Here is a 57671-nt window from a genome sequence, read left to right as displayed (position 1 = left end):
ATAACCGCACCCAATACAGCCTCTTCCAGTTCTTTCGATTGCGGGGGTACCTTGCCGTACACCATAGTGGAAATATCCACCGATGGCTTCCTACGTACATTGCGGTCTTTCTTTAGATTCAAATCCATTTATAGCAAACGCTTAAAAAAGTTAATTAAAGATGGTTACTGGATGGGCCTGCACATTACGTTTGACACAATTAGGCTAAATTTTTTAACCGCACATTCTCGGAAATAGTCATTTTTTGGGCCGGAAAACTAAGGTAACGGCATTTTAGAACTATTACAAATTCACGCAGTATTATATTTATTAGCCCCGTTTTCACATGGTTAATAACAGCATTTTGCCAGTTATCCACCAATCTAAAACAGTTTATTCACATTCAGCAACCTCAATTCACCACAAATGTCCGATTATTCACAAATAATGTGTAAAAAGATTTTTATAGGCAGTTTACAATAAATTACCCATGCTCCTTCTACAGAAGTTGTTAACTTTACGCACATTTTTAGGTGGCTGAAGAGCCTACAAAGGTGGTACAATTTAATTGATTTAAAAAATGTAAAAGCCTTGGTGTAATACCTTGGCCGAAATAATACAAGGAAGCAAATGACGATTTCGTACAATTGGTTATGTGATTATTTACCGGTAAAACCAACACCGGAAGAACTTTCCGTGATTTTAACAAGTATTGGCCTTGAAGTGGAAAGCTTGGAAAAGTTTGAAAGCGTGAAAGGCAGCTTGGCCGGTCTCGTGATCGGCGAGGTGTTGTCTGTAGAAAAACACCCCAATGCGGATAAACTCAATCTTACCAAGGTAAATATCGGTAGCGGCGAACCGCTCGCCATTGTTTGCGGCGCTCCTAACGTAGCTGCCGGTCAGAAAGTAGTAGTTGCCCCCATCGGCACTACCATTTACCCAGCCAGCGGCGAACCTTTAACCATGAAGAAAGCCAAGATCCGCGGTGAAGAAAGTAACGGCATGATCTGCGCAGAAGATGAAGTAGGCTTGGGTGCTTCCCATGCCGGTATTATGGTGCTCGACCCAGCCCTTGTACCAGGTACCCCTGCTGCCGATATCTTCCAACCGGCACAAGATTACATCTTCGAAATCGGCTTAACGCCTAACCACATGGACGCCATGAGCCACATGGGTGTAGCAAGAGATATTTGCTCGTACCTCAGCAATCATAACGACGAAAATAAAAGCTACCGCGTAGTAGCCCCTGCTTTCACAGCAGGCACTACCGCTAGCACTCCTTTGCATATCGATATTGTTGTAGAAAACGAAGCGGCTTGTCCTCGTTATTGCGGTACCACCATTACCGGTGTAACCGTAACCGAATCACCTAAATGGTTGAAAGACAAGTTACAAGCAATTGGCATCCGTGCTATTAACAACATTGTAGACATTACCAACTTCGTATTACACGAAACGGGCCAGCCTTTACACGCCTTCGATGCTGCCAAAGTAAAAGGCAACACCATTCGTGTGAAGAACTTGCCAACAGGTACCCCGTTTGTAACCTTAGACGAGAAAGAACGTACACTCGACGAAGGTGATTTGATGATTTGTGATGGCGACAGCACCCCGCTTTGTATTGCCGGTGTATTCGGCGGCTTCAACTCGGGTGTAAAAGAAAGTACAACCACCATTTTCTTGGAAAGTGCTCTTTTCGCTGCCGGTGGTATCCGTAGAACTTCTCTCCGCCACGGTTTACGTACCGATGCGGCTGTTAGGTTCGAGAAAGGTGTGGATATTTCCAACGTGAAATTCGCTTTAGAACGTGCAGCAGCCTTGATTTGTGAATTGGGTGGTGGCCAAATGGCTGCCGGCGTTACGGATGTATACCCTGTGCCGAAAGCAAAGGTGGAAGTGAGCGTAACATTTGCTTATATCAATAAATTAAGCGGTCATACCTATGAACCCGCGAAAGTTATTCGTATATTAGAAGCATTGGGATTCGAGGTATTGGAAAATGATGGGGCTACATTGAAACTTTCGGTGCCTTATCACAAGACAGATATTTCGATCCCGGCCGACATCGTGGAAGAAGTGTTGAGAATAGATGGATTGAACAATGTTCCGATCCCTACTACCATTAGCATTGCTCCTTCGATTGCAGCCAATCCAGATAGGGAAAGAGTAAAAGAAAAAATCGCCGATTACTTAGCGGGCAATGGTTTCAATGAAATTTTCACCAACTCAATTACAAACAGCCAATATTTCACGCCGGAAGTGCAAGCTACGACCGTGAAAATGATCAACAGTTTAACCAACGAGTTGGATGTATTGCGCCCATCTATGCTGGAAACAGGCTTAGAGCGTATTACCTTCAACTTGAACCGTAAGAATGACGATTTATTGTTTTTCGAATTCGGTAAAACTTACTTGCAAAAGGCGGTAGGTGATTATGTTGAAACGCACCATTTGGCATTGTACTTAACGGGTAATAAATTACCAGAAACGTATATGTACAAGGCACAGCCGGTTGATTTTTACTTCTTGAAGGGCTATGTTATTAACATTTTAACGCAGCTGGGATTGGGTAATATGAGCTGGGCCGAGGCAACCCACGCCGATTTACAGCAACCTTACGAGATTAAGGTAAAGAACAAAGTGGTGGCTGTATTGGGTAGTGTTTCAGCAGCAAAATTGAAAGCATTCGACATCAAACCGGCCGTTTGGTACGCAGATATTTATTGGGATGAAGTAATTTCTCTCTTACAGAAGACAGAGAAATTCTACGTTGAAATCCCGAAATTCCCTGCTGTACGTAGAGATTTGGCCTTGGTGCTCGACAGGTCGGTATCATTCGCAGCCGTAGAAGCAGCTACTAAAGCGGTAAAATCCAACCTTTTGCAACAAATTAACCTGTTCGACGTTTTTGAAAGTGAGAAATTGGGCGCAAATAAGAAGTCGTACGCGGTAAGCTTCACCTTCTTAGATACGCAAAAAACCTTAACCGATAAGGAAATCGACGCGGTAATGGATAAATTGGTGAAAACATACGAAACCCAATTGCAAGCGATCATTCGCAAATAATGGAAATCGATCAGTACATACAAAGAATAGAAGATAAGCTGGGCCTGCTGCTGAAAAAGATGCAGCAGGTTCAAGCTGAAAATGTATTGCTTAAAGAACAAGTAGAAAGCCAGGAACAAGAGATTCAACTGCAATACAAGGCGCTAGAAGACATGGAAAGTAAACTGAAAACCGCTGCCATCGCGAATGCCGCGCAACATCGTTCAGCCGACGATGAAGCATTTAAGAAAGAAATCCGCGGTAAAATCAACGAATATATCCGCGAAATCGACCGATGCATTGCACTATTAAGTGCCTAACACCAAACAACGGATCATCACTATGGACCCATTAATTCCCATTAACATAGTCGTAGCCGACCGTGCCTACCGCATTAAGATTAAGCCGGAGGAGGAAGAAGATGTTAGACGCATCATGAAAGAAGTGAATGAGAAAATTATTGAATTTAAAACAGCATATGCCGGGAAAGATATGCAGGACTTTATAGCCATGGCACTCATCATGTACGCTACTCATCCTGTAACCAGTGCGGGTAAAGCCCAAGCCAGCACTTCTCCCTTACTAAAAGAAAAACTAGAACACCTAGAACAATTGTTAAATTCCCAATTAGGATAGTGTATAACTAACCTATTGGTTTCCATTAAAAAAAAGCCCCAGCGTTAAAATTGGCGCTTATAAATTATTCATTATCATAACGATCCTGGCATTTACTCCCAATTTTTTGTATTTTCGCGGGTCGGCTCTCGACCCAGTTATGCACATTGGCGCAAGATGGCCCAGGGAGCGTTTATATAAATCACATAAAATTCAAGTATGGAAATTGCAATAGCTATAGCTGCAGTAGTGGCATTAGTAGCAGGTATTTTCTTAGGAAAGATAATATTTGCTAAAAACACCCAGCAAAAAATAGATGATGCAGAAGCACAAGCAAAAAAGATTGTAGCTGATGCGCAAGTGACAGCCGAAAACATCAAGAAAGACCGCATGTTAGAGGCGAAAGAGAAGTTCATCCAATTAAAAAGTGAACACGAGAAAGAAGTTTTACAACGTAACCAGAAAGTAGCAGAGGCAGAAAACCGCGTAAAACAAAAAGAGCAATCCTACAATCAAAAACAAGAACAACTTCAAAAGCAACAATCTGAAAACGAAGCGATTAAAGAAAACCTCAATCGCCAAATTGAACTTGTTAATATCAAACGTTCCGAGTTAGAGAAACACCAAGAAGAACATATCCGTAAACTGGAAAAGGTGGCTGCTTTAACTGCGGAAGAAGCGCGTGCTCAACTCATCGAATCACTCAAAGAAGAAGCTCGCTCCCGCGCAATGGTACATATCCAAGATATTATCGAAGACGCGAAACTCAAAGCCAATAAAGAAGCGAAGAAAATCATTATCCAATCTATTCAACGTACCGCCGCTGAACAAACCATTGAAAACGCTATCACCGTTTTCAACTTGGAAAGTGATGAAATCAAAGGCCAAATTATCGGTCGTGAAGGTAGAAATATCCGTGCCATTGAAGCTGCTACGGGTGTTGACTTGATCGTTGATGATACCCCGGAAGCAATCGTATTATCGTCATTCGACCCATTACGCCGCGAGATCGCCCGTTTATCGTTGCAACGCTTGGTGCAAGATGGTCGTATCCACCCAGCACGTATCGAAGAGGTGGTTGACAAAACAAAACGTCAATTAGAAGAACAAGTAATGGAAATCGGTGAGAGAACTGTGATCGAACTCGGTATCCATGGTTTACATAAAGAGTTAGTTCGTATGGTTGGTAAGATGCGTTTCCGTTCATCTTATGGCCAGAACTTGCTTATGCACTCGAAAGAAACTGCCAACCTTTGTGCTGTAATGGCCGCAGAATTAGGCTTAAACCCTAAACTCGCTAAACGTGCCGGTTTACTCCACGATATTGGTAAAGTGCCAGATGAAGAAACAGAATTAAGCCACGCCTTACTCGGTGCTAAATTGGCTGAAAAATATGGTGAACACCCTGCCGTTGTAAACGCTATTGGTGCCCACCACGACGAGATGGAAATGCAATACGTTATTTCCCCGATCGTTCAAGCTTGTGATGCTATTTCCGGTGCTCGCCCAGGTGCTCGCCGCGAAATCATGCAAAGCTATTTACAACGTATCAAAGACTTGGAAAACTTAGCTACATCTTACGATGGTGTTGAGAAAGCTTACGCTATCCAAGCCGGCCGCGAACTCCGCGTGATCGTTGAAAGCGAAAAAGTAACAGATGCTGATGCAGATCGTTTATCTTTCGAAATCGCTAATAAGATTCAAACTGAAATGCAATACCCTGGCCAGATTAAAGTAACGGTGATCCGCGAACGTAGAGCGGTGAATGTTGCTAGGTAGGCCTGGCGGGTGCTATATAAATTCTTTTTTTTGTAAAAGGCTGTCTCGTATGAGATGGCCTTTTTTTTTGGTTTCCTGTGCTGGCGGCGGGGTTGTGTTAATAGCTATTATCCTATTTGTTACTTTCTTTGCTTCTCCAAAGAAAGTAACCAAAGAAAGGAGGAAAAACGGCGAAAGACTGCGTCGCCGTTTTATCGGGATGTTGATTAGGCGGTGGTGCTACTGTGGTGAAGGGCATTGGGGGCTTTGCTGGGGGGAGTTTGTTGTTTGGGTGCATTCATCACAGGTTGATGATTGTATTTATGTGGTGGTAATTATTCTATTCTAAGGCAATGGCAGCTAATATTTTAGTGTAGTAGGTGGGTATTTACTTTCGACTTCTTTACCGTTAATCCACAATTCTTGAAGATGCTGGGGTAAAATATTATCTTACCTACTTGCCAATATTTTATATCACAAAAGCAAAAATTAAAATTCCGATTATGAGAAAAACCATTCCACAAATGGTAAAGCAAGCGCTCTGCATCTCCGCAATTGCATTGCTTTCGTTCAACGCTAATGCACAGAAGAAAACAAAATTATTTAATGGTAAAGATTTAACCGGGTGGACTGTTTACGGTACCGAAAAATGGTATGTAGAGAAAGGTGAATTGATCTGTGAAAGTGGTCCAGATAAAGAATATGGTTACCTCGGTACGAATAACAAGTACAAAGATTTCGAGTTAACTGTTGACTTTAAACAAGAAGCTAACGGTAATAGCGGGGTGTTTTTCCACTCTTCTATTAAAGGTACTACCGTAGCAGGTTGGCAAGCTGAAGTGGCGCCTCCTAATATGGCTACCGGCGGTATTTACGAATCTTATGGTCGTGGTTGGTTAATTAAACCGGCACCTGAAAAAGACAAGTACTTGAAAATGGGTGAATGGAATACGATGAAAGTACGTGTGAAAGGTAACAATGTTACGACCTATTTGAATGGTCACGAGATGATTACGTTAGATGATGAGAAAATTGGTTCTATCGATGGCCAGATTGCTTTGCAAATCCACTCTGGTGGCGGCATTAAAGTTCGTTGGAAGAATTTGAGTATCGTAGAATTGTAAACGCATTAGATATAACACGAACGTGTAAATCTGTGATAATTTACAACATTCGGAATCCAAAAAGCGTATAGTCTAGTATATACTTTGGATTAACCGAATTCGCCCGAAAATAAAATACAGCCGCGTGGTAATGCAAAAACGTTTACTACGCGGCTGTTTCTAATAAGGAGGGCAACGCATAACACTATACGCATGACAATCAGCATTATCATACCCACATATAATAATGCGGCTAATATAGGGTTACTGGTACAAGATCTTCTTGCAGAACGTTCGCCGCATATATGTGATTTGATAGTGGTAGATGGTGGAAGTACCGACCAAACTTTAACCATTGCCCAATCGATGGGGGCACGCGCTTTACAGTCGCCCATTAAAGGCCGTTCAGCACAGATGAACTACGGCGCCGCCTTGGCTCAAGGCGATATCTTCCTATTCTTACACCCAGAAATTCGTATTCACCCCACCTACGCCCGCGAGATTATGCTCGCCATCAAAGAGCAACACGATATGGGCTGTTTCCGGTTTAAGTACAAAACCAACCGCATATTCCCCCGTTTAGGGGCATTTTTAAGTCGTTTTAGCGCTTTGTATAGCAATGCCGGGCGACAAACGCTCTTTATTAAACGTCCTGTATTTGAGCAGCTAAATGGCTATAACGGCGAAACTAAGATTATGGAAGATTTCGAGTTGCTTCGCCGGGGTAAGCAGTACTTTAAGTTTATTGTTTTACCTACGGCAGTTATCGCTTCTACCAAGAAATACGATGCTAAAAATTACCTGCGGGTACAGGCTGCCAATATTATTGTATTGTGCTTATATAGAATGGGATACTCGCAAGAGAAGATTATTGCGATGTATAAGCGGATTGTACACGTAAAATAAAAATGCCGGCGTTGGAGCACCGGCATTGGTTATATGCTTATTTGGATTTTTTGTCTTCTTCATCGTCGTCTTCCTCATCCTCCTCATCATCATCATCATCTTCTTCTTCTTCGTCGTCGTCGTCAAAGTCATCATCATCATCATCGTCTTCATCTAGTTCATAGCCTTCACCGTCTTCTCCTACTTCGATATCATCATCATCCTCGTCTTCTTCGTCATCATCATCATCTTCGTCCTCTTCTTCGGCTTCGGCTTCTTCGAATTCTTCTTCGTCCATTTCTTCATCATCGCCGTCGCCTTTAGGTTCGGGGCGGATGATGCTGTTGTTGAGGCCTTCGCTGTCTTCATCTTCATCTTCTTGATCGTCGATCATGTGTTCTTCGTCGTCTTCGCGGTTTTCTTCTTCCTCTTCATCGTCTTGGTCATCGGCAGCTTCTTCTTGTTCAGCTTCTTCCGGCATGCGTTCGAACTCTTCGAGTTCGGTATCGCTGTCGGCATCTGCTTCGTCTTCGTTGCCCCAGATTTGTTTTACTTCCATTTCTTCGATGACATCTTCGATGTTTTGGGGTTGTATACCTTCTTCATCGATTTTTAGCGTGGCAAAGCCGGTGGCGTCGGGATCGTCGAGTTGAACAGTGTTGGGTTCGATTTGGAGTTCGCCGTTGTTGGATACCACAAAACGTCCTTCATCCTCTTCCGATACGGCATCGGCCGGGATGGCTTCGCCGTTTTCGTTGAGGAGAGTGGGTTGAATATATTCTTCCTCGAACACTTCTTTGAGCTTGGGGAGGTCGTTCGGGGAATTGAGCCCGAAATAGTCCATAAATGCTTTAGAAGTGCTGTATAAGAGGGGTTTACCGGGTAAATCTTCGCTTCTGCCGGAGATAACGATTAAGTCTTTCTCTAGGAGTTTTTGGATGGAATAATCGGTGCTTACGCCGCGGATGTGTTCAATTTCACCTTTCGAGATGGGTTGGCGGTAAGCTACAATGGCTAAAGTTTCCAAAGCGGCAGTAGATAAGCGTTTTAGGAACTTTTCACCATTTAATTGGGCTACGGTTTGGTAGTATTCTTTTTTCGTTAAGAATTGATATCCACCGCCGCTTTCGCGTATTTCGAATGCATAAAATTCGCTGCTATATTTTTCCTTGATAGCGTCGATCGCTGCTTCCACTTGTTCGGGAGTAGCGCGATCTTCCAAGAATGCGAGGGCATTGTTGAGTAATTCTACGATGTCGGCCATGGGTAATGGTCGATCACCGGCAAATATCAAAGCTTCTACATGGGGAATGAGTTGCGAAATTTCCATGATTTAGAATTATAAGTGGTTCAGAAGATTTAGACCGGGTTCGAACTTCACTAACAAAAAGAAGGTCAAAGACTAAGTTACAGTCTTTGACCTTCTTTATAAAATATAAAATGAGATCTGTGTATTATTTGTGCAAAACCTTGGCTAGGCTTATGCTTCGAGTGCAGCAGCACCGCTTACGATTTCCGTTAACTCGGTCGTGATCGCCGCTTGACGGGCACGGTTGTAAGAGATTTTGAGGTTACGGAGTAATTCGTTGGCGTTTTCAGAAGCTTTGTCCATAGCGGTCATACGCGCACCGTGTTCAGAAGCGTGTGCATCGAGCACAGATTTGAAGAACTGGGTGTTGAGGATTTTAGGCATCAACTCGGCGATGAGGGTATCTTTTTCTGGTTCGAAGATGAAGTCGGCCTTCATATTGCTGTTGTTGTTTTCAACTTTAGCAATAGGGAGGAATTGTTCAGCTACAAAAGTTTGGGTAGCGGCGTTTACGAATTCGCTGTAGATAATTTCAACAGCATCGTATTTACCTTTAACGAAACCTTCCATAGCGGTAGCAGCGGCAGCTCTTACTGAATCGAAGCTCAATTCAGAGAAGATTTTCCAATGCGTAGCATCTACTGTATAACCGTTCTTAGTGAAATGTTCGAATGCTTTTTTACCGATTGGCATGATCGTAACATGACCTTTTTCGAATTGTGAGGAGTATTTCTCACGGATCGTTTGTTTGGCCAATTTGATCAAGTTGGTGTTATAAGCACCGCAAAGACCTCTATCAGAAGTAATTACTACGATCAACACGTTTTCTACGGGTCTTTCAGCAGCCAAAGCACTGTTGATGCTTCCTTCGCTGTTGCTCACGATGTTTTGCAACATCTCTTGGAGTTTTACAGCATAGGGGCGCATTTGCATGATAGCATCTTGTGCGCGTTTTAACTTAGCAGCACTTACCATTTTCATGGCTTTAGTAATCTGCTGAGTACTCTGAATGGATTTTATACGATTACGAACCTCTTTAAGTTGTCCAGACATATGCTTTTAAATATTTATAAGGCGGTTTAGGCCCTTCAATTTGGCTGCAAAGGTAAGTAAAGGAAGGATAATTTAGAAATGATTGTGCGGTAAAATTAAAAAACAAATTTATCACTCATTTTCAATGGGTTAAACATACTGTTTTTACGTAGTAAAGGAAGGGGAATTGATAGTTGAGATGTAGGAAGTTAGTAAGGGGAATAAGGAGGAATATGGGGAGATAATAGGGAAAGATAAGGTGAAGATAGGATGAAGCTAGGGAGAAGATAGGCTTGGAATAGGGTGAGAATAAGGTAGTTATAGCCAAACTACAGAGAAACTACAGAGAGATTACAGAGAAAGTACGGAGCGGGTACAGAGAAACTACAGGCAAGCGGGCTTTTCACCGGGTACCTGTAGTTTATAACTTGTTATTATAGCGTAATTTGCGTACCTAATACTTTTAAGAATTCGGCTATCCAAGCTGGGTGAGCCGGCCAAGCTGGGGCGGTTACTAATTTACCGTCTACTACTGCTTCGTGTACGTTTACCGACTCGTAGGTACCCCCGGCCATGGTTACTTCGGGTGCAACGGCTGGGTAGGCGGTTAATTTTTTACCGCGTACTACATCGGCAGCGGTTAATATTTGAATACCGTGGCAGATTGCAGCAATGGGTTTATCGGCATCGGCGAAGTGCCTTACTATTTCCAGTACCTTTTTATCCAAGCGCAAATATTCCGGGGCACGGCCACCTGCGAGTACAATGGCATCATACTCTTGGGCATGCACATCTGAAAAGGAGGTGTTTAGCACGAAGTAATGCCCGCGTTTCTCGCTATAAGTTTGTTCCCCTTCGAAATCGTGAATTGCCGTAATCACTTTATCGCCTGCAGCTTTACCCGGGCAAACGGCATGCACATCATGACCAATCATTTGTAACATCTGGAAAGGAACCATCGTTTCGTAATCTTCTGCATAATCTCCTGTGAGGAACAAGATCTTTTTTTGGGCCATAATTATCTAGTTTTAAAAAGTGGAATAAAATTTAAATCAAGTTAACAACCGCGTGGGCATTGTATGAAGTTAACAAAATAACGAGGGATGAGCAATACCCGTTCGTGTAGAAATCTATAGAAATAAAGGATTTTATTATAATTTAACGGCCAAACGGTCCCTGGTTGAATGCAGAGTGTAAAACCAAAATCTCCGGGATTCTAAAAACAGGCTACTAGAACAAGTTTGAAAGAATTGCAAACGATTGCAATTTTTAAAGATTGTTACTATATTGCCCCGCTTTTGCACGGGTGCAATAGTATGGCAACGGGGTATTGCCAAGGAAAATGTAACTATCTTAACCAACTGTACGCGCCGCTTACACCCCTGTAAAGCATACGCGCTTACAAAAATTTTACGTTCATGAAAAAGTTCATCGTGCTAGGAACCGCCTTGCTACTGGCTTTGTGCAGCAATGCCCAACAACCCGGCAAGTGGCAACCGCTCTTCAATGGTAAAGATTTGAAAGGATGGAAACAGCTCGGCGGTAAAGCATCTTACGTTGTGAAAGACAAGGAAATTATTGGTACCACTATCACCGGCACCCCCAATACCTTTCTTGCTACTGAAAAAGACTATGGCAATTTCATTTTAGAGTTGGAGTATAAACTAGATCAAGACTTCAATTCAGGTATCCAATTCCGTTCTCAAAGCAAAGCCGATTACCAAAATGGCCGAGTATTCGGTTATCAAATGGAAATCGATCCTAGCGAAAGAGCTTGGAGCGGTGGTATTTATGAGGAAGGCCGCAGGGGTTGGTTATATCCACTCGACTTAAACCCAGTTGCGCAAAAAGCCTACAAAGCCAGCACTTGGAACAAATACCGTATTGAATGTAATGGCAACGAAATTCGCACCTTTATCAACGGCGTACCTGCTGCGCATGTAGTAGATGCTGAATTGCCTACCGGTTTCATTGCTTTACAAGTACATGGTATTGGTAATAACAAAGCCGATGAAGGTAAAACGATCCGTTGGAGAAATATCCGCATCATGGAAAACCCAGCGCCATCACAATTATCACCATACGACGATGTTTACGTAGTAAATAATCTTCCTAATAATATTTCTCCACAAGAACAGAAAAACGGTTACCGTTTATTGTGGGACGGTACTTCTACAAAAGGTTGGAGAGGTGCTTATAAAACGACCTTCCCCGCGAAAGGTTGGGAAATTAAAGATGGCACTTTGAATGTATTACCTAGCGATGGAGCAGAATCTACCAACGGTGGTGATATTGTTTCAGATGAAATGTTTACTGCTTTCGATTTGGAGTTCGATTTCAAATTAACAGAAGGTGCTAACTCAGGCGTGAAATACTTCGTAACTGAAAGCGAGAAAAATACCGGCTCTGCTATCGGCTTGGAATACCAAATTCTCGACGATGCGAAACACCCCGATGCAAAACTCGGCGCTGTAGGCAACCGTACCCTCGGCTCGTTATACGACCTTATTCCTGCTATGCACTTCACTAACTCGCACAAAGCAGTAGGTGAATGGAACCACGGTCGTGTTGTAGTATATCCCGACAACCGCGTAGAACATTGGTTGAACGGCCATAAAGTGGTGAGCTACAAACGTGGTGATAATATCTACAAAGCGCTGGTTGCACGTAGTAAATACGCCGATTGGCCAAACTTCGGTATGGCGAAAGAAGGTCGTATTCTTTTGCAAGACCACGGTAATAGCGTGAGCTTCAAAAGCATTAAGATTAAAGTATTATCTAAATAATAAAGAAGTTGAAATAGTAGCGATGCTATTTCATTGTTCACTGTTTTCACATACATCCCGATTCTTCGGGATGTTTTTTTTGTGCATAGGTGAATAGATAACGAATTCACAGGTTTTCCATAGGAGGCAAAGGCCCATATGCAATTTTTTCCTACCTATGCATAAAATTGATACCTCATGCGTTTTCGTTACTTTGCTTTGCCGCTGTTAGCTTGTTTGTTGGCGGCATGTAAACAGCCATCTTCGCAATATAAAGTCATACAGCAGGCCGATGCCTTGCATTTATTGTTAGAAACATATTACGAAGAGAAATTGCAATTATTCCCTGTTGATGCCACGTTCAATAGTGAAACGCGTTATAACGATCGTTTAAACATAGATATTAGTGAAGGATTCCGCGCGCACTTGGATTCGGTATATACACGTTATCAAGATTCCTTGGCTATGATTGATACGGTGGGCATGGTAGAAAATGACAAAATCAGCTACCTCGTATTAGCGCGAGAATTGGAATTAGGGAAAGCCGGGTTGCAATTCCACGACAACTTAATGCCCATTAACCAGTTCTCGAGTTTAACTTTAACCTTCCCACAATTGGGATCTGGCAGTAGTGCGCAGCCATTTAAAACGGAGCAAGATTATTTGAATTTTATTTCCCGGATGAAGCAGTTTGCAGTGTGGACGGACACAGCCATTGCTAACATGCGTAAAGGCATATCGTTGGGCTATGTACAACCGAAAGCATTGGTGTTGAAAGTGATCCCGCAAGTAAAGGAATTAGCAATCAACGATTCTGCGAAAAACATTTTCTTCCAACCCATTAACACACCACCTAGCGATTTACCAGCTGCAACACGCGCAGCCTACCGCGAGGCCATTCAACAATACGTAATTACATCTTACCAGAAACTAGCCGATTTTCTTTCTACTGAATATCTCGCTAAAGCACGTACAACAAGTGGTATAGAAGGTGTACCGGATGGCAAAGCCTACTATCAATTCTTGGTTAAATCCTGGACTACCACTGATCAAACGCCCGATGAAATATTTACAACGGGAGAACAGGAAGTAGCGCGTATTCGTAGTGAAATGGAACAAGTGAAAACAAGTGTTGGATTTAAAGGTGACCTACCTGCGTTTTTTGAGTTTGTAAGGAATGATAAACAGTTCAAGATATTCAATACGCCACAAGCGGTGATCGATTCGTTTAAAGCCATTGAAGCGAAGATTATGCCCCGTGTAAAGGCGATGTATGGGCACTTACCGAAAACGAAATTTGAAGTACGCCAAACAGAAGCCTTCCGTGCAGCTTCTGCTAGTGCGGAATATATTCAAGGAAGTGCAGATGGTAGTAGGCCGGGCATATTCTACGTGCCGATTTTAGATGCCAAACAATTCTCGTACACAGGTATGGAGTGCTTGTTCTTACATGAAGCCATTCCGGGTCATCACTTCCAAATATCTATACAACAAGAGAACGACAGTTTACCTAAGCTTCGTCGCTTTAGTTGGATGGGGGCTTATGGTGAAGGGTATGCACTCTATTGCGAAAGCTTGGGTAAAGAGCTAGGATTATACACGAACCCTTATATGTACTTTGGTCGTTTAACTGATGAAATTCACCGTGCTATTCGCTTGGTAGTAGATGCCGGTATGCATCATAAAGGTTGGACGCGTGAGCAAGCGATTAAATACATGATGGATAATGAACCGGTTTCTGAACATGAAGCCACAGCCGAGATTGAACGTTACATGGCCATTCCTGCGCAGGCATTATCGTATAAGATTGGAGAATTGAAAATCCAGTCGTTACGTAAGAAATATACAGCCGCTATGGGCGATAAATTCAAGCTATCATCCTTCCATGATGCGTTGTTAGATGGTGGGTGTTTACCTTTATCGGTGTTAGAAATGAAGATGCAGAATTGGTCGAAGCAATAATACATTTTTGAGATAAGGGCTATCAATTTGATAGCCTTTTTTATGCAATAACTTTTGTAATTTTCTTGCATTCCAGGTTCAATGTTATGTTGTAATGGAATAGGTAGTTTATTTCTCATTCAATTTATATCCCTATGCATTTTATAGCATTTGCCTTGTTGGGCATTGGCTCGTTCTTCGGTATATTATACGCATTAAGAACACTCGAAATAAAGCATCCCTTAGTTCGGACTTTTGATAAGATCATATACTTTATTACGGTGTTTTCGGCCTTTGTAACTTGTACAGTTTTGCCTGCTGTTATTATACTTACAGACCTCTATGGAGCAGGTGACATCGTATTACCGGCTACCGGGGTTTTCTTTATTTCTTTTTTCATTTTATTGCCATTGGGCATATTGTATCTCTCGTTGCGGAAGAAAAAAGTTGTATAATACTATAAAAATAAAAACACCCAACCAGCTACAAAGCGGTTGGGTGTTTTGTTATAAAAGTTGTGTTATTAACCTTTTGGCTCCCAGCCTTTCTCGTAAGTTCTGCCCCAATATTTAGCAGCCGCTTCTTTGTTGTTGAGAATATGACCGTTTTTAGGATCGCATTGTAAAATGCTGTTACTACGTTGAGCAATGTTACCCAAGTGGCAAAGCATCGTACTTTTGTGACCTTCCGCGATTTCGGAATTTAACTTCGCGTTACCGCGGATGGTGTCGAGGAAATTTTGAATGTGAATAGCATCGCTTTGTTCACCGGCAGGAGACACGGTGTTTACTACGTTTTGATTTGCAGCAGCATCAGCTTGTTTCACTTCTTTCACCAACTTACCTTTCACATCAAAGATCTTATAAGAATCGCCGCCACCACAATACAAGCTACCATTTTCACCAAACAAAGTAAAACCACGACCGCTACCTTCTAAATTGAAAGCAGAACAGCTACGGCCTTCCCAAGAGATAGATTTATTGCCGGTGAATTCGAAATTGAGTGTTTGCGTGTCTGGTGTTTGCCAATCGTCGCCCGAATAAGCATAACGTCCACCGGCAGAAGTTACCTTCGTAGGGAAATCAACATCCATGAACCAACGCATACAATCTAATTCGTGTGTAGCATTGTTACAAGTTTCGGAAGTACCCCAATGCCAGCGCCAGTGCCAGTTATAGTGAACAATGTTATCTAAATAATCCATACGTGGAGCAGGACCTTGCCATAAATTCCAATCGAGGGTACCTGGTACAGCAATTTTCTTACCTACACCAATAGGCGCACGGTTATTCACATACCAACCACGACCATAGAATACTCTACCGATAATGTTATCTTCTTTCACCTCTTTTACCGCGTTCTGCATATTTACCCAAGAACGACGTTGGTTACCCATTTGTACGTGCCTGTTATATTTACGGGCAGTTTTCACAAGTAATTCACCTTCTGCCGCATTGTGCGAGCAAGGTTTTTCCACATACACATGTTTACCGGCAGCCGCAGCCATAATAGCAGCAGGAGCGTGCCAATGGTCGGGAGAAGCAATGATAATAGCATCTACATCTTTTACCTCTACGAGTTTGCGAATATCTTTGATTACTTGTGGTTTCTTTTCTTGTGAAGAAGCCACCGCTTTCAAACCTTTATCAATCGCGCCATCTTCTACATCGCAGATATAGCCGATTTCGGCACCCGGTAATTTAGCAGCTACTTGTGCAAGCCAGTTACCGCGCGAGTTTACACCCATTACGCCTAATACAATTTTATTACTCGGTGCGTTCTTACCGAAAACAGGAAAATTCAGGATAGTCAGCCCAGCAGCGCCAACGCCTGCAACCGCGCTGTTCTTAAGGAAATCTCTACGTTGCATATTGATGAATTAAGTACAAGTTTTAGTTGATAACGTGAATAAAATACAACCGAATTACAACATTGTGGAAAGCTCCGTGGATAAAGCTTAATTGCAATCGGTTGCATGAATATAGAAAAAGGGTTTGAATTATCAAATTATATTCGATAGGTGGTTATTACAGGGCGGCTTACCGGCATAAAAAAAATCCATCTCCACTATGTAGAGATGGATGCTATATGTAGAAGAAATTTTAACCTACTAAATGATCCCACATGAGATCGTGGATATCTGTTGCTTCCAATTCGCTTAGCGCGGGTTTGAAATTGCTTACGTAAATTGGGTGGAACGCTTTATTGGGATGTACGCGCCCGTGTGAACCTTTAATTAACGTTGCATCGAGTGGAATGACGTTCATGAGGTAGCGGAAGCCAAGTTTCTTTTTCAAGAGTTTACCTACTACTTTCAATTTCACGAATGGGTCTTTCGGATCGGTGAACATCTCTACTGGGTCGTATCCAGGTTTGCGGTGGATATCAACAATACGCGCGAAATCAGGTGCACGTTTATCATCTTCCCAATAATAATAGGTGAACCAACTATCGGCATCGGCCATCAGCACAAACTCGCCGCTTCTATCGTGTTGTACATTGTGTTCGCGTTTACCATCACGGTCGAGAATCAATTCTATGCCCGGTACTTTTTCCAACATCTCGCGTACTTTTCCGAGTACGTTATGATCGTTTACGTATACATGTGCTACTTGGTGATCGGCTACTACGAAGGCTTTAGAAGCGCCGGGATCGAGAAGCTCGGTACCACGTTCTTCACGTACAGCAATGAGACCATGTTCGCGGAAGATGCGGTTTAAGTGGATTGGTTTTGAAACGTTCGTGATGCCGTATTCGCTTAGTAGAATTACGCGGGCATTCTTGCTTTCGAAATAGTTTACCAACTTTTCTACTACTTTATCGATGGCTTGTAATTCGGGGGCGATTTTAGTAAAATCTTGCCCGAATTTCTGCAAGCAATAATCCAAATGCGGCAAATAAATTAGTTGCATAGTAGGAGCATGCCATTCATCGGTAAGGATGGCTGCATCCGCGATCCATTGTGTTGATTTGATATTCGCATTCGGTCCCCAAAAACTGAACAATGGGAACTGCCCTAGCGTGGCTTGCAACCTATCGCGCAGACCGGCAGGGTGAGAATAACAATCGGGCATTTTCCTACCATCGCTTAAATATTGTGGGCGTGGCGTTACGCTGAAATCCACGTTGGCGTACATATTGTACCACCAGAACATTTTGGCGCAGGTAAATTGTGGATCAATTTTTTTTGCCTTTTCGAAAATCTTTTCGCTCTCAACGAGCTTATTAGACTGCTTCCAGAATTTGATTTCGCAATCTGTTCTATCATACCATCCATTCCCAACAATGCCGTGTTCGGCAGGCCATTTACCAGTTAAATAAGTGCTTTGAACGCTCGTGGTAACGGCAGGTAACATGGGTGCGATGGTTGATAATTTGTGCTTTTGCACATACTGCTTTAAAAAGGGCGTATGTTCTCCAATGAGGGATGAGGAGAGGCCCACGATGTCGATTACTGCGGTTTTTCTCATCTTGCAACCATTACATGATCTACGTTATATTTCAAATTGCTGTAGTACCCATTTCAGTTCCCGCGCGATTCCCAAACTCATATCGGTTCTCAACGCAGGGGGTAATACATCCCAGGTATAAGTTTCTACCTCTAAATGCTGTGTAAAAGGCTTGTTTTTTTGCTTCTGCAGCACTTTCACGATTTCTTGTTGTGTAGATGATAATACCCCGTAATCCTGTACAAACACGGGCACGTGGAAATGTGCACGCCATTCTTCTACAGCAGGATTTTTGCCATCGGCAAGGGCTTCCGGCAAATCGGGATATTGTATGAAATAGCCATCGTTTTTTCTTGCAATGACTTGGTGTAAATACGTTGGTTCATTGAAGTTGGAAAAGGCTGTTAATACCTCTTCCCGCGCAACTGGGTTGCTAGGCATATTTGCCTGGAGAGCTGCGCTGATTTGGATTTTGCCGGTACGTAATCCATACGATGATAAACGGGTGAATACGCGTAATGGATCTTCATATGAGATGGCGAAATGACAAACATCGTAACAGAGCTGTACATGTCGTTTTATAGCCTCTACCGCTTGTTCTTCTTTCAGTTGCAATTTATCTACTAAAAACGGTACGCCTAAGGGTAATAAATATTGAAAATACCAGTCGATATATTCTTTTGAATTCTCCAATACTCCATCTGGCTCAGGTTCTACGTCGAGGTGCATAAAGGGTCCACCACTCATATGCGTTTTTACAAGTTGTTCTACAACAAGTAGCATATTAAGTGTACAAGCTTCCATCATTTGCACGTGTGCTTCGGAGCATTTGTTGCTCCAAGGTTTGTAGCTGAGGGGGGAAGTGGAAATACCACCTTCTGTACCTTCGGGTAGTAGGGCGGCTAAGATTCTAAACAGGCGGATGGTATAGTTTACACGTTCGGGTGTGCGCCAATCGGGTTCATGCACTTTGTCTTTTACAACTGTTCCGTGGAAACCACCGAATGGAAACCCATTCATCGTAAAAACATAGGCATTTTCTTGCTGTAACCATGCTTTAAAAGCGCTTAAGTTTTCTTCTTTACTTAATTCTAAGCTGGCAAGGTTCGATACTCTTAAACCGATTCCGAATGGTTCTTTTACTTTCAAAGCGGCTTTTACAGCAGGGATATGTTGCTGTAATTGTGCAAAATGATCTTTCCAACTTTCGCCACTATGAATGTTTGTGCAATAAGATAGGTGCCCGTATGACGTGTTCATAATACAAAATGCTGTTTAGGCTAAAAAAACGATGAAATGCTTAAAACGTGGGGGGCAACAGTAAACGAAACAATAGATAAACTTGGCTGCGCGCTTATAATTGATCGCGCAGCATATTAACAGCTTCTTGTAACAATTCCTCGTCCATTTCGTGGACCTCTTCTCCTTGCCCGATTTTACGGAGGAGCGTGATGGTAAGTTGGCCACCGAGATGTTCGCGGAATTCGTTCAATCCGGCTAAGATATTCATATTGGGTTCTGCTTCTTCATCATCTTCATCCACAGTTGTTTCCAACAGTGGGTGATATAATGGCAAGCGTAATGTTTTCAATAAATCGATAATGCGCTGCATTTCTTCTTTCTGCAACCAACCTACGAGGTACGAATACACACTATCGAGTGCAATGCCGATAGCAACTGCTTCTCCGTGGCGAATTTCGAATTCGGTGAGTTGTTCAAGTTTATGTGCGCTCCAGTGCCCGAAATCGAGTGGTCGAGATGAACCACTTTCAAACGCGTCGCCGCTGGAAATATGGGCAACGTGTAGTTCGGCACAACGGAAGATCATGTGATGCATGGCTTTGGGCTCGGCTACTGTAAGTTCTGCGGCATGGGCTTCCATCCATTCGAAGAAGGCAGCATCTTTAATCAATGCTACTTTCACAGCTTCCGACATACCACTTCTCCAATCGCGTTCTTCTAAAGTGGACAAGAAAGTCGCATCATTAAAAACTGCAACCGGTGGAGCAAAGGTACCGAGGAAGTTCTTTTTTCCATGGTAATTGATCCCATTTTTCACCCCTACTCCAGAATCATTTTGCGATAACACGGTGGTAGGAATGCGGATGTGTTTAACCCCGCGATGCGAAACTGCCGCCACGTAGCCTACTAAATCGAGTACAGAACCGCCACCAATGGCAATTACATATGAATGGCGATCGATACCATGTTCTTCGATGGCATTTACGAGCCAATAGAATAATTGGAGATCATTCTTCACCGCTTCACCACCTGGCAGCACTAGGATTTCCTCCATCAGCTCAAAACCTGGTAGTTGTTCACAATACTCCCCGATTTGCTTATCAAGTTCAGGATGAGCGTTTTTCACACCTTCATCCAACACAAACAATAGCTTTTTGCGGGTCTCTTGCCCTGCATGGTCCGTTAAAAATTGCGCGAATAATGGGTTTGTTGAATTAAACAAATGCTCAGTAAAGAACACATTGTACTCAAACTTCACGCTGAATGATTGTTGTATATGCGACATTCCCAGTTCCGTATAAATAAGAAAGGATAAATATTTTTCGAGGTAGCTAATGTACAAAAAAACTTGGAGCAAAGACGGAAACTGTACGAACGGTTCTGTTAAATAGCATCAAAGGCTCGCAGATGCAAGCCTATACGAGTTAATTTGATAAGTTTGGCCTCCCTATCTATATGCAGCTTTATTAAAATCTTTATCCCAATAAGCATTACCGGCAGGCGATTTTTCCGTTTATCACAGAACCACATACTTAGGTGATACTTCATTAAACCGCCATATTCAATCATAAATATGCGTTCAATCGCCCACCCGGTAAAGATTTCCCATTTTATTCCTTCTATACAACAATACGCTTAAACGCTCATGTGTATTTTCATTCACAAAATTAGGGGACTTCCCCCTTGCACATTTTAGCGGAAATACCGATTTTTGTAGTCACGTACTTATACGGAGCATTTCCCAGCTGTTCCGAAGCCCCAGGTACGAAGGAACCATTGCTTAACATTGAACATTAAGTGCCACCCCAAAATCACCCTCTTCAAGGTTGTGCAGCTTATATGTGTAAATAAAATTGGTCGTGTACGACCACTATGTTTTATGCGCAAGATCAACAATCGAGCCCTTTGGGGTTTCGTATTTAGTTTATTGTGTGGATTCATTTTCAATCACGCTTCGGCGCGGCCGCCGTACGCTTGGCAAAACGACAGCCTGCGGTCGATTATGGCTTCCTCACAACAAGATTCCAACACCGTTATCGCGTATTATAAGTACGCCAACCAATTCGTGTACAATGCTCCCGACTCGGCCATATTCTTTCTTTCAAAAGGCAAAACCCTTGCAAAAAAGCTTGGTTTCAAAAAAGGAGAAGGGATTTGGGCTTCTTATTACATCGACGTACTGAATAACAAAGGTGCCTTCCAGGAGGCTTTGGCTGTGGCTGAAGATGCACTAAGCATTTTTCTATCCTTACACGATGAGCAACAGGCTATTGTGGCCTACAATAACGTAGGAAACGAACACCAAAAGCTCGGGAATTTGCAAGCCGCTGTAGAGAATTACTTGAAAGCCATTGCGTTAAGCGACAAACTTAAGGATCGCCCCCATGCCCGTATCTTATACAACAACGTAGCATCTGTGTTTTTAAGCTTAGATGAATACGATAAAAGCTTGTTGTATGCCAAGAAAGGATACGAGGTAGCCGTACAACTGAAAGACACCTTCGGGCTAGCATCGAGCTTGGTAAATGTTGGCTTTGCACAAGCGCGTACCGGCCAAACAACACAAGCAGTGCTTACTTTTAGGAATGTGGTCACCCTTGGTCATATTTTAGACGATAATACCTTGGTACTCGACGGCCTGATTAACATTGCCAGCATAGAAGCAGACATGTTGCAACGCTTGGATGTAGCCCAACAAATTTACGGTAAAATACTAGCCATTACCGATACGTTTCCCAGTGCAGAGCACCGCTTATATGGCTTGCTAGGAACAGGGCAAACGTTGCATAAATTGAAACGTTACCGCGAAGCGGATCAATACATCATGGAAAGTATTGCTTTAGCGAAAAAGATGCATGCGAGTTACGAGTTAAAAGATGCATTTTTAACTGCATCGGAAAATAAAGAAGCCTTGGCGGAACCTTTGGCTGCATTGGGGTTTAGAAAGGAATATGAGCAAGTAAAAGATTCTTTATTAAGTATTGATACAAGGCAAAATGTGCATCAACTGGAAATCCAATATGCTACCGCTCGAAAAGATAAAGACCTTGCACAAAAGCAGCTTGAACTCACTAAGATGGACTTGCAAATTCAAGCAAAAAATAAGTGGCTCACCATTGCGCTTTTGGCGCTTTCTTTTTTGGTCATTATTGCCATCATCATCGTGGGTAAATTCCGGGATCGCCAGCGCTTACATTTGGAGAAGCTTCAAACCATCCGCAAGCAAAGAGAAGTACAGGTATTGGAAGCCATTGTACAAGGAGAAGAAAGAGAGCGATCGCGTATTTCTAAAGATTTGCACGATGGTGTAGGCGGCTTATTATCGGCTGTAAAAATGCATTTTTCAGCAGTAAAACACGAAATGCCATTATTGAAGTCGGTAGGCGGTTATACACATGCCATGCGCTTGTTGGATGAAGCAGTGCAAGAGATTCGTAAAACGGCGCATAACCTCATGCCAGAAACATTATCGCGGTATGGCTTAACAGAAGCATTGCATCGCTTTTGTAAGAATGTGAGTCATGGCCAAACCTTGCAGATTACATTTTTCGCAGCTAACAACTTAGTGCGCTTCAATCCAAATTTCGAGCTATCTATTTACCGGGTAGTGCAAGAATTGGTGAACAATATTGTGAAACATGCACATGCTTCGCAAGCCTTGGTGCAACTTAGTTTGCATGGTAGTTTGTTGTCGATTACAGTTGAAGATGATGGTATTGGGTATGAAGATGATGCTGCGAAAAACGGTATGGGATTGCAATCGTTACAAGCACGTATGAAAGCATTACAAGGCAGTGTGGTTGTAGAAACAGCGCTAGGCGTAGGTACTACTGTACATATTGAATTCGATATAGATAAACTAGAAGGATGGGTATTTGTACCCTCATCCCAACTTAATTAACCCCTAAAAAGTATTGTATGAAAATTAAAGTAGCTATTGTTGATGATCATGTGATGGTGATAAATGGATTAACCACCATGTTAGCACCTTATCCACAAATCGAGATTGTATTTACCGCCCGTGATGGCGAAACGTTTTTAGATGAAGTGGCTGTCAACCCACCAGATGTGTTATTACTAGATATCCAAATGCCGGGCATTGATGGAATGGAAGTATGTAAACGTGTGCGTAAACAAGATGACCAACTAAGGGTGATTGCGCTCACGAATTTCACCGAATCGCACTACATCAAGCAAATGTTACGTAATGGCGCATCGGGATATTTACTGAAAAACACTGATGAGGAAACATTGATAGATGCCATTGAAAAAGTGTACATGGGGCAACAATACCTCGACGAGTCGATCAAGCACAGTTTACTGAATGAAATCATTACCGGTCAAAAACGATCCACCAATGGCATTCCTTTAACACGCCGTGAGAAGGAGATTTTACAATTGATCACTGAAGAACTCACGAACCAGGAGATTGCGGATAAACTGTATATCAGTTTACGGACAGTGGAAACTCACCGGTTGAATTTAACGCAGAAACTTGCGGTGAAGAACACGGCGGGATTGGTGAAAGAGGCCATGAAACGAGGCTTATTGGAGTAAAATACAACAGGGCGACCCTGCATACGGATCGCCCTGTTAATTTAGTACAACGCAGTGGCGTTGCACCTAAAAGTCTTTATTTAGTTGAGCGAAACCTCATTCTTTATTTCAATCGCTCAACATGAAACGTGTTATCTATTGCCTACTTTTTGTTCTCCTTTTAGCAGCATGTAACCGTTACCGTTCTATCGGTGATGGAGAAATCAAAACTGATATTGAATCGCCGGTTTTGGGTACATGGTTAATGAATTCGTCTACTGCCACCCATAAACTCACCTTGGAAACAAATGCCCGTTTTACCATTCATTCCGAAATACAACTAACTGCTAAGCAACCGAAGGCTGTATCGGATGTTGTGGGCTACTTTTTATTGGAAGATTCGTTATTACAACTTCACCCGCAATCGATGTATGTAGCCGGTAAAAAGGATGAAGGATGGAAATCGCCACCACAGTTATTCGTATGGCAAATAAAATCGGTGGAAAATAAAACGCAATTGTATTTGTTGGATGAAGAAAAAGGTGAAACATCCATCTACGTCCAAGAGTAAATCACGTTACTGCAAACAGCTTCCCGATATACATGGAAATGGGCAACAAGATAATGACGGAAATCGCGTAAGGCGTATTTGCGAAACCGGCTGCCCATGCTGCATCCATTACAATCATAGCAATAATACCTCCTTTTACAGATGCGCCAATATTAGGACCTGTAGGTGCTTTCATTGCCTTTAATAACGGTTTATTGGTTAAGAAGATGAACAGCAATACAATTGGAATCACGAACCAAATACGTTCAGGGTGAAAATGGTAGGTTACCCCTAAAATCATCGCATACACAATCATATAGCACACTGCCGCTATACGTAAAGGGCCCACATTACCGCCATGTACTTCATCCCGGCTAATCAATGTTATAGCACTGATATACAAAATAGGCAAGAAGGCGAGCCACCCCATTGTTTCAACAGCATCGTTAACGATGCTGATACCCATGAGTAGGTTTAAGCCACGGCAGAGGCCCATATTCAATGGCCCAAGGACGCTATGATGTTTTCCCCATTTGTTATAAATCAAAGCGGCAGCGGCAATACCGATAGCAATAGCACCTGTTAGTTGGCTAATGGTGAAAGCTGCCAGTACCCCGATGGTGAGTAAATATACGCCGAGGATAATTGCTTGTGTTTTGGAAACGATGCCGCTTGGGATGGGCCTTTCTGGACGTTCAACGCTATCCAAATCAGCGTCGAATACATCATTGAACACCACGCCACCGCCATACAAGCCGAACGCCGCCAAGCAAATGCAAGTGATTTGCAAAATCGCATCTATATTCCCCCATAAAGGGTGTACGGCGAAGCCAGCAATGGCCACGCCCGCTAGAATATCGGCCACAGCAGTTAAAATATTCGCCGGCCGCATCAAGCGTAAATAACCTAATAGTTTATATTTTATATACTGCACTGTATAACTAGGTTTTCATATGGTTGAGGATAAATAATACTACTTTCATCTAACTACCTGATAAAGATCGAATCCTTCGCGATGCGCGGCTGTTGGCCACCACGTAATACACGACTACCGTTATAATCTAAACTTTGGTCGATATTCTTTACTGCATCAAAATCGGCTACATCGATCTGCCCGCTTTGTGCGAATGCAGTGATGGCGTTTTGGTATGTAACGAGTTCTATGTCTTGGATACTGATATTATGCGCTTTCATTAAAGCGGCAGTTTTCGGAACAGCGAGCGGATCGGAAATACCCCAATCGGCCGCACTGTTGATCATAATACCTTTACTACCATATTGCTTTACTACTTCTACCATTCTTTCGTTCCCCATTTTCGTGAAAGGGTAAATGGTGAAGGCAGCCCAAAATCCGCGGTCGAGCACTTCTTTCACGGTTTCTTCGTTGTTGTGGTCTACGATTACCATCGCGGGATCAAGGCCGTGTTCAATGGCGATGTCCATGCTTCTTTGTGTTCCTTTTTTCTTATCGCGGTGCGGGGTGTGAATTTGTACTGGGAGATTGGCCTCTTTTGCTAATTCGAGTTGTGCGCGGTAATACTTTTCTTCTAACGCCGTTTGATCATCAAACCCAATTTCCCCGATACCTACAACACCTTCTTTGTAGATAAAGAGCGGTAGGATTTCCATCACCTGCTCTGCTAATTTTTCATTGTTTGCTTCTTTCGAATTCAAGCCGATTGTACAGTAATGCTTGATACCAAATTGTGATGATCTAAATCTTTCCCAACCTACCAAGCTCGCATAATAATCGCGGAAGGTATCGACCCCTGTCCTGGGTTGACCTAGCCAAAAGGCCGGTTCTATAATAGCTACTACGCCGGCATCTGCCATGGCTTGGTAATCGTCGGTTGTTCGGGCTGTCATATGCACATGCGGATCAAAGAAGCGCATGCCTTTAATATTTTCTTGCCATCCTGCTTGGGCAGTGATAGGTTGTAAATCTTTTTCAGAAAGTTGATGACTGCAACACATATATGCACTGAATTACACCGTTCTTTTGGTAGAACGAACTTGATAAATTATTTTTTTTCTCTGCTATATTAAACGGCTAGCGACCGTGTTCCATGTGAGGGAACCATTTTCTACGGCTTGTGCCAAGTTAGATTGCTGCAACAATGTTTTGGCGGGTGGATAATCGGCTGCGGCGCAGGCTAAAGCTGCGGCTTCTCGTTCCACATTATTTTCAGCTTGCAACACCCTCGTGATGTCGGGCAAGTTTTTTTCATTGATAAAAGGACCGACTAATCGCCACAACATGGGATCTACGGTTCTTCCGGCTGCCCAACGTTCATGAGCATAATCGCTGAGAACGAGTGCTAGGGAAGCATTGGCACGTTCGTCGAGACCAATGATTTGGTGTACCGGTTTATTTGTAAAAATGGCTTTGAGCACTAATTGGTTCCAAGCATTTTCATTGAGATAGCTTGCTGGATATGGATTTTGTAACATCACCGCATCCTGTACCGAAGCAATATTTGAACGAATACCTTCCGAAGTAAGGTGCGTCCAATGCGACGGAAAAGCCAACAATGGTAAAGCCCTATAAAGTGTTACTAGTTCATTCATTTCAGCGGCGAGGAACAATGGTTCGATCGTAGTAATGTATTGATCTTCATTGTTGGTAGGCACTTGCAAGATCCACCAGGTACGCGCGAGGCGGTCGATACTAAGTGGCAAAGCAGAAAACCCGGGCACGAGTGCATCTAGTTTTTCGGCTTCTTGTGTACTTAGCGTAATCACCTGTTTACCAACGAACCGTGGAATGGCTGAAAACGTGGCGTTAAACTGCGATTTAACAAACTGCGCGGCATATTGTCCTAATTTTCCGTCAAGCCATTGTTTTCCTTGCTCAGAAGCATACGTGAACAAAAGATCTTCTAATAATGAGCGAAATGCCCCCTGGTCGTATACAAACTCCTTTCCCATAACCGAATCCTATAGCGCTAAAAGTAAATGAAACTTTATAAAACAAATTTTAAAAATGGTGAGCAGTCAAAATTTAATCACAACCGCCAGTTTAGCATTACAACTGGTAGTATTCTACCGATGAATGTTGTGCAAATAAGCATGGCTGGATTTTTATAATCAATGAGCTGCATTTTCTCACACATATAGACACAAACTAACGCCGAATGGTTGAGAAAAAATATTTTCTCTTACATAAATGCACCGTTTGTGTGATATGTTACCGGCTAACCCAAAATAACATAAACATCAGAACAAAATATTCCTCTCTTTGTGTTATACACCGCAGTGCGTGAAGCAATTGCGTAGGAATCCGAATTGCCAGTAATACCGGGAAGTAACGGGGATTTGTAATAAAATAAGGAAATACGAAGGGGGAGATTAAAGTGTAAAAACTGCCACTTATGTAGTATAGTATAAAATAAAAGAGAGGCAACAAGTGCCTCTCCTTCCGCCATTCTAAAACCTGATTAGTAACCAGGATTCTCTTTATGCAGGGCTCAATGAGCCGATGCATGAATATTTTGCATATAAATTACGTGTGAATAGTTAGCAGTAGATTTGTGTCTTCTTTAGCTTGTAGTTTCTTGGTTGACTCCCTTTCCTCTACATCGGTTGCAATATAGAAAAAATTACGAATGAACCATTTCACCTCTATGTGCTATTTTATAGATCTCTTACTACCAACTTTCTAACCGCATGTAACATCCAGTAAACCTGGCCTTTACACACAGTAAAATAAATTACAACTGGTGCTGTTTTCCTATCTGTCAACTTATCCTGTACAGAACCTCTATTTACTTATACTAAAATAGTGCCTAAAAATCTTGGCGGCTTGGCTCGTGCTCGGAATAAAACTTGGTGATTTTTCTGATGAAATGCAACAAAGAGCATGTGTTCCCCTGCATTTCATAAAGTGGAACTTATAACGACAAACGTCTTTAATAAATTGCTTAGATTTTGGTTTAAAAAAATTTTGCTGTACGATTTACTAGGGTGTACTTCCTAGCAAAATGTTATTGGCAACTTTTAGTGCATTAAAACTATGTGAATATTTTCAAAAATGCAAATATTCTGCAAAAAATGTTTTAAAGATTAACATAGAGAAGTGGTCGATTTACTGTAAGTTAGCCATCCAACTAAACGAATGCAACCTATGAAGTTATTTAATATAATCGCCGCTGTGCTGTTTGTTATATTCGCAGGACTACAATATAATGATCTTGATCCCTATATCTGGATGCCTATATATTTATATACTGCCGTATTGTGTGCCTTAGCTGCCAAAGGCAAATTTTATAGGCTTTGGTACTTGGGTGGCATTGCGGTGTATTTAATATATGCTGTATACTTATTCTTCGACCGCGACGGGGTTTTAAGCTGGGCTACGGCACATGAAGCGGAAAGTATTACGCAAACCATGGTGGCAGATCAGCCTTGGATCGAGGAAACACGGGAATTCTTTGGCTTGTTTTTATTAATCATTGCATTATTATTGAATTATATATATGATCAACAAAAGCGAAATAAGGCCAAAAGAATTGAAGTAAAGCGCAGTTAAACTGGGATTTCGGCAAATCATCATTGTATTTGATGTAGCGATTTTTTAATTTTGTGCGAAATTTTAAAGCACCATGCAAAGAGACCAGCAAATTTTCGACATCATTCGCCAGGAACTGGAAAGACAGCGCCACGGCATTGAGCTGATTGCTTCTGAAAACTTTACCAGCTTGCAAGTAATGCAAGCCATGGGTAACGTTATGACCAACAAATACGCCGAAGGTTATCCTGGTAGAAGGTATTATGGCGGTTGTGAAGTTGTGGATTTGAGTGAACAATTGGCCATTGACAGGGCAAAAGAGATTTTTGGTGTTGAATACGTAAACGTGCAACCACACTCTGGTGCACAAGCGAATGCTTCTGTATTTTTAGCCATTTTGCAACCAGGCGATAAAATCTTGGGCCTCGATTTAAGCATGGGCGGCCACTTAACACATGGTTCTGCAGTAAACTTTTCTGGTAAAATCTACCAACCGTTATTCTACGGTGTAAATAAAGAAACTGGTCGTGTTGAATACGATGCAATGGAGAAAATTGCTTTGGAAGAGAAACCAAAAGTGATTATTTGCGGTGCATCTGCTTATTCAAGAGATTGGGATTATGCTCGTATCCGTGCAATCGCTGACAAAATCGGTGCATTTGTAATGGCGGATATCGCTCACCCTGCCGGTTTAATCGCTAAAGGTTTATTGAACTCTCCATTCGATCATTGTCATTTCGTAACCACAACTACGCACAAAACTTTGCGTGGCCCTCGTGGTGGTATGATTATGATGGGTAAAGATTTCGAAAACCCATTCGGCTTGAAAACCCCTAAAGGTGAAACACGCTTGATGAGCAACCTCATCGATACAGCCGTTTTCCCTGGTATCCAAGGTGGTCCATTAGAACACGTTATTGCCGCTAAAGCAGTTTCTTTCTTCGAAATCTTGAGCGACGACTATACAACTTATGCTAAACAAGTTATCACCAACGCGCAAGCAATGGCAACCAGCTTCTTAGAAAAAGGTTACCAAATCGTTTCTGGTGGTACAGATAACCACTTGTTGTTGATCGATTTACGCAATAAAAACATCAGTGGTAAAAAAGCTGAACAAACATTAGTAAAAGCCGATATCACCATCAACAAAAACATGGTGCCATTCGACGATAAATCTCCATTCGTTACGTCTGGTATCCGTGTAGGTGTACCTGCTATCACTACCCGCGGTATGCAAGCTGAACACATGCCATTGATCGTTAACTGGATCGATCAGTTGTTGATGGATGCTGATAACGAAAGTACTATCACGAAAGTAAGAGGTGAAGTAAACGAATTCATGCAGCAATTCTCTTTGTACCCAGAAATGGGCGCATAGTTTTGCCGGTTAATATATTGAAGCGAAAAGGTCTCTACAAAGTAGAGGCCTTTTTCATTTTATATCACTTCCAATGAAATAGTTCGTTGGCGCCTTGTGCAAACATTTGAACCCCGATCACTGATAGAATCAGGCCCATCATTTTAGTAATCACCAACATGCTGTTTTCCCCGATCAACTTCACAATTCTTTTCCCACTTAAAAAACACGCATAAGCAATCAATGCCAATAACCCGTAAATCAATATCACCATTACCAAGTGCGTAATATTCTTACTGGCAGAGAAACTCATGGCAGTCGTAATAGTACCCGGACCGGCCATTAACGGCATAGCCAACGGGGTTATGGCCATGCTAATGCCTTGGTCGGGCTGCACATCGTCTTTTACTCCTTTATTCACATTGGTATTGTTATCGTTGCCCATGATCATTTGATAACCTATCACGAAAACAAGTATACCACCCGTGACCCGCAAGGCGGCGAGGGTAATACCGAATACGTAAAAGATAAACTTCCCGGCAACACTGAATACCACGATGATACAAAACGCTATGAGGCAAGCGCGGAAAGCGATTTGTTTGCGGCGTTCGTCGTTCATATACGCCGTTAAATTAATGAAGACCGGGATATTGGAAATAGGATTAACAATGGCAAAAAAGCCTAGAAAAACCGTGACCGCAAATTCTAAGTAAGATTGGTACATAGGCATTAGTTTTTAGGAGGAATAGGATCTTGCACCCGCGGCAAAGCTTCTTCCATGTACTTTTTACCGTATGTGCGCATGATCCATTCAAACAAAAAGGAAAGCACAATAATGATTACCGTAGCATATAGCTGCCCGGGTTCTGTTTTGGCATTCGCCAACAATACAACGATAACAGTACCTAAGCTGATTAAAACCGACAACCATACGATGTACAATTTCGCACCGGTATCTTTATATAAGCGTAAATGTGCGATATTAACAGCTGTATAGGCTATTAAACTGGCCAAACCGCCTACAGAAGCAATGAGCGTGAGATCGAATAAGAGTAATAAGATGATAATGATAGATGAAGTTACCACAAGCGCTTCAGTACCACGGCGCCAAACACGCTTTTCAATTGCCTTAGGCAACGTACCATACACAGCCATTACATAGGCATTATTACTGGATGCAAATATGTTAGCGTTGATAGAACTAACACTTGAAAACAATGCAGCAATGGAAACAATTGCAAACCCTGTTTCTCCCAAAGCGGGGCGTGCTGCTTCGGCCAGTGCTGTTTCTTTCGCTGCAATCACTTGATCGACCGATAAATTACCAAATACTACAAGTGCAAGGGCGATGTAGATAATCATTACAATGAAAATCGTTAGCATAATGGCCCGGGGAACGTTCTTCTTTGGATTGTCCATATTTTCGGCGGAGCCGGAAATAACGTTGAAGCCCGTATAAGCAAAAAATGTAAGCGCTAGGCTGGAAAACAAATTCGCAGAGCTGAACTGGTCGAAGTTTGCTAGCAGGCTAGGTTTAACAAATGCAAATCCCAACACGGCAAAGCTGATAATTACCAGTAATTTAATAGCTACAATCCATTTCTCGAACCGGGCAATGGCAGAAACGCTGATGAAATTAAGCAAGGTTAATAGCAACACGAGGCATACAGCGAATGTATTAGGTAGGTAGCTTGGTGGGTTCTTCATTACTAATGCCGATAAATAAAACCCAAACCCCTTCGCCACTACAGCCATTAATATGATCGAAGCGATATAGTAAAAAACACCCATCCCACCCGAATACAAGTTAATGCCATACGCCTGTACCAAGTATTCCAACACGCCCCCATTCGACGGGTAACGCGCGCCCAACTTCGCAAAATTGTACCCGCAAAAAATGATGATAATCCCCGCCAATAAGAAAGATATCCACGTAGCAGCGCCCACAACGGCCCCCACTTGCCCTAACAACACAAATATCCCGGCACCGATCATGGACCCAATACCGAGTGAAATGGCGGCAGTTAAACTGATTTTGCCCTTGGCTGCCATGGTAATATGATTAGGGTTAAATTATTTTTGATGCTTGTAAATGCTTATTAATAACTGGTTACCAGGCTTTTTGTTCATTTTCTCCAACTTGGGTTCTATGATTTTTTTTACACATGTTTGGAGAATTGGAAAATGATTGTACTTTTATGGTGTACTAGCGATCTAGTACACTAAACCTAACTATTTAAAAGTCACAAACAATGATTTCGCTACAGCAACTACATTATTGCTACAAATCGTCGAAACCTGTGTTATCGAACATTTCTTTGCGCTTAGAGCCCGGCAAGATCTACGGGCTACTAGGTAAAAACGGGGTGGGTAAAACAACCCTCATGCAAATCATCGCAGGTTTACTATTTCCACAAAAAGGTACCGTACAGGTAAATGAACGTACTCCCAGCAAACGGGAGCCGGCATTTTTACAAGATGTTTTTTTGCTACCAGAGGCTTTTACTGTTCCTAACCTAACTATTGCACAGTACAAACGCTTGTACGCTCCTTTTTATGCCCATTTCGATGAAAATGCTTTCGAACAACATTTAAAGGATTTCTCGCTGCCAAACAAAGGAAGCTTGCGCGACTTTAGTCATGGCCAACAAAAGAAAATCCTTATTTCATTCGCCCTCGCCACAAAAGCAAAAGTGATTTTAATGGATGAACCTACAAATGGGCTCGACATCCCATCGAAGCGACAATTCCGTAAAATCATTGCCGGCGCATTTCTCGACAACCAAACGTACATCATCAGCACGCACCAAGTAAAAGACTTAGATATGCTTATCGATGATGTAATTGTAATGGACGATACGCAGGTTATCTTCAATCAACCCATTGCCCACATCACAGAACGCATGCTCTTCAAACAAGTGCTGAACCTTTCAGAAGAAGCTCCTCAACACATACTCTATAGCGAAGGTTCCATTAAAGGTCATGTTGTGGCATTAGCCAACACAACAGGTATCCCATCACGCATGGACGTAGAGTTTTTCTTCAACACGTTAATGGCGAATAAACCCGCCGTGTTACAATTGTTTCACACTTCAAATAACTAAGCATGCAGTTCTCTTTTACAAGATTTAAATATTTAATGGCTTACCAGTGGGCGCAATATTCGAAACGATATATGTATTCGCTCTTGGCTATTACAATTGCATCTATTGGGTTTCAATACATATATGCAAAGCTGGGAACATTACAGTCGCAAGTACAAGTAGGTATTTATATCACCGGTTTAGTATTGATCGGCTTATTTTTCACGAGCACTTTGTTCCAACCATATGCCAGTTCGAAGAATAATATGCAGGCCTATATGTTACCTGCTTCGGCATTGGAAAAACTAAGTGTTGGTGTTGTGTATAGCATGATCCTATTCCCCATTGTTGGTAGCATTATTTTCTTCCTCACCAATAAATTAATGGTATATATCAGCTTTCATTACATGCACCGTTGGACCATTACCATGGACCCACAGTATTACAAATGGGGCATATTGTGGTACACTGTTGCTGCTTCGGGTATGACTGTTTTCTCGGTGATTTTTAAACGGAATGCTTTTTTATTGTATATCATTTTCTGTGGATTATTATACTTTTCGGGCCTTACCATCAACGATTCCATTGGTACTTACATCATGGAAAAGAACGCTAATCCACCCCGGCATTATGAAGGGAATCCAGCTTTATTAGAGCTAAAACCGAATGGAAACAATGCAGCATTTTGGAGTGCAGGTTATGCTGTTTATAACCACGATTATAAAGAGTATGTTGGTGCACGCCTGGTGGTTCTTCCTACCAAACAGCAGAACATGTTTTATTATGCTGCGTTATTATTATGCCCGTTCTTATGGTTGATTACGTTAACAAAGATCAGGGAGAAAGCTGCCTGATTAACGCCCAAAATTTTACAACATGGAATTCAATAATACGCATTCAATCTACTTACAAATAGCAGAATATGTTTGCGATCAAATACAATTAAAACAGTGGCTGCCCGGGGAAAAGGTATTGTCGGTGCGTGAGTTGGCGGTGAAACTAGAAGTCAATCCCAATACCGTTATGCGTTCGTATGAATATTTACAATCGCAACAAATTATTTATACTAAACGTGGCTTGGGATATTTCGTAGCTGAAGATGCTGTACAACGCGTAACCGAAGCAAGAAAAGAACATTTCTTACAAGAGGAACTTCCACAATTCTTCCGAAAGATCTACTTACTTAACATCGAACTAGATGAGTTAAAAGATCGCTTCGATACCTTTAAATCAAACATGTAAAATCCATTTAACCAAACCATCCAGTTTAACATGAAGCTCAGTACAAAACTCCTTATAGCTGTACCTATACTTTTATTGGCAGCACTTGTTATGCACAACTATTTGTTGGCAAGGCAATTCAACCAATTACACTCGCCCTATAACGCGCAACCCGTTTTATTTAAAACCATCAACTTACCCAATTTCCACCATGTAAAAGTTGATGGTATGTACTACACGCGTATAGGTAATAGTACGAAGCCCAGTGATTTTGATTATGCAGACTATAGCATCTCTCGTAGCTATACTCCAAATTGTTACCTAACCATTCCTGAAGAAATGGCCGCCTACACAAAGTATACAGTGGAGAACGATACCCTATTTATCCGTGAAGAATTTCCAGAAACGGCATATGATAAGTTAGATGAGTTGCGTACGCGTGTAGACTATTTCAAAACGCGTATGATTGCGATGCCAAGTATTGCCAGTGTTACCAGCGAACATGCAGATGTAACGATATCAAACTACAAGTCTGCGATGCCGTTAATGTGTATCAATAAAATACATGGCAATATCATTCTATCACATGATACACTTAACAATGTCTATTTTAAAGCGCATGAAAACACGTATGTAACTGTAGAAAACAGCGTGAGGGTCGATAGTTTAATTCCCCATTTAAGCCGTCATACTAATTTCGATATACCCTTACATTTAGTGAAGCATATTTTTCCCGTAGAAGGAGATTCTACTACTAGTATTACGATTAATACCAATGCTACAACCCTGAAGAATTTGATTGATAAACTATAAAGATTTCTATTTTACCTTGAAAAATTAAAGCCGGCTCTATTCTTGGAGCCGGCTCAATTTTTTTATGCTTCATCTTCTGCAAGCTTAATGCCTGTTTGGGTGAAGATGATTTTTTTCTGTTTGTATAAGTTACCTGTTACCATCTTAAACACCTTTTTACTCATCCCGAAGAATTGGTAAATCTCTTCCGGGTCGCTCTTATCGTGGTAGGGCAAGTAGCCGTTGTTTTCTTGTAAAAGGCGGATGATTTTCCCGCTTTCGTCTTCTACTTTTTGGTAACCCGGTTTGCCAAGTACAACATCGATCTTCTCGCGTTTGATGTTCTTGATATAACCTCGGTATCTTTCCCCTACATCTACCGGGCGGTAGATTTCGTTGGTATGCAAGATGCCGATGTGTTTGTTATTGATAATTACAACAAAGCCTAATTGGGTTCTGCGGTAAATCAATACATCTACTTCATCGAGGATATTAACCGTTAACTCCTCGTTTTGTAAATCTTGTTCGAAGCGTTCGGTAGCTGCTACACGACCCGTTCTTTCATCGATATATATTTTCACCAAGTATTCTTGGCCGGCTACCATTTTACTTTGTTGTTGGGAAAGCGGAACGAAAATATCTTTCATCAATCCCCAATCCAAGAATGCTCCTTGCGGCGTAGCGCTTACAGCTTTCAAGGTAACGATATCGCCTACCACGCCTTTGGGTTGCTGGGTAGTAGCGATCAATCTATTTTCAGAATCGTGGTAAAGAAACACTTTTAGTTCGTCGCCCACTTTCGTGTCTTTCGGAACGAAGCGTTTTGGCAATAAAATTTCTAAGTCGTTGCCACCATCGAGGTACACGCCAAATTCTATTTCCTTCTTCACCCTTAACAGGTTGTATTGTCCAATTGCTATCATTAGCGGTATTGATTTTTTTGTTGATGATGGAACGCTGTTGATTTAAAATTGCGTTGCCAAATAAGCCATGGTTCCTATGCCTACTTTAATGGCATTTTCGTCTACATCGAATGTAGGCGTATGTACGCCCGAGGTAATACCTCTTTCTTTATTCATGGTACCTAGGCGGAAGAAACAGGCGGGGATTTCTTGTGAATAGAACGCGAAATCTTCTGCGCCCATTCTAATCTCCGTGTCTTCCACGTTAGATTGACCCAGGTAATCTTCCGCCAATTGACGGGCTTTACCTGTTACAGCTTCGTTGTTATATAAAGTAGGATACCCTACGAGTATGTCGATATCTATTTCTGCACCCATTGCATGCACAAGCTCTACCGCTTGTTTCTTGATTAACTCGTGTGCTTTAAAACGCCAAGTTTCGTCCATGGCTCTGAAAGTACCCATTAACTTCACTTCACTCGGAATTACATTGGTTGTAAAACCGCCGTTAAACGCGCATATAGATAAAACAGATGGTGTGAACGGATTGTTGTTACGGCTAATGATCTGTTGTAAGCTTACTACTAAGTGAGAAGCCACCAAAATGGTATCCACGGTTAAATGTGGAGCCGCGGCGTGGCCGCCTTTGCCTTTGATGGTGATATAGATTTCATCGGCGCTGGCCATGTATTGACCTGCACGGAATCCCAATTTGCCTGCTTCCATGGTAGGTTGCACATGCAAACCTAAGATGGCTTGCGGGGCTGGGTTCTCCAACACGCCTTCTTTAATCATTAAACTAGCTCCTCCTGGGTGTTTTTCTTCGCCTGGTTGGAAGATGATCTTCACTGTACCTTCGAAGTCGTCTTTCACCTCTTGCAAGATTTTTGTAGCACCCAGCATACACGTGGTGTGTACATCGTGCCCACATGCGTGCATAATGCCTTCATGGGTAGATTTATAAGGAACATCGTTGGCTTCGAGAATCGGCAATGCGTCGATATCGCCTCTTAGCGCGATAATTTTCTTAGTAGGATTTTTGCCTTCAATCAATGCTACTACACCGGTACCGGCTACACCGGCAGTGTACTTCACACCATATTCATCGAGTTTTTGTTGGATGAATTTGCTGGTTTCATATTCTTGGAAAGAGAGTTCAGGGTTGGCATGTAAATGCCTGCGCACCTGGATGAACTCTTGAGCGTAATTGTCGGCTAGGGCTTTAATTCGATTCTTCATTCATCAATTCTTTATCCAGTGATAGGTTGATAATAGTAGGTATTACAAACACGCCACCGGGGAACATATTGGATAATTTATCACGTAATTCGGTTGCTTCATCGCGGGTTTTGAAATCGCCTACGCGAACCTTAAAATAGGGAGACTGGTATTCGAGGTACGTTTTTACATCTGGGAAAGCTTGCATAACGCGCGCTTTCGCTTCGTTTGCATCATTACGCTTCGTGGTGTTAATCACCTGTACCCTGAAACCTGGTTGGTTACGGATGGCCAGCGTATTAATGTACACCTGTTTCTTCACGAGGATATCAATCCTACTATCTTTTACCACTTTCACACTGCCATCGCTTACTTGTGCGTTGGCGGCCGTGGCAAATAGTAACATCAAAACAGGCAAACAAAATAGTTTTTGCATCGATTTTGTATTTAGTTGACCCAACTTCGTTGGAATTAATTTAGTGCTTGGCTTTCTTTCACGATCTGCACACTTCCACTACAGCCCACCCGTGTAGCGCCCGCTGCTATCAATTCTTTCGCAAAAGCAAAGGTACGAATCCCGCCCGAGGCTTTTATTTGAATATTTGCCGGTAAGTGCTTGCGCATCAATGCCACTGCTTCAACAGTTGCACCTTTTTCAGCATACCCGGTCGACGTTTTCACGAAATCCACGCCCAACCGGCCGTAAATCTCGCAGCATTTGATAATTTCTTCATCTAATAATATGCCACTTTCGATGATCACTTTCAACACTTTACCCTTACTATGTACAATCGGTAAAATGCTTGTTATCTCCTTTTCAATAAAGGCCCAATCACCGGCTTTAATGGCTATTAAATTCGCTACTACGTCTATTTCTTCTGCACCTTCCAAGATCGCCATCACTGTTTCTGCCACTTTTGCTTCGATAGCGGAATAACCGAATGGGAACCCCACAACAGTACACACTTTAGTATTGGTATTACCTACAAATGTGCTGGTAATCTGTACAAAAGGCGGCGGCACACAAACGGCCGCAAAATCGTATTCTACGGCTTCCATGCACAGTTTCCTAATATCATCAAGCGTTGTGGTAGGTTTTAATACAGTATGATCGATGTAGCGATTGATTTGCATATGAGTTTATTTGAACGTTGTTAAAACAACAAAGCGTTGCATAGCGCAAATGTACGCCCTGCAACGCTGTTGTTGTACTCTTTTTTTATTTTTTAGAGATCCTTACCATGGCATTGTTTGAATTTCTTGCCACTGCCACAAGGACAAGGATCATTACGACCTACTTTAGGACCTACACGAACTGGCTCTTGTTTCACTTCCGTGTCTTGCGGAGCACCGTAAGCTGCTTCTTCACCACCGTCTTGTTCATCAAAATCTTGGTGTGTCGCACGCATGCGGCTCATGTCGGTTTTTTCTTCACGTCCTTCGCGGAATTCTTGTTGTGGTGCTTGGCCATTCCCTTGATCATCTTGGTTCATAGGGATGCCAGACTTAGACAAGAAAGATACGATGTCGCGGTTGGTATCGTTGTTCATTTGTTGGAACAATTTGAATGCTTCCAACTTGTAGATTAACAACGGATCTTTTTGTTCGTACACAGCGCCTTGAACAGATTGTTTCAATTCGTCCATTTCGCGTAAGTGTTCTTTCCAAGCTTCATCGATTAACGCTAAGGTAATGCTGCGTTCTAAAGCGTGAATGGTTTCTTTACCTTCGCTATCTACTACTTTCTTCAAGTTTGCCAATACATTTACACCTTTTTTACCATCGGTAAATGGAATAGAGATGTTGAGGATGTGTTGACCTTGTTCTTCATAGATTTGGTTAATAACCGGCAAAGTACCTTTCGCCACCTCTTCCGACTTGCGTTCGTAGTGTGATTTCGCTTCGTTATATAATTTATCTACGGTTGCGTTCAATTCGCCTTTAGAAAACTCTTCTTGCGTGATTTGTGTATCTAAACCGAAGCTCATGATAACATCCAACTTGAAGTTTTCGTAGTCGTTTGTATCGCGGTTCGTTTCTAAGATATTTTGTGCTACTTCGTAGAACGAGTTATCGATATCAATCGCTAAACGATCACCGAACAATGCGTGGTTACGTTTAGAATAGATCACAGAACGCTGTTTGTTCATTACGTCATCGAACTCGAGCAAGCGCTTACGCACACCGAAGCTGTTTTCTTCTACTTTCTTCTGTGCTCTTTCGATCGATTTCGTAATCATGCTGTGTTGGATCACCTCACCTTCTTTGTAACCCATTCTATCCATCAACGACGCGATTCTTTCAGAACCGAAACGACGCATCAAGTCATCTTCCAAGGAAACAAAGAATTGAGAAGAACCTGGGTCACCTTGACGACCGGCACGACCACGTAACTGCCTGTCTACACGGCGGCTATCGTGACGTTCAGTACCGATGATGGCCAAACCACCCGCTTCTTTCACGCCAGGTCCGAGCTTGATATCCGTACCACGACCAGCCATGTTCGTAGCGATCGTAACGTTACCGGCCAAACCAGCTTCAGCAACGATCTGTGCTTCACGGGCGTGTTGTTTCGCGTTCAATACGTTGTGAGGAATTTTTTCGAATGTGAGCATTTTACCCAACAATTCAGATACCTCCACCGATGTAGTACCTACCAGTACTGGGCGACCAGCTTGTGTAAGTTTTTTGATTTCATCGATAACTGCACGGTATTTATCACGTTTCGTTTTATATACTAAATCTTGTTGATCGTCGCGGGAAATTGGAATGTTAGTTGGGATCGACACTACATCCAATTTGTATATAGTCCAGAACTCACCGGCTTCAGTAGAAGCTGTACCCGTCATACCAGCTAATTTGTGGTACATACGGAAGAAGTTCTGTAAAGTAATGGTTGCAAAAGTTTGTGTAGCAGCTTCTACTTTCACATCTTCTTTTGCTTCGATAGCTTGGTGCAAACCATCGGAATAACGGCGACCTTCTAAGATACGACCAGTTTGTTCATCAACGATTTTCACTTTACCATCCATTACTACGTACTCAACATCTTTTTCGAAGAGGGTGTACGCTTTCAACAATTGTTGAACAGAGTGGATACGTTCTGACTTAGCGGCGAATTCGGCCAAAAGAGCGTCTTTGCGGTGTAATTTTTCATCCGCGCTAACATTCATTTTTTCGATTTCCGCGATTTCGCCACCTACATCCGGCATTACGAAGAAGTTTTGGTCTTCGCCTGCACCGGTAATGAGGTTAACACCTTTATCTGTAAGATCTACGCTATTGTTTTTCTCGTCGATGTGGAAGAATAATTCTTCATCCACTTTCGGCATTTCGCGTTTTTGATCTGCTAAGTAATAGTTTTCAGCTTTTTGGAGGATTACTTTCACACCTGGTTCGCTGAGGTACTTGATTAATGCCGTGTTTTTCGGCAAACCACGCCAAGCGCGCATCAAAGCTAAACCACCGGTTTTCGGATCATCTTTACCTTCCGCGATTAATTTCTTCGCTTCCAGTAAATATTGGTTGATCTTCTTTCTTTGTTCATCCACCAAGTATTTAATACGTGGTTTCAAAGCATGGAACTCTTGTTCTTCACCACGAGGGATCGGACCAGAGATAATCAACGGCGTACGAGCATCATCGACTAATACGCTATCCACCTCATCGACCATTGCGAAGTGGTGTTTACGTTGTACCATTTCTTCCGGGCTATGCACCATGTTATCACGGAGATAGTCGAAACCAAATTCGTTATTTGTACCGTAAGTGATATCTGCGAGGTACGCGTTGCGGCGCTCTGCAGAATGTGGTTGGTGTTTATCAATACAATCTACCGTAATACCGAGGAATTCGAATAATGGGCCGTTCCATTCAGAGTCACGACGCGCCAAGTAATCGTTCACTGTAACTACGTGCACACCTTCACCCGCTAACGCGTTGAGGTAAGCCGGTAAGGTAGAAACAAGCGTTTTACCTTCACCCGTAGCCATTTCAGCGATTTTACCTTGGTGGAGTACGGTACCACCAATTAATTGTACATCGTAGTGCACCATGTTCCAGGTAACGCGGTTGCCGGCAGCTACCCAGTTGTTTTTCCATGTAGCATTGCCTTCAGCGTCGATCGTTACGTAATCTTTCGTAACGGCCAATTGACGGTCAAGAGGAGTTGCTTTGGAAACGATGGTTTCATTTTCTTTAAAGCGGCGCGCAGCTTCTTTCACTGTAGCGAATGCTTCAGGAAGAAGAATTTCGAGGATTTCTTCAATCTTCTTATCGCGGTCTTTCTTTAATTTATCGATTTCTTGGTAGGTAGTATCCTTAACGTGTACATCTTCGGCTTCATCCGCGCGGCTTTTCAAGCTGGCAATCTCTTCGTCAATTTCGGCGAGGTGGGCTTTAATACGCGCTCTAAAAACTTGCGTTTGATTACGCAGGTCGTCTATAGAGAGGTTTTGCAGTTTCGCGTATTCCTCGTTTATCTGCTTCACAATCGGCGTCACGAGCTTGATATCTCTGTCCGATTTGTTACCTCCAAAAAGTTTTGTTAAGAAACCTAACATGTTTAAATACGAATTACGATGATAAATTTTCCAATATTTGAAATACCGGCTTACGGATAGTTGGCTGAAAAATTAGGCCGAAAGCTATAAACCTTTCAAATATTGTGCTTAGCTGCATAAATGTGCCAAGCTGACAGTTGGCGTTTAATTTCCAACAAGGGTTGTAAAATTAAGCTAAAAGATAACAAGTATGCCTGCGAAATATAGAAAGATTACGTTAAAAAAGGATGCTATTTAAATTTTAATAACAAGCATTTTCTGCTTCAGCCCCGTCTTTCCCGTCATTATTCTACTGCTGATAGCCCATTTGCGACGTTGAATCGATGTTTTGTTGTTCTTCTCCTAGTTAATTACAAGCCGGGTGTTGGCTAAACAACCGTAATAGCCTGCTTTAAACAGGTAAACGGCCTACCCGTAGCCTATTACAGAACCCTGCCACAGCAAGCATTCGCACGCTATTTACGTCAATTTTCATTAAAACGGTTAATTTTTTTTCATATCCACCTGTCAACCCCTCCAATACGGCAGAATTACAGGCAAATAGCAGTGGTGCTGCTAAAAAGGCATATATGGCGGCAGAAAGGCCAGGCCGCTCATGTAAATTATTTTTTGTGATGGATTCATGTCATGCGTAATACCAGTAAGGGTTTACGAAGATTTACTTCGGCTGGGCGGCAACTTTCTAAAAAAAATTAAAATAGCCTACAATGTGTATTTCAAACACATTATAATTAAATTGCTGCTGCTTCGGGAATTTAAGGTGGTGAATTGCAGAGATTAAAAATACATTTCATACTAGCCAAACTTTATATACATCTTCGATGCCAACGCTTTTTCATGCCAGAAAAAGATGGAAATATGTAATTACTTTTTATAAATTTAAAGGTTCATTACACCCTTTAAACTATTAACTAAAATTCACACGTTCATGAATCAGTCGTCTATTCAACCACAAAAACTTTTCGTGGCTAGCTGCTTAGCCTTGTTGGTGACTTCTTTATCATTTGGTATCCGCGCCGGTATTTTAAATACACTAGGCCAAACTTTCCAGCTCGACATGAAGGAGCTCGGTATTATTGCCGGTACAGCTTTCTGGGGTTTCCCATTAGCGGTGGTAATCGGTGGTTTTATCGTAGATAAAATTGGTATGAAAAACTTATTAGTGGCGGCTTTTGTGCTTCACTTAGCAGGTATTCTCTTAACTATTTTCGCTACCGGCTTCTGGGAGTTATTTATTTCTACTTTATTTATCGGTATGGCAAATGGTACTGTTGAAGCGGCTTGTAACCCGCTTGTAGTATCTATTTTCCCTAATAATAAAACTACTAAACTCAACTATTTCCACTTATGGTTCCCGGGTGGTATCGTAATTGGTACACTCATTTCTTACTACTTAGGTACAGTAGGCGGTGTAAACTACAAATGGTTGATGGCGATTATGTTGATCCCTACTTTCATTTACGGTTACCTTTTCTTGCGCTTGAAATTCCCTGTAACAGAGCGTGTTGCTAGTGGTATCTCCACCAGCCAAATGTACCGTGCATTAGGTAATCCTTTATTCATTGTGATCTTCATTTTAATGGCCGGTACTGCTGTAACAGAGCTTTACACGGGTCAGTGGATCGAGATTTTGATGAAGAATGTAGTAGAAAACAGTATCCTGATCTTGGCGATTACAACGGGTGTACAAACTTTGGGTAGAGCTTTTGCCGGCCCTATAGTACATAAAATGTCGCCTGCCGGTGTATTGTTAATTTCTTCGATTTTAGCGGCACTTGGTTTATATATGATGAGCACCGTTTCTGGTAACATGGTATTCGTAGCGGCTGTTATCTTTGGTTTAGGTGTTACTTATTTCTGGCCATGTATGTTAGGTTTCGTATCTGAAAACATTCCTGAATCGGGTGCTTTGGGTATGAACCTAGTAGGCGGTATGGGTATGTTCGCTGTATCGATCTTCACTTCTATTATTGGTGGTCACTTCGACACTATTATTGCGGCTAAACTTCCTGCAGGTGCAGATTACCATGCATATGTTGGTGCAGCACCGGGTTCTACTGAAGCAGCGGCTTATGCAGCGGCACAATCGGCTTCTGGCCCAGAAATCTTGCAGATCATTTTATACATCCCTCTTGTATTGATCGTTGCGTTCACTTGCTTGGTTATTTATATGAGAAAAAGAAAGAACCAACCTCACAATCACTTACAAACTCAAACTGCATAATCTTTTAAAGCGTATCAAGATATGAATAGGAAATTAAGAATGGGTATGATCGGCGGTGGTAAAGATGCCTTCATCGGCGCCATCCACCGTATTGCAGCCAATATGGACGGTCTTATCGAATTGAAAGCGGGTGCATTGAGCATCAATCCCGACATCGCGAAAGCGTCCGGCGACATGTTGTTCCTCGATCCAAGCAGGATCTACCTCGATTTCAAAACCATGATCACGGCTGAAGCTGCTCGACCAGCGGAAGAACGTTTGGATTTTATCACGATCGTTACGCCTAACTTCGCACACTTCGAACCTGCCATGATGGCCCTCGATAACGGCTTCAATGTAGTCATCGAAAAGCCTATCACCTTCAGCTTAGAAGAAGCTAAATTACTCGATGCTAAAGTGAAAGAAACAGGTTTAACCCTGTTATTAACACATACATATACCGGCTACCCAATGGTGAAACAAGCCCGCCAAATGGTAGCTGCCGGTACTTTCGGTAAAATCCGTAAAGTATGGGTAGAATATCCACAAGGCTGGCTCAGCAAATTGAGCGAGCGTGAAGGTAATGCCGGTGCTGCTTGGCGTACCGATCCTAAAAAATCTGGTAAATCAGGTTGTATGGGCGATATCGGTACTCATGCTTTCAACCTCGCAGAATACATCTCTGGCTTACAAGTAGAGAAATTATGTGCCGACCTTAACATCCTTGTTGAAGGTCGTATGCTCGACGATGATGGTGCTGTTCTATTGAAGTTCAACAACGGCGCTGCCGGTGTTCTCCAAGCATCGCAAGTTGCTGCCGGTGAAGAAAACGCGCTTAAAATTCGTATTTACGGTGAATTGGGTGGCCTGGAATGGGCACAACAAGAGCCGAATACTTTACTCGTGAAATGGTTAGATAAGCCAACCGAAATTTACCGTGCAGGTAATGGTGGTGCACATCTTTCTAGCTACGAAACCCACAATGCACGCACGCCAGGCGGTCACCCAGAAGGTTACCTCGAGGCATTCGGTAACTTGTACCGTAACTTTGCGCTTACTTTGGGTGCTAAAATCAGCAATACCCAAGCGCCGAAAGAAGCGGCCGATTTCCCAACCACTACCGAAGGTATCCGTGGTATGGCGTTTATCGATAACGTGGTACGTTCTTCACAATCAGATGTGAAATGGACGCCGTTCGAAGTGTAATTGTATTGTAGAGTTTTTAAAGCGAAGAACATGAAAACGATTAAAGGTCCCGGTATTTTCTTAGCGCAATTCATGGGCGATGCAGCTCCTTTTAACAACTTGCCCGACATTTGTAAATGGGCGGCAGGCTTAGGTTATAAAGGTGTGCAAATTCCTACTTGGGAAACGCGCCTCATCGACTTACAAAAAGCGGCGGAGTCTAAAACTTACGCCGATGAAATAAAAGGGATTGTAAATGATGCCGGTTTGGAAATTACCGAACTCAGCACCCACTTACAAGGCCAACTTGTAGCAGTTCACCCGGCGTTCAACGAATTGTTTGATGGTTTTGCACCGGAAAACTTACGTGGCGCCAACAACGTGAAAGCACGTACCGAATGGGCTGTACAACAGTTGAAATACGCGGCGAAAGCCAGTGCTAACTTGGGTTTAAATGCCCACGCTACTTTCAGTGGTGCTTTATTATGGCCTACGGTGTATCCTTGGCCACAACGCCCTGCCGGTTTAGTAGAAACAGGTTTCAAGGAATTGGCGAACCGTTGGTTACCGATCTTGAACGAGTTTGATACACATGGTGTAGACGTTTGTTATGAAGTACACCCGGGCGAAGATTTACACGATGGTATTTCTTACGAGCGTTTCTTGGAAGCTACAGGTAACCACGCACGTGCTTGCTTGTTGTACGATCCAAGTCACTTAGTATTGCAATGCTTAGATTACTTAGCATACATCGACATTTACCACGAGCGTATTAAAGCATTCCACGTAAAAGACGCGGAATTCAATCCTACCGGTCGTAGTGGTGTATATGGTGGTTACCAAGGTTGGGTGGAACGTCCTGGACGCTTCCGTTCATTAGGTGATGGCCAAGTGGATTTCAAAAGTGTATTCAGCAAATTAACACAGTACAATTTCAGTGGATGGGCGGTAATGGAATGGGAATGTGCCTTAAAGCATCCGGAAGATGGAGCGAAAGAAGGTGCGCCGTTTATTGCTAGCAACATTATCCGTGTAACGGAGAAAGCATTTGATGATTTCGCGGGCACTGGTGCCGACGAAAACTTCAACCGCCGTATTTTAGGATTATAATTTAATATTCAAATTTAGATAAGGGGGCAACGTGTTGTTGCTCTATGGAATCAAACTATAACAGCAATAAACAATCAAAGCAAAATGAGAAAAAGATTATTGGCGCCGTTATTTTTAAGTGCTGCGTTTTTGGCTGCTTGCGGTGGTGGTGATAAAAAAGCCGAAGAAACTAAAAGCGAAGATCATGCAGCGGCTGACAACTCTATGGTAAAGCCACAAGAAAGTGGTGAAGAGTTGATGAACGGATCGGATTGCAAAACGTGCCACAAACCAGATACAAAACTGGTGGGCCCTTCTTTCAAAGATATCGCGGCTAAATACCCATTGAACGACGAGAACGTGAAAATGTTGGCCGACAAGATTATCAATGGTGGTAGCGGTAACTGGGGTGAAACGCCGATGGCGCCACACTCTAACTTCACTGAGAACGACGGTAAAGAAATCGCTAAGCACATCTTAGAAACTTACGCTGCTAAATAGTTTAACATTATTTAGCTAAAAAATAATCTGGGTAATTCCTACTTTACAGTAGCGAATTACTCAGATTTTCTGTTTCTAAGTAGCGCTGTTAAAGCTTTGTGATGAACGGTTGATAGGCCGGGTGAATAACTTGACTATCACTTTCCCACAACACATCATCTAATTATTGTTCAATCATAGCAGGGGAAACCTGGACTTCACACACCACGTTACCCGCATTTTAAAAATTCACACACAATGAAAAGATTCTTTTCAACAGCGCTCGTTGTAGGTGCGATTCTTTATGGATCTACCGCGTTCGCGCAAAACAATCAACTTACGAAGAAAGAGAAAAAAGCAGGTTGGCAATTATTGTTCGACGGTACCAGCACGAAAGGTTGGCACAGTTACAATAAAACAACTGTAGGTGAAGGTTGGAAAATTGAAGATGGCGCCCTTGTACTCGATAAAAAGGAAGGCGAGAAAGGTGGTGATTTAACAACAGATGCAGAATACACGAATTACGAATTCCAAGTAGATTGGAAAATCTCGGAAGGCGGTAACAGTGGTATTATCTTCGGCGTGAAAGAAGACGCTAAATACGGCGCTCCATACTTAACAGGCCCTGAAATGCAAGTGTTGGATGATGCTAAACATGCGGATGGTAAAATCTATAAACACAATTCTGGTGACTTGTACGATATGATCGCTTCTGCTCAAAAAGCAGCTAAACCTGTTGGCGAGTGGAACACAGCGAAAATCGTAAAAGACCACAACAAGCTCAGCCTCTATTTAAACGGCGTTAAAACCGTTGAAACAGTAATCGGCAGCAATGAATGGAAAGAACTCGTAGCCGGCTCTAAATTCAAAAAATGGGAAGGCTTCGGTGCATTCGAAACCGGTAAAATTGCTTTGCAAGATCACGGCGATAAAGTGTGGTACCGCAATATCAAGATTAAAGTATTAAAATAATTCCCTTACAAGCGCTGTAAATAACCTTGCAGCGCTTGTATTGTACTCGTCCACGTTATGTAATAGCTATCCAGTATTACATTCCATTTTATATCATCCAAATTATAGCTATGCTACAAAAATTCGCCCTATTCTGCTGGGCAATGCTGCTGGTTGGATCGGTGAATTTGATGGCGAAAGCCAAACCAAAAATCCTCGTGTATAGCAAAACCACGGGATTTAGACACGGCAGCATCGGTGTGGGCAAAATTGCCCTTATCGACCTGGGTAAAAAGCATGGATTCGATGTAGACACAACAGAAGACGTTCAAGCCTTCACGCCCGGAAACTTACAACAATATGCCACGATTGTTTTCTTAAGTCCTACCGGCGAAAATTTCAATGAGCAACAAAAATCCGCGTTTATTGAGTATATTCATAAAGGCGGAGGCTATGTAGGCATTCATGCTGCATCAGATACAGAATTTACCTGGCCCTGGTACGGCAAGTTTGTAGGTGCATATTTCCTCGATCACCCAAAGCAACAAGTTGCTATTTCACGCGTGATCGACAAACATCACCTCGCAACAGCTCATCTCCCAAGCGAATGGCAACGAAAAGACGAATGGTATAATTTCAAAGACATCAATCCTAATATGCAAGTATTGATGACCCTCGATGAAAGAACTTATACCGGCGGCAAAAACGGTGAACAACATCCCATTGCTTGGTACCAAAATTTTGAAGGTGGTAGAATGTTTTACACGGCGCTAGGCCATACTGATGAGTCTTACAGCGACGAAAATTTCTTGCAACATGTACTCGGTGGATTACAATATGCCATGGGGAAACAGTTTCCTGCTAAGAAATAATTCGTATACCATTCCGTTATTAACAATTCCACGATAAACTAAAACGCGATTACAAAAACTTCTCATTACCATGAAAACACTGAGTGTTCCTCTGCTTTTAGCACTGCTACTCTGTCTCGCCGCGTGTTCGAAGAAACGCGAAGGGCAACCGCGTGTATTGGTATTCTCCAAAACCGCAGGTTTCCGCCACGAGTCGATCGGGGCAGGTATTAAAGCCATCCAAAAACTCGGTCAAGAAAACGGGTTTACTGTCGACACAACCGAAGATGCCGGCAAGTTCGTTGAAGATACTTTATCGAAATATGCTGCCGTTATCTTCCTCAACACTACAGGCGATGTACTCGACAATTACCAAGAAGCGGATTTTGAAAGATATATCCAAGCCGGCGGCGGTTACGTGGGTATCCACGCAGCTACCGATACCGAATACGATTGGGGTTGGTACAACAAATTGGCCGGTGCTTATTTCGATAGCCACCCTCCAGGTGTTCACCAAGCGAATGTAAACGTAGTAGATAATGATTTCATTGCTACCAAAGGTTTACCCAATCCTTGGAAACGTACCGACGAATGGTACAATTACAAAAAACGTGATACCACTGTACATGTGCTATTAACCCTCGATGAAAAAAGCTACGAAGGCGGCAACATGAACGGCAACCACCCTATTAGCTGGTACCACGATTACGACGGTGGCCGTGCATTCTACACAGGCTTAGGTCATACCGTTGAATCTTACTCAGAAGAAAATTTCTTAAAACATATCCTCGGTGGTATTAAGTATGCCATTGGCAAAAACTTGTACCTCGATTACAGCAAAGCCACTACTTTACGCGTGCCTTCTGAAGATCGCTTCACTAAGCAAACGTTAACATCGGGCGAATTCACCGAGCCTACGGAAATGACCATCTTGCCGAACCTCGACATTTTGGTAGCACAACGTAGAGGTGAATTGATGTTGTATAACAACACAACAAAACAATTAACCCAAGTAGGTAAATTAGATGTGTACTACAAAACCGATATTCCAAATATTAACGCGGAAGAAGGTTTCCTTGGTTTAACAGCTGATCCTAACTTTGCGAAAAATAACTACCTCTACATTTTCTATTCACCGGTTGATACATCTGTTAACCGTTTATCTCGCTTCGTTTTCAAAGATGGTAAGCTGGATATGAAATCAGAGAAAGTGATTTTGCAATTCTACTCACAACGTTACATTTGTTGCCACACAGGTGGTTCATTGGCGTTTGGTCCCGATGGCTTGTTGTATATCTCTACCGGTGATAACTCTACGCCATTCGACGAACCGAATCAACCGTATAAGACTAGTAGTTTTGCGCCGTTGGATGATCGTCCTGGTCATACACAATACGATGGTCGCCGTTCTTCTGGTAACACGAACGATTTACGCGGTAAAATCTTGCGTATTCGTGTGAATGAAGATGGTAGTTACGATATTCCAAAAGGCAACCTCTTCGAGAAATCTGATAAAACACGTCCAGAAATTTTCGTGATGGGTACACGTAACCCGTACCGTATTTCCGTGGATCAGAAAACTGGTTTCTTGTATTGGGGTGAAGTTGGTCCGGATGCGAACAACGATAGTTTAGAAACACGTGGCCCCCGTGGTTACGACGAGGTAAACCAAGCGAAGAAAGCCGGTAACTATGGTTACCCATTATTCATCGCTAACAATATTCCTTATGTAGAATACGATTACGCTACCGGTGTAAGTGGTAAGAAATTCGACCCGGCTAAACCGATCAACAAATCGCGTAACAATACCGGTTTACAAGAATTACCACCGGCACAACCTGCGTTCATTTGGTATCCTTACGCTAAATCTACAGAGTTCCCAATTGTAGGTAGTGGTGGTAGAAATGCCGAAGCAGGCCCAGTGTTCTACGAAGAATTCTATCCAAAAGAAACACGTTTCCCTAAATACTACGAAGGCAAATTATTCATTTACGACTGGATCCGCGGTTGGATTATGGCCGTTACAATGGATAAAGACGGCAACTTCTCTAAAATGGAACGTTTCATGCCGAACACGCGCTTCAATGCGCCGATTGATATGGAAATGGGTCCTGATGGTCGTTTGTATGTATTAGAATACGGTAACGGTTGGTTCTCTAAAAATCCTGATGCAGGTTTAGCACGTATCGACTTCAATGGTGGTAACCGTGCCCCTAAAGCTAGCATCAATGTGGATAAACTAACAGGTTCCTTACCATTTAAAGTGAAAATTACAGCCGAGGCTTCAGATCCAGATAAAGACAAATTGACTTACATCTGGTATTTTGGTAACGGTATGAAGAAGGAAACAACGGAGAATTCAGTTGAGTATACGTATACACAACCAGGTGAATACCCTGTAGCAGTAGAAGTATACGATCCAAATGGTGCGCACGTTCGTAGCAATAGCATTAATGTGTATGCCGGTAACGAAACACCACAAGTAGCGATCAAGTTAAATGGTAACACGCAATTCTACTTCCCTGGTAAAGCCGTTTCTTACACGGTTGCGGTAACAGATAAAGAAGATGGTAGCTTAGCAAATGGTACATTAGATGTAGCGAATTTATTCGTGAAAACTGAGTACGTAGAAGGTCGTGATAAAGCAGCCATGCCACAAGGTCACCAAATCGTTACAGCCGCTACCATGGGTAAAAACATCATGGAAACGTTGGATTGTAAAACGTGTCATAAAACGAATGAAACATCAATCGGCCCTGCATTTATGTTAGTGGCAGATAAGTATAAAGGCGATCCAAAAGCCAGCGACTACTTGGTGAATAAAATCATCAAAGGTGGTGGCGGTGTTTGGGGTGAAACGGCCATGAGTGCTCACCCTAACTTAAGTGTGGGTGATGCGAAAATGATCGTTGATTATATCTTCTCATTGAAAGCAGACCCTGCTAGCAAGATTGCTTCCTTACCTGCAACAGGTAGCGTAGTACCTGCTACAGCGGCAACATTTAAAGACAAAGGTATTTTCTACTTACTTGCCAGCTATACCGATAAAGGTGGTTCTGGTATTAAGCCATTAACAGGTAGCGCTATTGCAGAATTAGTATCTCCATCCTTATCGGCATACGACTTCACCGTAGGTGATGGTGTATCTAAAATGGAATACAACGGTATGCGTTTAGCCTTGCCAAGTGCGAATAGCTTTATGACATTTGCGAAATTGGATTTGAACTCCGTCAATGGAATCGAATTACAATACGCCGGTCAGAAACCATTAGAGCACGGTTTACGCGTGCAAGCTTACTTGGGTACACAATTGCTCGGTGAAACAGTTATCGGTCAAAACTTGGAACCAATGAAGCCATCTTTTGCAACCATCAACTTTGCAACAGTTAACGGCGTTACGCCACAAGACTTGAAATTGGTATTTACACCGGCTAGTCCAGGAGAAGCTGGCACGTTGGGTATTATCTTCATCAAGTTATTGTCGAGATAATCTACGCAATCATACATTTCAGGCCCTCTTAGCGACAAACTAAGAGGGCTTGTTATTTTATATCCAACGAAAATATCACGCGATTAATCGGCCTGTAATCGATTGTTTACATATTTTTATAGTAATTTCACCCGCAACAACGCGTGGGAGTGCGTTGTTGTATTTTTATTGAAAGGATTGAACATAAGCGAGGTTACTTGCGTAACCGACGTACACTAAACCTAATCGACTGCATTACATGAAGGCAATCATACCCGTAGCTGGGGCTGGCACCAAGCTACGTCCACATACGTATACACAACCGAAAGCCCTGATTCCATTAGCAGGCAAAACCATTCTCAGTATTATCGTTGACCAATTAGAGGAAGCGGGCATTACAGAGTTTGTATTTGTTGTTGGCTATTTGGGTGAAAAGATTCAACATTACGTGGAGAAGAAGTATCCACATTTAACTTGTCATTTCGTACAACAGAATGCGCGCCAGGGTACTGGTCATGCTATTCTCTTAACACGCGATGTAGTACAGAACGACGAGATTTTGATTGTACTCGGTGATACTATCTGTGAATGTGACTTTACGGAGATCATCAATTCGCCGGTATCGTTATTGGGTGTGAAGAAAGTAGATGATCCGCGTAACTTTGGTGTAGCGGAATTGAATGAAGAAGGAACGATTACCCGTGTAATTGAGAAGCCACAAATTCCGAAATCTAACCTTGCTTTAGTAGGTCTTTATAAAATTCGTGAAACAAAGCAGTTGTATAAATGCTTAGAAGATAATTACCGCGACCAAGTAAAATCGCACGACGAGTTCCAGTTAACGGATGCGTTGGATTGTATGATACAGCACGGGGTAAAATTCAATGCATTTAAAGTAACGAACTGGTTTGATTGCGGGCGCAAAGAAACCTTGTTGGAAACGAACGCGATAATGTTGAAGAAATATAAACCGAGCGCTGTTCCACCCACTATTCCTTACGAAAACACGATCATTATTCCCCCGGTAAGTATTGGCGAGGGATGTAACATTAAGAACTCCATTATAGGCCCGAATGTAGCCATCGGTGATAATACGGTGGTGAGTTATTCCATTGTAAAAGACAGCATCATTGGATCGTTCAGTAACTTGTACGAAGTAGTATTAAAATCCAGCCTTATAGGGAGTGATGCGAACATTCGCGGGTTAAGTCAAAGTTTAAATATTGGTGATAATACGGAAATCGATTTAGGTTGATGATGTGAATGTTTTGCATTCGTTATATTTGAAACATGCAAAACAGGATCACCGACTTATTCGGCATAGAATTGCCTATTGTACAAGCGGGCATGATATGGGCGAGCGGATGGAAGCTAGCATCGGCAGTTAGTAATGCCGGGGGGCTGGGTATCATTGGCGCCGGTAGCATGTACCCCGCTGTACTGCGCGAACATATTCAACAGTGTAAGCAAGCTACGCAAAAACCCTTTGGCGTAAATGTACCGTTACTCTATCCCGGTATCGATGAAATTATTCAAATCATCATCGAAGAAAAAGTTCCCATCGTATTTACATCGGCAGGTAATCCTAAAACCTGGACACCTACATTAAAAGCTGCGGGCATTACCGTTGTGCATGTAGTATCGAGCGCTAAATTCGCCCAAAAAAGCGAGGCCGCCGGCGTAGATGCTGTAGTTGCAGAAGGGTTTGAAGCCGGTGGGCATAATGGCCGTGAAGAAACAACCACTATGGTGCTTATTCCTGCAGTGAGTGCTGCTATTAATATACCGCTTATTGCAGCGGGTGGTATTAGTTCCGGCAAAGCCATGGCAGCCGCCTTTGCATTAGGTGCCGATGCGGTACAAGTAGGTAGCCGTTTTGTAGCCACCCCCGAAGCATCTTCCCACATCAACTTCAAAGAAGCCATTATTACGGCGCAAGAGGGTGATACCATGTTATCACTCAAACGTTTAACACCTGTACGCCTCTTGAAGAACAAGTTTTTCGACGATGTACAACAAGCTGAAGCTAGCTGTGCCAGCGACGAGGAATTGAAAAACCTCCTTGGTCGTGCCCGTGCAAAGCGCGGTATGTTCGAAGGCGACATGCGTGAAGGCGAATTGGAGATCGGCCAAGTAAGCGCCTTAATCGACCGTATTCAACCCGCAGCCGAGGTAGTGGCCGAAATATGGGCAGAATATAAAGCCACCGTGCAACGCTTACAAGCTTAAACAATTGGTTTACAGTACTGTTTCGAGAACAAATGCAGCTAAACACAAGCCGGCAAAGGCTTTAGATAGGCTGGAGATAGGGTCGAGATAGGCTTTTACTAGGGTTTAGATAGGGTAAAGATAGGCTAGAGATAGGCTAGAGATAGGCTGTGGATAGGGTAAGGATAGGGTTGTATAAGGTAAACATCGACAAACGACCGGGTGAAAGACGGTGAATAAAGGGCGCTATAACGTAGACCTACGGCCGATTTCAAGGCAAACTACAGAGAAACTACAGAGAAGTTACAGAGAACCTACAGAGGAAGTACAGAGAGGTTACGGGTAGAGTTGCGTAACTTATTGGTGTATAATACATTTCTAATAATACGGTATTGGGTTGGGATCAAATTCCCTAGCCAAGAAGTGTATATATGCTGATTAAGATGAATGAGCTGAAAAGTAGTATACGATTGCCAGCCTAAGTGTGAAAGCTTGCTACCTGGGATCAGTGCTGGCCTCTACAAATATAAAAAAATAGGCTGCTTTTACCATGTAAAGGCAGCCTATTTTTACTTTATTACTTACAACCCATTAGTTATTCTTAAAGATCCATTTCACCGCTTCTTTCAAGGTTGGTTTCTTACCGTTTAACAAGATACCTGTGCGGTAAATTCTACCGGCGATCCAAGTAGTGGTAATGAAACCAATTATTAACAACGACATCGATAAGATCAATTCCCAATACGCTACTGTACCCGGAACGCCGTAAGGTATACGAGCCATCATTACTACCGGTGCAGTGAACGGGATAATACTACCCCATACTGCCACTTGGCTTGTTGGGTTGGTCACCGCTTGGAACATGATCATAATAGCAATGATGATCGGTAAGGTGATCGGGAACGTGTAGCTCTGTGCATCGTTAGGGTCTTCGTTTACTAAACTACCAACGGCAGCAAATAAAGAAGAGTAGAATAAATATCCACCTAAGAAATAGAATACGAAGCAGAACGTAATCATACCCCAATCAGCGCTCTGTGCAATCACTGAGATTTGTTTCACGGCCATCATCATCGCTGTGTTGTTACCGGCAGATTGAGCGGTTGTTAAGTCACTACCTGCAAAGAATAATGGTAATGAGAAGCTTAAACCCCAAATTAAGAAGATCCAGATTAAGAACTGTGTTAAACCTACGGCTCCAATACCGAGGATTTTACCCATCATTAATTGGAATGGTTTTACACTACTTACTATGACTTCCGCAATACGGTTTGTTTTTTCTTCCATTACACCACGCATTACCATCATACCAAATACCAACAACACAATGTAAATAATGAAACCACTACCGTAACCAATGGCTAATGCTAAGCCTGCACTACCTTCTTTCTCGTCTTTACCGGTTTTGCTAATGATATTTACATTCGAACGAATACCTTCTACTTTAGATTTATCGATGCCCGCTCTTTCCATGCGGATATCTTCGATAACAGCATCTAATTTTCCTTCCAATTTGCTCTGCGTCATGATGCTCATCTGGCCTTTCCCATAATACACGATGTTAGGATCACGAACTAGGTCCATTTGAGGAATATGCAGCAAACCAGTATAGCCTTTATCGAGGTACGTGTTGCGTAACGAATCGAAGGGTTGGTCGCTGAATGTGAAACGTACTTCGTCGAAGTCGGGAATACGGTTGGCGAATAATTTACTTTCGTCTACTACAACGATCTTCTCGTTAGAGCTGCTGTTCTTCGCTAATAAGGCAGGAACAATCATTAATGCCAAGAAAAGTAATGGCATCAACAACGTTACAACAAGAAATGATTTCTTGCGAACACGTGATAAGTATTCACGTTTTATAATGATGAAAATTTTGTTCATATCGAATAAGTTTGATAGTCGTTAGTAATGTTATGCTAAGATGCCGCCCGTTTTATTCACTTGCTCAATGAATACCTCGTTGATGGTAGGTAATACTTCTTCGAAGTAAGTAATGGTAACGTTTTGGTTAATGAAATGACGAAGGATGTCATTCGTTTGGCTGTCTTCGTTTAACTTAACGACTAATGATTTTGGTTGCGATTTTTCGATCGTGAAATGATGCGTAGCTACTTGCGCGAAATTAATGGGCTCTGCGAAATCGACCCTGAAGAGGTGCTTTTTGAAATCTTGTTTGATTTGTGCTACGCTACCATCGAGTACTTTTTTACCGAGATTCACCAACACGATATGATCACAGATTTCTTCTACTTGCTCCATACGGTGCGTAGAGAAGATTATCGTAGTACCGTTTTCGGCGAGTTTGAATATCTCGTCTTGAATCAATAACGAGTTAATAGGATCGAGACCAGAGAACGGTTCATCGAGGATAAGCAATTTAGGATCGTGCATCACGGTAGAGATGAACTGCACCTTTTGTTGCATACCCTTACTAAGTTCTTCGATTTTCTTGTTGGCCCAATTCTCTATTTCAAAACGTTTGAACCAATAGTTGATTTTGTTTTTCGCATCGCTATTACTTAAACCTTTCAGCTGCGCCAAGTACATGACCTGCTCTCCCACTTTCATTTTTTTGTACAAGCCACGCTCTTCCGGCATATAACCAATCAACCCTACATCTTTCAGCGGGTCGAACGATTTACCATCGAATAATATCTGGCCTGCATCGGGATAATAAATACCCGTTAACATACGAAGGAGGGTAGATTTACCGGCGCCATTAGGGCCTAATAAACCGAAAATGCTTCCTTTAGGGATGGAGAAGCTAATATCGTCTACCGCTTTATGGGTAGCATAATATTTCTTTAGGTTGTTGATCTCTATTAGGTTCATAGTACGAATTGATAACTAGGAGCAATATTACTGTACAGATTGTGCTGTTGCAATAAAAATACACGAAATGTTGGTATCATCTTACGAACCGGGGTTTTATCTGTATCTACAGGATGGGGTTTTTAACTCCGTTGGTGGGTAGGGGTGCTAACGAAGGGCCGTCCGGCGGGGGTTAACAATGATTCTTTCTTTAATAATGTTTTTTTCTTTGAGATGTACAGGTAAGTATTCTTATTTCAGTTTTCTGATGGGGCATCGGCCATTCTTATTTCGATTACATCCTAATGTGTTACTTTCTTTGCTTCTCCAAAGAAAGTAACCAAAGAAAGGAGGAAAAACGGCGAAAGACTGCGTCGCCGTTTTATCGGGATGTTGATTGAGCGGTGGTGCTACTGTGGTGAAGGGCGGTGGTTCTTTGTGGTGCCTGTTTTGTTGGGGTGGGAAGATGGTTGTTTTGGTGGTGAGGGGGTTGGGGCAAAACCTTTAGGGACGGAGGACCTAATGGTTTTGTGAACGTGGTTTATGTGAGGTTGTGGTGAAGGAGGTTTG

Annotated in this window: 48 protein-coding genes (1 of these 48 only partly in view); 28 read left to right on the top strand and 20 right to left on the bottom strand. The window is 42.4% G+C overall.

Going from position 1 to position 57671, the window contains the following annotated elements:
- Window positions 1-128: the 5' portion of a replicative DNA helicase gene (dnaB, locus tag LX64_RS01905; protein ID WP_111595907.1), read on the bottom strand. It extends 1459 nt beyond the left edge of the window; the window shows 128 of its 1587 coding nt (coding positions 1-128); its start codon is at window positions 126-128; its stop codon lies beyond the left edge, outside the window.
- A 481-nt stretch (window positions 129-609) separates the two neighbouring features.
- On the opposite strand from dnaB, the gene pheT reads away from it, so the two are divergent.
- The 7 genes from pheT (at window position 610) to LX64_RS01870 (ending at window position 7406) form a co-directional block, all read left to right on the top strand.
- Window positions 610-3045: a phenylalanine--tRNA ligase subunit beta gene (pheT, locus tag LX64_RS01900; protein ID WP_111595906.1), complete on the top strand. Its 2436-nt coding sequence runs from the start codon at window positions 610-612 to the stop codon at window positions 3043-3045.
- Complete coding sequence (locus LX64_RS01895) at window positions 3045-3344, top strand: hypothetical protein (protein WP_111595905.1); 300 nt, start codon at window positions 3045-3047, stop codon at window positions 3342-3344. The genes pheT and LX64_RS01895 overlap by 1 nt, the downstream gene beginning before the upstream one ends.
- 22 nt (window positions 3345-3366) lie before the next feature.
- Window positions 3367-3660: a cell division protein ZapA gene (locus tag LX64_RS01890; protein WP_111596327.1), complete on the top strand. Its 294-nt coding sequence runs from the start codon at window positions 3367-3369 to the stop codon at window positions 3658-3660.
- A 198-nt stretch (window positions 3661-3858) separates the two neighbouring features.
- A complete protein-coding gene (gene rny / locus LX64_RS01885; protein WP_111595904.1) occupies window positions 3859-5418 on the top strand; it encodes a ribonuclease Y in 1560 nt (519 codons plus the stop codon).
- Window positions 5419-5467: 49 nt separating this feature from the next.
- Window positions 5468-5746, top strand: coding sequence for a hypothetical protein (locus LX64_RS01880; protein WP_111595903.1), 279 nt, complete (start codon window positions 5468-5470; stop codon window positions 5744-5746).
- A gap of 154 nt (window positions 5747-5900) precedes the next feature.
- The gene (locus LX64_RS01875; RefSeq protein ID WP_245952515.1) at window positions 5901-6521 is read left to right on the top strand and encodes a 3-keto-disaccharide hydrolase; all 621 of its coding nucleotides are present in this window, start codon (window positions 5901-5903) and stop codon (window positions 6519-6521) included.
- Between the two features lie 192 nt (window positions 6522-6713).
- The gene (locus tag LX64_RS01870; RefSeq protein WP_111595902.1) at window positions 6714-7406 is read left to right on the top strand and encodes a TIGR04283 family arsenosugar biosynthesis glycosyltransferase; all 693 of its coding nucleotides are present in this window, start codon (window positions 6714-6716) and stop codon (window positions 7404-7406) included.
- Window positions 7407-7443: 37 nt separating this feature from the next.
- On the opposite strand, the gene scpB is transcribed toward LX64_RS01870, so the two are convergent.
- The 3 genes from scpB to LX64_RS01855 all read right to left on the bottom strand — a co-directional run bounded on the left by scpB (window position 7444) and on the right by LX64_RS01855 (window position 10742).
- Window positions 7444-8715: an SMC-Scp complex subunit ScpB gene (gene scpB / locus LX64_RS01865; protein WP_111595901.1), complete on the bottom strand. Its 1272-nt coding sequence runs from the start codon at window positions 8713-8715 to the stop codon at window positions 7444-7446.
- Between the two features lie 150 nt (window positions 8716-8865).
- Window positions 8866-9747, bottom strand: coding sequence for an ATP synthase F1 subunit gamma (atpG, locus tag LX64_RS01860; RefSeq protein WP_111595900.1), 882 nt, complete (start codon window positions 9745-9747; stop codon window positions 8866-8868).
- 413 nt (window positions 9748-10160) lie between these two features.
- On the bottom strand, window positions 10161-10742 hold the full coding sequence (locus LX64_RS01855; RefSeq protein WP_111595899.1) for a DJ-1/PfpI family protein: 582 nt from the start codon (window positions 10740-10742) through the stop codon (window positions 10161-10163).
- A gap of 402 nt (window positions 10743-11144) precedes the next feature.
- On the opposite strand from LX64_RS01855, the gene LX64_RS01850 reads away from it, so the two are divergent.
- From LX64_RS01850 to LX64_RS01840, 3 genes are all read left to right on the top strand, one after another.
- Complete coding sequence (locus tag LX64_RS01850; protein ID WP_111595898.1) at window positions 11145-12512, top strand: 3-keto-disaccharide hydrolase; 1368 nt, start codon at window positions 11145-11147, stop codon at window positions 12510-12512.
- A gap of 177 nt (window positions 12513-12689) precedes the next feature.
- Entirely contained in the window at window positions 12690-14453 is a 1764-nt protein-coding gene (locus LX64_RS01845) for a DUF885 domain-containing protein (protein ID WP_111595897.1), read from the top strand.
- A gap of 134 nt (window positions 14454-14587) precedes the next feature.
- Window positions 14588-14887, top strand: coding sequence for a hypothetical protein (locus tag LX64_RS01840; RefSeq protein ID WP_111595896.1), 300 nt, complete (start codon window positions 14588-14590; stop codon window positions 14885-14887).
- Between the two features lie 68 nt (window positions 14888-14955).
- On the opposite strand, the gene LX64_RS01835 is transcribed toward LX64_RS01840, so the two are convergent.
- The 4 genes from LX64_RS01835 to LX64_RS01820 form a co-directional block, all read right to left on the bottom strand.
- Window positions 14956-16302: a Gfo/Idh/MocA family oxidoreductase gene (locus tag LX64_RS01835; protein WP_111595895.1), complete on the bottom strand. Its 1347-nt coding sequence runs from the start codon at window positions 16300-16302 to the stop codon at window positions 14956-14958.
- A 232-nt stretch (window positions 16303-16534) separates the two neighbouring features.
- A complete protein-coding gene (locus LX64_RS01830; protein ID WP_111595894.1) occupies window positions 16535-17902 on the bottom strand; it encodes an alkaline phosphatase family protein in 1368 nt (455 codons plus the stop codon).
- A 24-nt stretch (window positions 17903-17926) separates the two neighbouring features.
- Window positions 17927-19141, bottom strand: a complete 1215-nt coding sequence (gene eboE / locus LX64_RS01825) for a metabolite traffic protein EboE (RefSeq protein WP_111595893.1) — start codon at window positions 19139-19141, stop codon at window positions 17927-17929.
- A gap of 94 nt (window positions 19142-19235) precedes the next feature.
- Window positions 19236-20408: a 3-dehydroquinate synthase gene (locus tag LX64_RS01820; protein WP_111595892.1), complete on the bottom strand. Its 1173-nt coding sequence runs from the start codon at window positions 20406-20408 to the stop codon at window positions 19236-19238.
- A gap of 594 nt (window positions 20409-21002) precedes the next feature.
- On the opposite strand from LX64_RS01820, the gene LX64_RS01810 reads away from it, so the two are divergent.
- From LX64_RS01810 to LX64_RS01800, 3 genes are all read left to right on the top strand, one after another.
- Window positions 21003-23024, top strand: a complete 2022-nt coding sequence (locus tag LX64_RS01810) for a tetratricopeptide repeat-containing sensor histidine kinase (RefSeq protein ID WP_111595890.1) — start codon at window positions 21003-21005, stop codon at window positions 23022-23024.
- Between the two features lie 17 nt (window positions 23025-23041).
- The gene (locus LX64_RS01805) at window positions 23042-23680 is read left to right on the top strand and encodes a response regulator (protein ID WP_111595889.1); all 639 of its coding nucleotides are present in this window, start codon (window positions 23042-23044) and stop codon (window positions 23678-23680) included.
- Window positions 23681-23801: 121 nt separating this feature from the next.
- Window positions 23802-24230: a hypothetical protein gene (locus LX64_RS01800; protein ID WP_111595888.1), complete on the top strand. Its 429-nt coding sequence runs from the start codon at window positions 23802-23804 to the stop codon at window positions 24228-24230.
- Window position 24231: 1 nt separating this feature from the next.
- On the opposite strand, the gene eboC is transcribed toward LX64_RS01800, so the two are convergent.
- The 3 genes from eboC to LX64_RS01785 all read right to left on the bottom strand — a co-directional run bounded on the left by eboC (window position 24232) and on the right by LX64_RS01785 (window position 27137).
- Entirely contained in the window at window positions 24232-25143 is a 912-nt protein-coding gene (gene eboC / locus LX64_RS01795; protein WP_211324709.1) for a UbiA-like protein EboC, read from the bottom strand.
- A gap of 53 nt (window positions 25144-25196) precedes the next feature.
- A complete protein-coding gene (locus LX64_RS01790; protein WP_111595886.1) occupies window positions 25197-26183 on the bottom strand; it encodes a TatD family hydrolase in 987 nt (328 codons plus the stop codon).
- A 63-nt stretch (window positions 26184-26246) separates the two neighbouring features.
- Window positions 26247-27137, bottom strand: a complete 891-nt coding sequence (locus LX64_RS01785; protein ID WP_111595885.1) for an EboA domain-containing protein — start codon at window positions 27135-27137, stop codon at window positions 26247-26249.
- 1195 nt (window positions 27138-28332) lie between these two features.
- Here LX64_RS01785 and LX64_RS01780 point away from each other — a divergent pair.
- Window positions 28333-28737 (top strand): transmembrane 220 family protein, encoded by a 405-nt coding sequence (locus tag LX64_RS01780; RefSeq protein WP_158538501.1) that lies wholly within the window; start codon window positions 28333-28335, stop codon window positions 28735-28737.
- Between the two features lie 73 nt (window positions 28738-28810).
- Window positions 28811-30094, top strand: coding sequence for a serine hydroxymethyltransferase (locus LX64_RS01775; protein WP_111595883.1), 1284 nt, complete (start codon window positions 28811-28813; stop codon window positions 30092-30094).
- Between the two features lie 64 nt (window positions 30095-30158).
- Here LX64_RS01775 and LX64_RS01770 read toward each other — a convergent pair whose 3' ends face one another.
- Window positions 30159-30797, bottom strand: a complete 639-nt coding sequence (locus tag LX64_RS01770; protein ID WP_111596325.1) for a MarC family protein — start codon at window positions 30795-30797, stop codon at window positions 30159-30161.
- Window positions 30798-30802: 5 nt separating this feature from the next.
- Window positions 30803-32125: an APC family permease gene (locus LX64_RS01765; protein WP_111595882.1), complete on the bottom strand. Its 1323-nt coding sequence runs from the start codon at window positions 32123-32125 to the stop codon at window positions 30803-30805.
- 200 nt (window positions 32126-32325) lie between these two features.
- On the opposite strand from LX64_RS01765, the gene LX64_RS01760 reads away from it, so the two are divergent.
- Genes LX64_RS01760 through LX64_RS01745 form a run of 4 tightly spaced genes read left to right on the top strand, consistent with a single transcriptional unit; the run spans window position 32326 to window position 35190 of the window.
- Window positions 32326-33177 carry an ABC transporter ATP-binding protein gene (locus LX64_RS01760; RefSeq protein WP_111595881.1) on the top strand — a complete coding sequence of 284 codons (852 nt, stop codon included), beginning with the start codon at window positions 32326-32328 and terminating at the stop codon, window positions 33175-33177.
- A gap of 2 nt (window positions 33178-33179) precedes the next feature.
- Entirely contained in the window at window positions 33180-34010 is an 831-nt protein-coding gene (locus LX64_RS01755; RefSeq protein ID WP_111595880.1) for a hypothetical protein, read from the top strand.
- Between the two features lie 22 nt (window positions 34011-34032).
- A complete protein-coding gene (locus tag LX64_RS01750; protein WP_111595879.1) occupies window positions 34033-34398 on the top strand; it encodes a GntR family transcriptional regulator in 366 nt (121 codons plus the stop codon).
- Window positions 34399-34428: 30 nt separating this feature from the next.
- Window positions 34429-35190 carry a hypothetical protein gene (locus LX64_RS01745; RefSeq protein WP_111595878.1) on the top strand — a complete coding sequence of 254 codons (762 nt, stop codon included), beginning with the start codon at window positions 34429-34431 and terminating at the stop codon, window positions 35188-35190.
- Window positions 35191-35252: 62 nt separating this feature from the next.
- On the opposite strand, the gene LX64_RS01740 is transcribed toward LX64_RS01745, so the two are convergent.
- From LX64_RS01740 to secA, 5 genes are all read right to left on the bottom strand, one after another.
- Window positions 35253-36092, bottom strand: coding sequence for a CvfB family protein (locus LX64_RS01740; protein WP_111595877.1), 840 nt, complete (start codon window positions 36090-36092; stop codon window positions 35253-35255).
- A 42-nt stretch (window positions 36093-36134) separates the two neighbouring features.
- On the bottom strand, window positions 36135-37310 hold the full coding sequence (locus LX64_RS01735; RefSeq protein ID WP_111595876.1) for a M20 metallopeptidase family protein: 1176 nt from the start codon (window positions 37308-37310) through the stop codon (window positions 36135-36137).
- On the bottom strand, window positions 37294-37725 hold the full coding sequence (locus tag LX64_RS01730) for an SPOR domain-containing protein (protein ID WP_111595875.1): 432 nt from the start codon (window positions 37723-37725) through the stop codon (window positions 37294-37296). Before LX64_RS01730 ends, LX64_RS01735 begins: the two co-directional genes overlap by 17 nt.
- 35 nt (window positions 37726-37760) lie before the next feature.
- Window positions 37761-38423: a deoxyribose-phosphate aldolase gene (gene deoC, locus LX64_RS01725; protein WP_111595874.1), complete on the bottom strand. Its 663-nt coding sequence runs from the start codon at window positions 38421-38423 to the stop codon at window positions 37761-37763.
- 92 nt (window positions 38424-38515) lie between these two features.
- On the bottom strand, window positions 38516-41851 hold the full coding sequence (gene secA, locus LX64_RS01720) for a preprotein translocase subunit SecA (RefSeq protein ID WP_111595873.1): 3336 nt from the start codon (window positions 41849-41851) through the stop codon (window positions 38516-38518).
- 928 nt (window positions 41852-42779) lie between these two features.
- Between secA and LX64_RS01715 the strand changes: the two genes are divergently transcribed.
- From LX64_RS01715 to LX64_RS01675, 9 genes are all read left to right on the top strand, one after another.
- Window positions 42780-44075 carry an MFS transporter gene (locus LX64_RS01715; RefSeq protein WP_111595872.1) on the top strand — a complete coding sequence of 432 codons (1296 nt, stop codon included), beginning with the start codon at window positions 42780-42782 and terminating at the stop codon, window positions 44073-44075.
- 21 nt (window positions 44076-44096) lie between these two features.
- On the top strand, window positions 44097-45260 hold the full coding sequence (locus tag LX64_RS01710) for a Gfo/Idh/MocA family protein (RefSeq protein WP_111595871.1): 1164 nt from the start codon (window positions 44097-44099) through the stop codon (window positions 45258-45260).
- A 30-nt stretch (window positions 45261-45290) separates the two neighbouring features.
- Window positions 45291-46349 (top strand): sugar phosphate isomerase/epimerase family protein, encoded by a 1059-nt coding sequence (locus LX64_RS01705; RefSeq protein WP_111595870.1) that lies wholly within the window; start codon window positions 45291-45293, stop codon window positions 46347-46349.
- Between the two features lie 84 nt (window positions 46350-46433).
- Window positions 46434-46829, top strand: a complete 396-nt coding sequence (locus tag LX64_RS01700; protein WP_111595869.1) for a c-type cytochrome — start codon at window positions 46434-46436, stop codon at window positions 46827-46829.
- A 237-nt stretch (window positions 46830-47066) separates the two neighbouring features.
- Window positions 47067-47780 (top strand): 3-keto-disaccharide hydrolase, encoded by a 714-nt coding sequence (locus tag LX64_RS01695; protein WP_111595868.1) that lies wholly within the window; start codon window positions 47067-47069, stop codon window positions 47778-47780.
- 110 nt (window positions 47781-47890) lie between these two features.
- Window positions 47891-48631, top strand: coding sequence for a ThuA domain-containing protein (locus tag LX64_RS01690; protein WP_245952514.1), 741 nt, complete (start codon window positions 47891-47893; stop codon window positions 48629-48631).
- Window positions 48632-48701: 70 nt separating this feature from the next.
- On the top strand, window positions 48702-52100 hold the full coding sequence (locus tag LX64_RS01685; RefSeq protein ID WP_111595867.1) for a ThuA domain-containing protein: 3399 nt from the start codon (window positions 48702-48704) through the stop codon (window positions 52098-52100).
- A 238-nt stretch (window positions 52101-52338) separates the two neighbouring features.
- Window positions 52339-53334: a sugar phosphate nucleotidyltransferase gene (locus tag LX64_RS01680; protein ID WP_111595866.1), complete on the top strand. Its 996-nt coding sequence runs from the start codon at window positions 52339-52341 to the stop codon at window positions 53332-53334.
- 35 nt (window positions 53335-53369) lie between these two features.
- Window positions 53370-54308, top strand: coding sequence for an NAD(P)H-dependent flavin oxidoreductase (locus LX64_RS01675; RefSeq protein ID WP_111595865.1), 939 nt, complete (start codon window positions 53370-53372; stop codon window positions 54306-54308).
- A gap of 570 nt (window positions 54309-54878) precedes the next feature.
- Here the strand turns inward: LX64_RS01675 and LX64_RS01670 are convergent.
- Both LX64_RS01670 and LX64_RS01665 read right to left on the bottom strand, forming a co-directional pair.
- Entirely contained in the window at window positions 54879-56171 is a 1293-nt protein-coding gene (locus LX64_RS01670; RefSeq protein ID WP_111595864.1) for an ABC transporter permease, read from the bottom strand.
- Window positions 56172-56201: 30 nt separating this feature from the next.
- Window positions 56202-57122 carry an ABC transporter ATP-binding protein gene (locus tag LX64_RS01665; RefSeq protein WP_111595863.1) on the bottom strand — a complete coding sequence of 307 codons (921 nt, stop codon included), beginning with the start codon at window positions 57120-57122 and terminating at the stop codon, window positions 56202-56204.
- Between the last annotated feature and the right edge of the window lie 549 nt (window positions 57123-57671).

Origin of the sequence: Chitinophaga skermanii, assembly GCF_003259335.1 — a bacterium.
GTDB lineage: Bacteria > Bacteroidota > Bacteroidia > Chitinophagales > Chitinophagaceae > Chitinophaga > Chitinophaga skermanii.
This window is presented reverse-complemented; position numbering and strand designations above follow the sequence as displayed.

What these genes read in the sequence shown, in the direction of transcription:
- pheT (WP_111595906.1), top strand. Translation starts at nt 610, where the DNA reads ATGACGATTTCGTACAATTGGTTATGTGATTATTTACCGGTAAAACCA.
- LX64_RS01895 (WP_111595905.1), top strand. Translation starts at nt 3,045, where the DNA reads ATGGAAATCGATCAGTACATACAAAGAATAGAAGATAAGCTGGGCCTG.
- LX64_RS01890 (WP_111596327.1), top strand. Translation starts at nt 3,367, where the DNA reads ATGGACCCATTAATTCCCATTAACATAGTCGTAGCCGACCGTGCCTAC.
- rny (WP_111595904.1), top strand. Translation starts at nt 3,859, where the DNA reads ATGGAAATTGCAATAGCTATAGCTGCAGTAGTGGCATTAGTAGCAGGT.
- LX64_RS01880 (WP_111595903.1), top strand. Translation starts at nt 5,468, where the DNA reads ATGAGATGGCCTTTTTTTTTGGTTTCCTGTGCTGGCGGCGGGGTTGTG.
- LX64_RS01875 (WP_245952515.1), top strand. Translation starts at nt 5,901, where the DNA reads ATGAGAAAAACCATTCCACAAATGGTAAAGCAAGCGCTCTGCATCTCC.
- LX64_RS01870 (WP_111595902.1), top strand. Translation starts at nt 6,714, where the DNA reads ATGACAATCAGCATTATCATACCCACATATAATAATGCGGCTAATATA.
- scpB (WP_111595901.1), bottom strand. Translation starts at nt 8,715, where the DNA reads ATGGAAATTTCGCAACTCATTCCCCATGTAGAAGCTTTGATATTTGCC.
- atpG (WP_111595900.1), bottom strand. Translation starts at nt 9,747, where the DNA reads ATGTCTGGACAACTTAAAGAGGTTCGTAATCGTATAAAATCCATTCAG.
- LX64_RS01855 (WP_111595899.1), bottom strand. Translation starts at nt 10,742, where the DNA reads ATGGCCCAAAAAAAGATCTTGTTCCTCACAGGAGATTATGCAGAAGAT.
- LX64_RS01850 (WP_111595898.1), top strand. Translation starts at nt 11,145, where the DNA reads ATGAAAAAGTTCATCGTGCTAGGAACCGCCTTGCTACTGGCTTTGTGC.
- LX64_RS01845 (WP_111595897.1), top strand. Translation starts at nt 12,690, where the DNA reads ATGCGTTTTCGTTACTTTGCTTTGCCGCTGTTAGCTTGTTTGTTGGCG.
- LX64_RS01840 (WP_111595896.1), top strand. Translation starts at nt 14,588, where the DNA reads ATGCATTTTATAGCATTTGCCTTGTTGGGCATTGGCTCGTTCTTCGGT.
- LX64_RS01835 (WP_111595895.1), bottom strand. Translation starts at nt 16,302, where the DNA reads ATGCAACGTAGAGATTTCCTTAAGAACAGCGCGGTTGCAGGCGTTGGC.
- LX64_RS01830 (WP_111595894.1), bottom strand. Translation starts at nt 17,902, where the DNA reads ATGAGAAAAACCGCAGTAATCGACATCGTGGGCCTCTCCTCATCCCTC.
- eboE (WP_111595893.1), bottom strand. Translation starts at nt 19,141, where the DNA reads ATGAACACGTCATACGGGCACCTATCTTATTGCACAAACATTCATAGT.
- LX64_RS01820 (WP_111595892.1), bottom strand. Translation starts at nt 20,408, where the DNA reads ATGTCGCATATACAACAATCATTCAGCGTGAAGTTTGAGTACAATGTG.
- LX64_RS01810 (WP_111595890.1), top strand. Translation starts at nt 21,003, where the DNA reads ATGCGCAAGATCAACAATCGAGCCCTTTGGGGTTTCGTATTTAGTTTA.
- LX64_RS01805 (WP_111595889.1), top strand. Translation starts at nt 23,042, where the DNA reads ATGAAAATTAAAGTAGCTATTGTTGATGATCATGTGATGGTGATAAAT.
- LX64_RS01800 (WP_111595888.1), top strand. Translation starts at nt 23,802, where the DNA reads ATGAAACGTGTTATCTATTGCCTACTTTTTGTTCTCCTTTTAGCAGCA.
- LX64_RS01790 (WP_111595886.1), bottom strand. Translation starts at nt 26,183, where the DNA reads ATGTGTTGCAGTCATCAACTTTCTGAAAAAGATTTACAACCTATCACT.
- LX64_RS01785 (WP_111595885.1), bottom strand. Translation starts at nt 27,137, where the DNA reads ATGGGAAAGGAGTTTGTATACGACCAGGGGGCATTTCGCTCATTATTA.
- LX64_RS01780 (WP_158538501.1), top strand. Translation starts at nt 28,333, where the DNA reads ATGAAGTTATTTAATATAATCGCCGCTGTGCTGTTTGTTATATTCGCA.
- LX64_RS01775 (WP_111595883.1), top strand. Translation starts at nt 28,811, where the DNA reads ATGCAAAGAGACCAGCAAATTTTCGACATCATTCGCCAGGAACTGGAA.
- LX64_RS01770 (WP_111596325.1), bottom strand. Translation starts at nt 30,797, where the DNA reads ATGTACCAATCTTACTTAGAATTTGCGGTCACGGTTTTTCTAGGCTTT.
- LX64_RS01765 (WP_111595882.1), bottom strand. Translation starts at nt 32,125, where the DNA reads ATGGCAGCCAAGGGCAAAATCAGTTTAACTGCCGCCATTTCACTCGGT.
- LX64_RS01760 (WP_111595881.1), top strand. Translation starts at nt 32,326, where the DNA reads ATGATTTCGCTACAGCAACTACATTATTGCTACAAATCGTCGAAACCT.
- LX64_RS01755 (WP_111595880.1), top strand. Translation starts at nt 33,180, where the DNA reads ATGCAGTTCTCTTTTACAAGATTTAAATATTTAATGGCTTACCAGTGG.
- LX64_RS01750 (WP_111595879.1), top strand. Translation starts at nt 34,033, where the DNA reads ATGGAATTCAATAATACGCATTCAATCTACTTACAAATAGCAGAATAT.
- LX64_RS01745 (WP_111595878.1), top strand. Translation starts at nt 34,429, where the DNA reads ATGAAGCTCAGTACAAAACTCCTTATAGCTGTACCTATACTTTTATTG.
- LX64_RS01740 (WP_111595877.1), bottom strand. Translation starts at nt 36,092, where the DNA reads ATGATAGCAATTGGACAATACAACCTGTTAAGGGTGAAGAAGGAAATA.
- LX64_RS01735 (WP_111595876.1), bottom strand. Translation starts at nt 37,310, where the DNA reads ATGAAGAATCGAATTAAAGCCCTAGCCGACAATTACGCTCAAGAGTTC.
- LX64_RS01730 (WP_111595875.1), bottom strand. Translation starts at nt 37,725, where the DNA reads ATGCAAAAACTATTTTGTTTGCCTGTTTTGATGTTACTATTTGCCACG.
- deoC (WP_111595874.1), bottom strand. Translation starts at nt 38,423, where the DNA reads ATGCAAATCAATCGCTACATCGATCATACTGTATTAAAACCTACCACA.
- secA (WP_111595873.1), bottom strand. Translation starts at nt 41,851, where the DNA reads ATGTTAGGTTTCTTAACAAAACTTTTTGGAGGTAACAAATCGGACAGA.
- LX64_RS01715 (WP_111595872.1), top strand. Translation starts at nt 42,780, where the DNA reads ATGAATCAGTCGTCTATTCAACCACAAAAACTTTTCGTGGCTAGCTGC.
- LX64_RS01710 (WP_111595871.1), top strand. Translation starts at nt 44,097, where the DNA reads ATGAATAGGAAATTAAGAATGGGTATGATCGGCGGTGGTAAAGATGCC.
- LX64_RS01705 (WP_111595870.1), top strand. Translation starts at nt 45,291, where the DNA reads ATGAAAACGATTAAAGGTCCCGGTATTTTCTTAGCGCAATTCATGGGC.
- LX64_RS01700 (WP_111595869.1), top strand. Translation starts at nt 46,434, where the DNA reads ATGAGAAAAAGATTATTGGCGCCGTTATTTTTAAGTGCTGCGTTTTTG.
- LX64_RS01695 (WP_111595868.1), top strand. Translation starts at nt 47,067, where the DNA reads ATGAAAAGATTCTTTTCAACAGCGCTCGTTGTAGGTGCGATTCTTTAT.
- LX64_RS01690 (WP_245952514.1), top strand. Translation starts at nt 47,891, where the DNA reads ATGCTACAAAAATTCGCCCTATTCTGCTGGGCAATGCTGCTGGTTGGA.
- LX64_RS01685 (WP_111595867.1), top strand. Translation starts at nt 48,702, where the DNA reads ATGAAAACACTGAGTGTTCCTCTGCTTTTAGCACTGCTACTCTGTCTC.
- LX64_RS01680 (WP_111595866.1), top strand. Translation starts at nt 52,339, where the DNA reads ATGAAGGCAATCATACCCGTAGCTGGGGCTGGCACCAAGCTACGTCCA.
- LX64_RS01675 (WP_111595865.1), top strand. Translation starts at nt 53,370, where the DNA reads ATGCAAAACAGGATCACCGACTTATTCGGCATAGAATTGCCTATTGTA.
- LX64_RS01670 (WP_111595864.1), bottom strand. Translation starts at nt 56,171, where the DNA reads ATGAACAAAATTTTCATCATTATAAAACGTGAATACTTATCACGTGTT.
- LX64_RS01665 (WP_111595863.1), bottom strand. Translation starts at nt 57,122, where the DNA reads ATGAACCTAATAGAGATCAACAACCTAAAGAAATATTATGCTACCCAT.